The organism is Streptomyces sp. NPDC020379, from assembly GCF_044387105.1.
In the GTDB taxonomy this organism is placed as follows: Bacteria; Actinomycetota; Actinomycetes; order Streptomycetales; family Streptomycetaceae; genus Streptomyces.
The window spans coordinates 1-55920 of sequence record NZ_JBIRVR010000029.1 but is presented as its reverse complement, the minus strand read 5'-3'; the positions used below and the strand labels follow the sequence as shown (position 1 = coordinate 55920).

Below are 55920 nucleotides of genomic sequence, written 5' to 3'. Positions count from 1 at the left end.
CGGACGCGTTCTTCGCGCTCGACGGCCTGCTGGAGACCTTCCTGACGGTCCTCGACGAGTTCGGCGCCTTCCCCGCCGTCGTCGCCCGCGAGCTGGACCGCTACCTCCCCTTCCTCGCCACCACCAAGGTCCTGATGGCCGCGGTGCGGGCCGGGGTCGGCCGCGAGGTCGCGCACGAGGCGATCAAGGAGCACGCCGTGGCCTCCGCGCTGGCCATGCGCGAGCAGGGCGCCGAGCGCAACGAGCTGCTCGACAAGCTCGCCGCCGACGACCGCATCCCGCTGGACCGGGCGGGCCTGGACGCCCTGATGGCCGACAAGCTGTCCTTCAGCGGTGCCGCCGCCGACCAGGTCGCCCTGGTCGTCGCCCGCGTCGAGGAGATCGCCAAGCAGCACCCGGAGGCCGCCGCGTACGCGCCGGGGTCGATCCTCTAGCGGCCGCGCTTCCCTCCCCTCGCCGCCCGTGGCGGCGTCCCCCTCATGGGGACGCCGCCACGGGCGGTCGGCGTTTTGGGGCCGGCCGCGCCGTACCACCGGTGGCGGGAGTCCGGAATGTACCGTTCTGCGTGGTCTCATCGGATGCCCGACGCGAGGAGAGACGGCCGTGCTCAAGGGATTCAAGAACTTCGTCATGCGCGGTGACATCGTCACCGTCGCCGTGGGACTGATCATCGCCCTCGCGATGAGCACGCTCATCAAGGCGTTCACCGACTTCGTGATCAACCCGGTCATCACGCGTGCCCAGGGCGGCCACTCCATGGGCCTGGGCTGGCAGCTCGGCCGGACCGGCAACCGCGCCACCTATCTCGACCTCGGCTCCTTCCTCTCCGCCCTCGTGTACTTCCTGATCTTCATGGCCGTCGTCTACTTCCTCATCGTCGTCCCCTACAAGCACGTCCAGGCCCGGCGCGGGCTCGTCGTCTTCGCCGCGCCCGGACCGCTCAAGACCTGCCCGGCCTGCCTCTCGGAGGACCTTCCCGAGCGGGCCCGCAAGTGCCTGCACTGCGGGACGGACCAGCCCCCGGTATAGGGTTGTCCCGAAAAGGGAGGGGACGCCTGGTGGTACCCGATGTCGTCGCGGAGGATCTCCGCGTCCTGTTCTGCGGCATAAATCCCGGCCTGATGTCCGAGGCCACCGGCCATCACTTCGCCCGCCCCGGCAACCGGTTCTGGCCCGTCCTCCACCTCTCCGGCTTCACCCCCCGCCTCCTCGCCCCCGCCGAGCAGGAGGAACTCCTGACGTACGGCCTTGGCATCACCAATGTGGTGGCGCGCCCCTCCGCGCGGGCCGACGAGATCGGCGACGAGGAGTTCCGCGAGGGCGGGCGCCTCCTCCTCGACAAGGTCACCCGGCTGCGGCCGCGCTGGCTGGCCGTCGTCGGCATCACCGCGTACCGCGTCGCCTTCGACGACAAGCACGCCCGCATCGGCCCGCAGGACCGGACGATCGGCGCCACCCGCATCTGGGCCCTCCCCAACCCCAGTGGCCTCAACGCTCATTGGCCGCTGCCGAAAATGGCCGAGGAATTCGAGCGGCTGCGCGCGGCGACGGAGCTCCCCGTCTGACGCGACGGGATCCGGGCGCCGCACCGCCCGCCGCCCGCGCTGCCGCGGAACAGCCGCCACCGGATGCCGGCCCCGGGTGAGGTCCCGAGGCTCGCCGGTCTCCTCCGCACCGGATACCATCCGACCCGACAGCAAAGGACACGCAAAGCGAGGAGGCGGCACGTTGGGGCGGCTCACCGGCGGGGATCCGTCTCTGTTGCGGCGGATCAATTCGGCCGTCGTGCTGCACGCGCTGCGCGCGGCGGTGCCTCCCGGCTCCCCCACGCTCACCGACCTGACCAAGGTGACGGGCCTGTCCCGGCCGACCGTCGAGGGCGTGGTCGAGGGACTGATGGAATCCGGCCTGGTGGTGGAGGTGCCCGCCGAGGAGGGCGAGGCCCGGCGCCAGGGCCGCCCCGCGCGCCGCTTCCGCTTCCGCGTGGAGGCCGGCCACCTGATGGGCATCGAGATCGGCCCGCACCGGATCGCCGCCCTGATGGCCGATCTCGGCGGGCGGGTCATGGGCTCGGCGTCCCTCGACGTCGCGGAGACCGCCTCGGCGGACGAGCGCCTGGGGTGCGTGCGGGTCGCGGTCGCCGACCTGCTGGAGCGCTCGGGCGTGCCCCGCAGCAGGCTCCGGGCGGTCGGCGTGGCCAGCCCCGGCATCGTGGAGGCCGACGGGACCGTACGGCTGGGGACCGCCCTGCCGGGGTGGACCGGACTGCCCCTCGGGGAGCGGCTGCGGCGCTCGTTCCGGTGCCCGGTGCTGGTCGAGAACGATGCCAACGCCGCCGCCGTGGCCGAGCACTGGAAGGGCGCGGCCACCGGCTCGGACGATGTGGTGTTCGTGCTCGCCGGATTGAGCCCGGGCGCCGGGTCGCTGATCGGCGGCCGGCTCCACCGGGGCTACGGCGGCGCGGCCGGGGAGATCGGGGCGCTGCACCTGCTGGGCCGGGAGGCCACCCCCGAGGTCGTGCTGTCCACGACGGGCGAACCCCTGCACCCGCTGGACGAGGCGCAGGTGGCACGCGTCTTCACGCTGGCACGGGAGGGTGACGAGCGGGCCGGGGCCGCTGTCGACCGGTTCATGCGGAGGCTCGTGCACGACGTGGCCGCCCTGGTGCTCGCCCTCGATCCGGAGCTCGTCGTGGTGGGCGGGTGGGCCGCCGGGCTGAACGGCGTCCTGGAACCCCTGCGCGCGGAGCTCGCCCGCTACTGCCTGCGCCCGCCGCGGGTCGTGCAGTCGCTGCTGGGCGAGGCCGCGGTGGCGACGGGCGCGCTGCGGCTGGCTCTCGACCATGTGGAGGAGCAACTGTTCGCGGTCGAGAGCACGGTGACGGCGCGGCGCTGAGGCGGGCCGCGGCCGGCGTCAGCCGGCCAGCAGCTGCATCCCCGAGTCGCCGAAGGTGAGCCGGCAGGTGTCCGCGCGGTAGGTGGCCACCGCCACCGCACCTGTGCGGCCCGCCGTGAAATAGCGGGTGGTGACGACGAGGACGGGCGCGCCCGGCAGCCGGTCGAGCTGCTTGGCGTCGTCGGCGCGGGCGGAGCCGAGCTCCACGGCCTGGTCCTGGCCGTCGAGCTCCAGGCGCTGCAACTCCCGGAGCACCGCGCGGGCCCGGGCCGCGCCCGCCGGCGCGTCGATGCCGGTGAGCCCCGGCACGCTGCTCAGCGGGACGTACAGCAACTCGGCCGCCACGGGCTGGCCATGGGTGCGGCGGGTGCGGCGGACGGTGTGCACCGGCTCCCCGCCGCGGGTGTCCAGGAGGCGGGCGACGGCCGCGGGCGGGACCGCCTCCGCGCAGTCGACGGCGAGCCAGGCGTCCGGTCCCGCGCCCGGCCAGGAGTGGTCGGCGTCGCCGACGGAGACGCCCATGCGGGGCGGGGCGACGGTGGTGCCGACGCCCCGGCGGCGCTGGAGGCGCCCTTCCAGCTCGAGCTGTTCGAGGGCCTGGCGCAGCGTGGCCCGCGCGACGCCGAAGCGGGCCGCGAGCTCGCGCTCGTTCGGCAGGATCTCGCCCACCGCGAACTCGGAGTCGAGTGCGTCGGTGAGCACGGTCTTCAGGTGCCAGTACTTCGGCTCCGGCACCGTGTCCAGCTGCGTGGTCCCCACCCTGATCCTCCGCAAAGGCTTTTCGCGCGCTTCTTTATTAAAGGTTGTTGCAGTATGCCTGCGACCATAAGGCGGCGTGCGGACTTGGTCAAGACCAATGGCGTGATTGTCCGACCGGGCCGGAAGGCCCCGGTCCCGGCCGCTGTCCGCGCGGGACCGCCGTCTAGGGTGCGGGCATGATCCCGCAGACGTATCTCTCCGAACTCTTCTCGCTGGACGGCCGGGTCGCGGTGGTGACCGGCGGCAGTTCCGGCATCGGCCGGGCCGTCACCGGGGCGCTCGCGCGCGCCGGGGCGAGCGTCGTGGTCGTGGCCCGCCGGGAGGCCGAGCTGGCCGCCACCGTCGACGAGTTGGCGGCCGACGGCTGCCGGGCGGCCTGGGTGAGCGCCGACCTCGGCACCCGCGACGGCGTGCGCCGGGCGGCGGAGGAGGCGGCCGCCGTGTTCGGCGAACCCGACATCCTCGTCAACAGCGCCGGGGTCAACCTGCGCCCGCCGATGGGCGAGCTGGGCGAGGACGTGTGGGACACCACGATGGCGGTGAACCTGGAGGCGCCGTATCTGCTGGGGGAGCGGTTCGGGCCCGGCATGGCCGAGCGGGGCTTCGGCCGGATCATCCACATCACCTCCCAGCAGGCGCACCGGGCGTTCGTGCAGAGCGGTGCCTATGGGGTGTCCAAGGGCGCGCTGGAATCGCTGGCCCGTTCACAGGCCGAGGCGTGGTCCCCGTACGGCGTCACCTGCAACACCCTCGTGCCGGGCTTCGTGATGACCCCGCTCAACGAACGGCTGTCCGCCGACCCCGAGAAGGTGGCGGCGCTCGCGGCGCGCACGATGACCGGACGCAACGGCCTGGCCGAGGACTTCGCGGGCGCGGCGGTCTTCCTGGCGAGCCGCTCCTCCGCCTATGTCACCGGCCAGTCCCTCTTCGTCGACGGCGGCTTCTCCGTGCACTGAGCCGCACGCCGCGGTGCGAGACCCGCGAGCTTGTCGGGGTTCCGCTGGATATAGACGGCCGAGATCCGGCCGTCGCCGGAGAGCTCGACGCTGAGGGCGGTGTCCGGCCGGCCCGCGGAGAGGACGAGCAGCGCCGGCCCGCCGTTGAGCTCCAGGAAGCGGACCTCCGGCTCGGGCACGTCCTTGTGGGCCACCGCGAAGAGGAAGCGGCCCACCTTGGCGGCGCTCTCCAGCACGCGCCGCGGGGCCTTGGTCTTCCCGCCGCTGTCGCCGACCAGCCGCACGCCGGGGGCGAGCAGGGCCAGCAGGTCCTCGATGCTCCCGCCGGTGGCGGCCGCGAGGAACTTCTCGGTGAGGTCGCGCTGTTGGACGGGGTCCACCGGGAACCGCGGTCTGCCCTCGTCGACATGGCGGCGCGCCCGCCCGGCGAGCTGCCGCACGGCCGCCTCCGAACGGTCGAGCACGGCGGCGATCTCCTGATAGGGGAAGGCGAACGCCTCGCGGAGCACGAAGACCGCGCGCTCCAGCGGCGAGAGGGACTCCAGGACGACCAGCATGCCCAGCGAGACGGAATCGGCGAGCACGGCCCGCTCGGCGGTGTCCGGGACGGTCGTCCCGAAGTCCGTCACGACCGGCTCCGGCAGCCACGGGCCCACATAGCTCTCGCGGCGGGAGTGCGCCTGGCGCAGCCGGTCGACTGCCAGCCGCGTGGTGACGCGGACCAGGAAGCCGCGGGCGTCGCGCACCTCCTCGCGGCCGGCGCGGGACCAGCGCAGCCACGCCTCCTGCACGACGTCCTCGGCGTCCGCGACGCGGCCCAGCATGCGGTAGGCCACACCGGTCAGGACACCGCGGTGTTCCTCGAAGGCGTCGAGCGCGGGGTCGGGTGCGGTCACGGCGTCCATCCCACCGTGATGTGGGCGGGGTTGTCCAGATGAGCCCCACGCGCGCCGCGGCCCGGTGCCCGCCGGGGTCTACCCATCGGTAATCCTTGCTGACATCCTGTCTCAATACCCCTGCACCGCCCCGTGGATGACGAGGAGTCGCACCATGGCCGACACGGTCGCCTTCCCCATCGACACCCCCGCCGGAGAGCGGACCGTCGAGGTGTCCTACGAACGGCTCGGCGGCGGGGAACCCCTCGTCCTGCTGCACGGCATCGGCCACCACCTCCAGGTGTGGGACCCGGTCGCGGGCATCCTCGCCGCCGAGCGCGACGTCATCGCCGTCGACCTGCCGGGCTTCGGCCGCTCGCCCGGCCTGCCCGAGGGAATCCGCTACGACCTCCAGGGCGTGACCCCCGTCCTGGCCGCGCTCTTCGAGGCGCTCGGCCTGGACCGGCCGCACGTCGTGGGCAACTCCCTCGGCGGGCTGCTCGCCCTCCAGCTCGGCCACGAGAAGCTCGTGCGCTCCGTCACGGCGATCTCTCCCGCCGGGTTCTGGAACGAGACCGAGCGGCGGTACGCCTTCGGGGTGCTGCGCCAGCTGCGCCGCGGCGCCGTCACCATGCCCCCGCCGCTGGTGGCCCGGCTGGCCCGTACGGCCGTCGGCAGGGCGGCGATGGTCGGCGCCATCTACGCCCGGCCCCTGCGCCGTTCACCCGACGCGGTGATCGCCGAGACGCGCGCCCTGCGCGAGGCCACCGGCTTCGCCGCGACCCTGGCGGCGGGCCGCACGGGGCGGTTCGACCACGACGTGCCCGACATCCCGGTCACCATCGCCTGGGGCAGCAAGGACCGGCTGCTGGTGCCCCGGCAGGGCATCCGCGCCAAGAAGGTCATACCGGGCGCCCGACTGCTGCGGCTGTCCGGCTGCGGCCATGTGCCCATGAACGACGACCCGGCACTGGTCGCCCGCGTCATCCTCGACGCGTCCCGCTGAGCGGGGGGCGTTCGCGTCAGGAGTTGGACCGGTCCCGGGCGCACAGAACGAGCCGGTAGCCGTCGGGATCCTCCACGGAGACGCCCCAACCTCTCCCAGTGGGGGGTGCGGGGCTGTCAGCCCTGTGCGGACGGGGAGTTGACGACGACCGGCCGGGCCCGCCCCGTGGCGGCGTCGAAGTGTGCTCCCACCCGTCCGTCGCCCGAGGAACGGCCCGTCAGGCGGCGGCCGATCCAGGGGAGCAGGTGCTCGCGGGCGAAGCGTGCGTCGGAGGTGCGGCGGGCGGTCCAGGGCGGCCGGACGAACGGCGGGAGCGGGGCGCGCCAGTCGAGCTCCGGTTCGTGGCCGAGCGCCTGCCAGACGGCCTCGGCCACCCGGCGGTGCCCCTCGGCGTTGAGGTGCAGCCGGTCCTCCGCCCACATCCGCGGATCGCCCAGCACCTCGGCCCCGAAGAGGTCGACCACCAGCGCGCCGTGCTTCTCCGCGAGCTCGTCGACGAAGCCGAAGAGGTGCTCCATGCGCGGCCGGAACCGCTCCAGCACCGGACCGTGCCGCCCGGGGCTGCGCATCAGGACCAGCTGCCCGCAGCTCGGCGCGATCCGCTCCACGGCCTCGGCCAGCCGGGCACACACGAGATCGACATCGCACTTCGGGCGCAGCACGTCGTTGAGCCCGCCGACCAGGGTCGCCAGATCGGCACCCATGGCCGCGGCGGCGGGCGCCTGCTCGTCGGCTATCTGGCCGATGAGCTTCCCGCGCACGGCCAGATTGGCGTAGCGCAGGCCGCCGGGCGTACGGGCGGCCAGCCGTGCCGCGAGGAGATCGGCCCAGCCGCGGTACGAGCCGTCGGGGAGCCGGTCGGACATCCCCTCGGTGAAGGAGTCGCCGACCGCGACAAAGCTGGTGTACGTGGCATTCATCTGCATGGCGCGGTGATCCTACTCCTGCCGGCCGGGCGGCCCCGGGGCGGTGTCCCGCCGCCCCGGGGCGCGAGCGCTACGGGCGCTGCCCGACCAGCTCGCGCAGCACGTCCTCCAGGGTCACCAGCCCCACCGGCCGGCCGTCGTCGCCGGTGACCGCGGCGAGGTGGGTGCCGGTGCCGCTCATCGTCGTGATCACGTCGTCGAGCGGGGTCGCCGCCCGGACCGTCGCGATCCGGCGCATCCGCCGCACGGGGAACGGCTGGTCGCGCGGGGTGACGTCCAGCGCGTCCTTCACATGCAGATAGCCGATGAGCCGGCCGGAGTCGTCGAGCACCGGGAAGCGGGAGAAGCCGGACTCGGCGGAGAGCCGCTCCAGCTCCTCGGGTGTGACCCCCAGCGGGGCGGAGACCACCTGCTCGACGGGGGTCACCACATCCTTGACCGGGCGCTTGCCCAGCTCCAGGGCGTCCCGCAGGCGTTCGGTCGCCCGCTCGTCGAGCAGCCCCGCCGCGCTGGAGTCGGCGACGATCCGGGCCAGCTGGTCGTCGGAGTAGGTCGCCGCGACCTCGTCCTTCGGCTCGACCCGCATCAGCTTGAGCAGCGTGTTCGCGAGCGAGTTGATGGTGAAGACCACCGGGCGCAGCGCCCGCGCCAGGGTCACCAGCGGCGGGCCGAGGAGCAGGGCGGTGCGCACCGGCTCGGCGAGCGCGACGTTCTTCGGGACCATCTCGCCGAAGAGCATGTGGAGATAGGTCGCCACGGCCAGCGCGATGACGAACGACACCACGTGGATCAGCCCGCCGGGCAGGCCGACGGCGTGGAAGACCGGCTCCATCAGGTGGGCGATGGCCGGTTCGGCGACCACACCGAGCACCAGGGTGCACAGCGTGATCCCGAGCTGGGCGGCGGCCATCAGGGCCGAGATGTGCCGCAGCCCCCACAGCACGCTGCGGGCCCGCCGGTCGCCCTGGTCGGCGTACGGCTCGATCTGGCTGCGGCGCACGGAGATGAGCGCGAACTCCGCGCCCACGAAGAAGGCGTTGACGACGAGGGTCGCCAGGCCGATGAGCAGCTGGACGACGGTCATCGGCCCGCCTCCTCACCGGTGGGGCGGCCGTGACCGGCGGCGGGGGCCGTCAGCCTGACCCGGGCCGCGCGGCGGCCCGCGGCGTCCGCCACGTCGATCCGCCAGCCCGCGATCTCGACGGTGTCGCCCACGGCCGGGATCCGGCCGAGCTCGGTGGCGACGAGTCCGGCGAGCGTCTCGTACGGGCCGTCCGGCGTCCGCAGCCCGATGATCTCCAGCTGGTCGGTGCGCACGGCGCCGTCCGCGTCGTACAGCCGCCGTCCCTCGCCGTCCGTGCCGGCCGGGGCCAGGTCGGGCAGCTCGTCGGGGTCGTGCTCGTCACGGACCTCGCCGACGACCTCCTCCACGATGTCCTCCAGGGTGACCACGCCGGCCGTGCCGCCGTACTCGTCGATGACGACGGCCATGGTGCGCCGGCCCGACAGCCGGTCCAGCAGCCGGTCCACGGTCAGCGACGTGGGGACGAGCAGCGGCTCGCGCAGCGTCGCGGTGACGGGGTGGTGGCGGCGCTGCTCCGCCGGTATCGCCAGGACGTCCTTGACGTGGGCGGTGCCGATGACGGCGTCGAGGCTGCCGCGGTAGACGGGGAAGCGCGAGAGGCCGGTGGTGCGGGTGGCGTTCACGACGTCCTCGACGGTGGCGTGCGAGTCCAGCGCGGTGACCTGCACGCGGGGCGTCATCACGTTCTCCGCGGTCAGCTCGGCGAGGTTCAGCGTGCGGATGAACAGCTCGGCGGTGTCGGCCTCCAGGGCGCCCTCCTTGGCGGAGTGGCGGGCGAGCGCGGCGAGCTCCTGCGGGCCGCGCGCGGAGGCCAGCTCCTCGGCGGGCTCCAGGCCCATCCGGTGCAGGGTGCGGTTCGCGGTGTTGTTGAGGTGCCGGATCAGCGGGCGGAAGGCGGAGCTGAACGCGCGCTGCGGCCCGGCGACCCTCCTGGCCATCGGGAGCGGGCGCGAGATCGCCCAGTTCTTGGGGACCAGTTCGCCGATCACCATGAGCACGACCGTGGAGAGCACGGTGCCGAGCACCAGCGCGGTCGAGGAGGCCGCGGCCCGGGACAGGCCGAGCGCCTCGACGGGGCCGGTGAGCAGCGCCGCGATCGAGGGCTTGGAGATCATGCCGATGATCAGCCCGGTGACGGTGATCCCGAGCTGGGCGCCGGAGAGCTGGAAGGTCAGGGTGCGCACGGCCTTGAGCGCGCTCTGCGCGCCGCGGTCACCCTGCTCGGCTGCCCGCTCCAGCTCCCCGCGCTCGACGGTGGTGAGCGAGAACTCCGCCGCGACGAAGACGGCGCACGCCAGCGTCAGCAGCAGGGCCACTGCCAGGAGCAGCACTTCCATCATCGGTTCCACACCTCCGTCCCATGATCGGGCAGGGCAGGGAGGATCGCGCGATGTCGGCTACTGGGAGGCTCGCCCATGGGCGGACGCTCACACCTTTCGGGAAGTGAAGGTACGGGTGACCATCCATGGTAAAGGACGAGCAAAGCGGCTCGGGCCCGTGCCCCCACCCGGTGCGGCCGTCAGGTGCGCAGTTCCTCCATGACGGCGGCGAACGCCTCCATGACCGGCTCCAGGACGGTGAAGTAGGTGAAGCCGAACCGCTCGCGGTGGCCGCGCACCTGGTCCGCGATGTCCTTGACCGAGCCCGCCAGCAGCGTCGGGTGCTCGAGCAGTTCGCCCTCGGTGAGCTCCGGGGCGTTCTCGCCCACCTTGCGTGCCATGGCCCGGCGGTCCGCGCCGACGGCCACGATGGGCGACAGGTAGTTCAGCTCGGCCGGCGTCTCACGGCCGGCGGCGAACTCGTGGTAGACGCCCATCCGCTCCTCGATGACGGCCGGGCTCAGCAGCCGCGACTCCCCGGCGGCGGTCGTGGCCACCCCGGTGAACGCCGCGATCTCGGCGTGCCGCGCGGCCAGCCGCAGCATGCGCTTGCCGTTGCCGCCGAGCAGCAGCGGCGGGCGCGGTGCCTGCGCGGGCTGCGGCAGGTGCTCCGGGTCGCCCAGCAGCCGGGCCACCTCGGTGACCGTGTGCTCAAGGTGGTCCACGCGCTCGCCCGGCGAGCCGAACGGCAGCCCCGCTCTGTCGTGCTCCTCCTTCACATAGCCCGCGCCCAGCCCCAGCTCCAGGCGCCCGCCCGTGAGCTGGTCGGTGGTCGCCACCTCGCGCGCGAGCAGGGCGGGGTTCCACAGCCCGGCGTTGAGGACAAAGGTGCCCAGGCGCGGCCGCTCGGTCGCCTCCGCGGCCGCGACCAGCGAGGGGAAGGGCGCGGGCATGCCGAGGTGGTCGGGTACGAGGATGACGTCGTAGCCCAGGGACTCGGCCCGGCGGCACTTCTCGCGCCACTCGGCGGCGGAGCCGGGCGAGAGCATGTTGACGGCGAAACGGAACGGACGTGTCATGAGGGCCCCCTTGATCGTTCTCTGCGCAGACCTTACCGGAGGATCTCTCCGTTTAGCGTTCCGGCCGACCGGTGAGCGGGTTCAAGAAGCGCCGTCGGCCCCGTCCGGCTCGGCCGGGCGCCGGGCCACTCCCAGCACACAGGGCGCGACCGGATTCGGCATCCGGCCCGCGGGGATGCGCAGCCGCCGGTACGCCCCGAGCTCGAAGCCCGCCGCCCCGATCGCCGCCAGCGGATCCCGGGCCGTGTGACAGCCGCCGAAGAGCACCGGCCAGAGCGTGGCGTCCAGCACCCGCTGCACTGTCGCCGGTACCGGCCCCTCCGCCCGGACGTGCTCGAAGAACCGCAGCTCACCGCCCGGCCGCAGGACCCGCCGCAACTCCGTGAGCGCCCGCCGCACATCCCGTACCGAACACAGCACCAGCGACGCCACCGCCGCGTCGAACGCCTCACTCTTGACCGGCAGCGCCTCCGCGGCCCCCGGCACGACGTCGACCGGAACACCCGCGCGGACCGCGGCGTCCACCGCGCGTCTGCGCAGCAGCCGCTCCGGCTCGATCGCCACCACCTCGGACACCGTGTCCGGGTAGTACGCGAAGTTCAGGCCGTTGCCCGCGCCGATCTCGATCACCCGGCCCGACAGCCCGGCCAGCAACTCCCGCCGGTGCGCGGCCATGCCGGCGCGTTCGTCGAGGAGCGGGCTCAGCTTCGCGTAGTACCGGGCGAACACCGGATGGTGCACGGAGTCGTGCGGCGTCGTGGTGGACCGGAGCGACATGGCACACCCCTTCCCGGGGATATGGCGGTTATCGCGATTCTTCCCCCGCCAGGCGCACCCGCACCACATCCGGTGTGTCCAGCGCCGGTGATCTCCCGGGCGCGCCCTTTTCGGGCCTCCTTTTCGTGAGCCTCCCGACGGCCGCTGAGTGACCTGGGTGAAGTCCACCGTGGTCCGGCAGCGCCTTGACGGGGTGCGGGGAGGTGCCGATGTCCGGCTCCGCCGCGTGGGCGCGACCGGCCGCGACGACGACGCGACGACCGGACAGCGGAGAGCGGAGCGCTCAGCCGCGCTGTGCTGCCGCGAAGCGGGCCGCGTCCCACGTGCCGTTCAGCTCCGGCGCCAGCCAGCCGGGCGCCGCGGCGCGGAACTCCGCGGGCGGCAGCGCGCCCGCGCCCTCCGGCACCGCGCCCAGCAGCGGCGCGCCCGCCGCCTCGGGGAGGTCCGCGAGGTTGCAGCGCTCCGCGAGGCCGGGGTCCGCGGGCCAGCTGCCGATCACGACGCCCTGACAGCGCAGACCGCGGGCGCGCAGCGCCTCCGCGGTGAGCGCGGTGACGTTGAGTGTGCCCAGGCCGGCCTGCGCCACGAGCAGCACGGGGGCGGCCAGCAGGCCCGCCACGTCCGCCAGTGTCGAGCCGGCCTCGTCGAACCGGACGAGCAACCCGCCCGCGCCCTCGACCAGGACCAGGTCGTGCTCGGCCGCCAGCCCGGTCGCGGCCCGCTCGGCCTCGCGCGGCCGCACGGGCGCGCGGCCCGCGCGGCGGGCGGCGGTCGCGGGGGCCAACGGGTCGGGGAACCGGGCGAGTTCGCGGCCCGTCACCGGACCGGCGAGCCGCCGCACCTCCGCGATGTCACCGGGCTCTTCCGGGGTGACACCGGTCTGGGCGGGCTTGAGCACGGCGACGGTCCGGCGCGCGGCCGTCGCCGCGGCGGCGACGGCCGCGGTGACGACGGTCTTGCCGACCTCGGTGTTGGTGCCTGTGACGACGAGAACGCTCATGTCTTCCACTTCTTCTCGGGGTGCTCGCGGGTGTCTGCGCGGACCGGCTACGCGACCCGCGCCGCCGCGCGCACCGCCGCGCAGATCCGGGCCACGTCCTCGTCACCCGTCACATACGGCGGCATCGTGTAGATGAGGTTCCGGAACGGGCGGAGCCAGACGCCCTCGCGGACCGCCGCGCGGGTCGCCGCCGCCAGGTCGACCTCGTGGTCCAGCTCGACCACGCCGATCGCGCCGAGCACCCGGACGTCCCGTACCGAGGGCAGCTCGGCCGCGCCGGCGAGGCCGTCGCGCAGGGCGGACTCGATGCGCTTGACCTCCGTCTGCCAGTCCTGGGACAGCAGCAGGTCGACGGACGCGCACGCGACGGCCGCCGCCAGCGGATTGCCCATGAATGTCGGGCCGTGGGCCAGCACCGGGACCTCGCCGCCGGAGATGCCCTCCGCGACCCGCGTCGTGCACAACGTCGCGGCCATCGTGAGATAGCCGCCGGTCAGCGCCTTGCCCAGGCACATCACATCCGGGGTGATCCCCGCGTGCTCCGCCGCGAAGAGCCTGCCCGTACGGCCGAAGCCGGTGGCGATCTCGTCCAGCACCAGCAGCACGCCGTGCGCGTCGCACGCCTCGCGCAGCACGCGCAGATACACCGGGTCGTGGAAGCGCATCCCGCCCGCGCCCTGCATCACCGGCTCCACGATCACGGCGGCCAGCTCGTGCGCGTGGCGCGCGAGGACCTCCCGCAGGTGCGCCGAGTAGGCGTCCACCGCGTCCGTGTCGTAGTCGTGCGGCGGCGCGTCCGCGAACACCTGCCGGGGGAGCGCCCCCGACCACAGCTCGTGCATCCCGCCGTCCGGGTCGCACACGGCCATCGGCTGCCAGGTGTCCCCGTGGTAGCCGCCGCGCCAGGTCATCAGCCGGTGCTTCTCCGGCCGTCCCACCGAGCGCCAGTACTGGAGGCACATCTTCACGGCCACCTCGACCGACACCGAACCGGAGTCGGCGAGGAAGACGTGTTCCAGGCCCTCGGGGGTGATCTCCACCAGGCGGGCCGCGAGCCGCACGGCGGGCTCATGGGTGAGCCCGCCGAACATCACATGGCTCATCCGGCCCAGCTGTTCCCGCGCGGCCGCGTTGAGAACGGGGTGGTTGTAGCCGTGGACGGCGGACCACCACGACGACATCCCGTCGATCAACTCGTCCCTGCCGTGGGCAGGTTCGGCGAGCCGCAGCCGCACCCCCGACGCGGAAGCGACGATCAGCGGCTCCTGACGGCCCGGCATCGGGCCGTACGGGTGCCAGACGTGCTGCCGGTCGAGGGCGAGCAGCTCCCCGGGGGCGAGGGGCTCAGGCATTGGGCGGCAGATCCGTCCCCGCGCCCCGGCGGCGTACGGCGACCAGCTCCGGGCGCACCTCGCCCGGGGCGCCGACCGGAACTGCCGATTCCGCCTCGGGGGTTGCGGTCTCGGGAGCCTTGGCGGCCTCGGCGCCGCCGTCCCCGCACGGCCCGCAGCCGCCACCGCCGTGCCCGCCGCAGTCGCCGGCCGGGGCGCCGGCCAGGGCGTCGGCACGGTGCTCGGGCAGGGTCGTGGTGTCCGCGCCCTCCACCTCGAAGCCCGCGTCCTCGATCATCGCCAGGTCGGCCTTGCCCTCCTGGCCCTCACTGGTCAGATAGTCGCCGAGGAAGATCGAGTTGGCCAGGTGCAGCGCGAGCGGCTGCATCGAGCGCAGGTGCACCTCGCGGCCGCCCGCCAGCCGGACCTCCACATCCGGGCAGACGAACCGCACCATCGCCAGGATCCGCAGCGCGCGCTGCGGGGTGAGGTTCCACTCCTTCGCCAGCGGCGTCCCCTCGAAGGGGATGAGGAAGTTGACCGGCACCGAGTCCGGGTCCAGCTCCCGCAGCGAGAACACCACGTCGACGAGGTCGGCGTCGGTCTCGCCCATGCCCGCGATCAGCCCGGAGCACGCGGACAGGCCGGCCGCCTGCGCCTGCTGCACGGTCTCCACGCGGTCGGCGTAGGTGTGCGTCGTGGTGATGTCGCCGTACGTGGCCTCGGAGGTGTTGAGGTTGTGGTTGTAGGCATCGGCACCCGCGGCGCGCAGCCGCTCCGCCTGCCCGGCGGAGAGCAGCCCGAGGCAGGCGCACACCTCGACGTCCTCGTTCTGCTCCTTGATCGCCTCGATGGTCCGGGTGACCCGCTCCACGTCCCGGTCCGTCGGCCCGCGCCCGCTGGCCACCAGGCAGACGCGCTTCGCGCCGCCCGCGACACCGGCGGCCGCCGCCTGCGACGCCTCCTCCGGCTTCAGCCAGGTGTACTTCAGGATCCCGGCCGTGGAACCGAGCCGTTGCGAGCAGTAGGAGCAGTCCTCGGGGCAGAGCCCGGACTTGAGGTTGACCAGATAGTTGAGCTTCACCCGGCGCCCGAACCACTTGCGGCGCACCTTGCCCGCCGCGGCCACCACATCGAGCAGTTCGTCGTCGGAGGTCGCCAGTACGGCGAGCGCCTCTTCACGGGTCGGCAGCTCCCGCCGCAGCCCCTTGTCCACCAGCGTGTTCAGCAGGTCCATGGCCGAGATCCTTACGCACCGCACCGCCTCGGGCCAATGGAGAGATCGCACAACAGCCCCCTTTTGAGGTGTGTGTATTGCCACACCCTGACCAGGCGCGACGAGGACTACGTTCTATGCACTGCATACAAAGCGGGGCCCGGGGTCCCGCCGTGCTCCCACCCACCGTCGCCCCGCCACGGAAACGACAAGGACGGCCGATGCCCCAGGACCCCTTCGACTGGATCGACCGGCACCACGAACGCCGCCTCGCCGCCGGTCTGGTGCGGGACCTGCGTCCGCGCCCCGCCGATTCGCCGCTGGCCGACCTGGCGGGCAACGACTATCTGGGGCTCACCCGGCACCCGGAGGTCACCGCGGCGGCGGCCGAGGCCGCGCTCCGGTGGGGCGCGGGAGCGACCGGTTCGCGACTGGTCACCGGCAGCACCGCGCTGCACGCCCGGCTGGAGGAGGAACTGGCCGCCTTCTGCGGCTTCGAGGCGGCCCTGGTGTTCTCCTCGGGCTACGCGGCCAACCTCGCCGCCGTCACCGCCCTCACCGGGCCCGCCGAGCACGCGGCCCTCGTGGTCTCCGACGCGGGCAACCACGCCTCGCTCATCGACGGCTGCCGGCTCGCCCGGGCGGAGACCGCGGTGGTCCCGCACGCCGATCCCGACGTGGTCCGCAAGACGCTCGACGCCCACGGCGGCCGCGCGCTGGCCGTCACCGACTCCGTCTTCTCCGTCGACGGCGACGCCGCCCCGCTGGCCGCGCTCGCCGACGCCTGCCGGGCGTACGGCGCGGCCCTGCTCGTGGACGACGCGCACGGCCTGGGAGTCCTCGGCGAGGGCGGCCGCGGGGCCGTGCACGCGGCGGGCCTCGCGGGCGCGGCGGACGTCGTCGCCACCATCACCCTGTCCAAGTCGCTGGGCAGCCAGGGCGGTGCGGTCCTCGGCCCGGCCCGGGTGATCAGGCACCTCGTCAGCAACGCCCGGACCTTCATCTTCGACACCGGCCTCGCCCCGGCGGCCGTGGGCGCGGCCCTGGCGAGCCTCGGGGTGCTGCGCCGCGAGCCGCAGCGCGCGGCGCGCGCCCGGCACGTCGCCCGCGAGCTGTACCGCGGGGTGACGGCCGCGGGCCTCGCAGCCGTACGGCCCGACGCGGCGGTGGTGTCCGTACGGGCGCCGTCCCCCGAGGCGGCGGTGCGCTGGGCGGCCGACTGCCGGGCCGCGGGGCTCGCGGTCGGCTGCTTCCGGCCGCCGTCCGTGCCCGACGGCATCTCGCGGCTGAGGCTGACCGCCCGGGCGGACCTGTCGGACCGGCAGGTCGAGGAGGCGGCCGGCACGGTCGTGAGGACCGCACCGGCCGCCTGAGGGCTCAGGTCGTGCGGTCGGGGGGACGGAGGGAGTCGTCGCGCAGCCCTGCGAGGAAGGAGGACCAGGCGACGGGGGAGAGCAACAGGGCGGACAGGGCGGTGTTCTTCGAGTCGCGCACGGCCAGGAGCCCGGGGGCCAGACCGGCCGTCTCCACGCAGTTGTTCATTCCGGTGCTGTAGCTGCTGCGTCGCCACACTGCGCCGCACAGGGCCGAAGGGGAAGGTACGTACCGAGGCATTGCGGACATGGTGCCTCCTTACGCGCCGTCGTTGATCCCGGCGATGAAATCCAGCGAGTTCTCGTGCGAGAGGGCGTGCGCCCGCAGCGTGGTGAATGCCTCGGCGTACGCCCGGAGGTCTTCTTTCCGCTCGAGGTAGAGGCTACTCGTCAAATGGTCGAGAACAACCACGTCCAGATCAGCAATGCGCGGAAATGAGAAAATAACAAAAGGTCCGGTGATGCCAATATGGCAGCTCCTGGAGAACGGCAGTACATGCAGCCGCACATGACGCTGTGCACCCGTTTCCACCAGGTGTCGCAGTTGCCCGGCCATGACCTCCCGCCCGCCCACCTCGTGGCGGAGCACCGCCTCGTCCAGCACGGCGCACAGCTCCAGCGGGCTGTCGCCGCCCAGCACCGACTGCCGTGCCATGCGCACCCGCACCAGCTTCTCCACCTGCTCCGGCGGCGGGTCGTTGAGCGCCGCACGGGTCACCGCGCGGGCATAGGCGGGAGTCTGGAGGAGGCCCGGCACGACCGTCGTCTCCAGGGTGCGTAACCGCGACGCCTCCGATTCCAGGCTGATGAAGTCGAGATACGCCGGGGGCAGCAGATTGCGGTAGGCGTACCACCAGCCCCGGCGGGCACCCTCCGCATCGGCGGTGCCAGCGCCGCACAGCGCTCCCAGCAGCGCGCGCAGTTCGGGGTCCGACACCCCGTACGCGTCCAGCAGCAGCGCGACGTCCGAGGACTTCACGCCACTGCTGCCGGTCTCGATGCGGCTGACCTTCGACTGGTGCCAGCCCACCGCGTGTGCGGCCTCCAGGCTGGTCAGTCCGGCGAGTTCGCGCTGGCGGCGCAGCTCGCCGCCGAGTTTGCGGCGGCGCACCGCGGGTCCGTTTCGCATAGCCCTGCCTCCGCCTGTGATGAACCCCGTGATGAACGTGGTGTTTCTCGTCAATAGACCAGTGTGCCGTCGGAATCCGGTCTCTCGTCGTAGAGTTCACCGCTTCGAGCGACAGATATATGCAGATGCTGGAGGATCGCCCGCATCACCCCCATTTCCGGTGGCAGGCTGTCGCGCAGAGCCGTCCGGAAGTGCTCTCGACTTCACGACGCATTGCGTCGGAGTCCGCTCCCGGCGGGAAAGGGACAGCGCCATGGCAGATCACCAAGAAGCCACCGTCACCCTGCCGAGCGCCCCCGCCTCGGTCTCCACCGCGCGCCGCTATGTGGCCGGCGTGCTCGCGGACTGGGGGCTGCCGGGTGGCACGGACGCCGCCGAGACCGTGCGGCTGATCGTCTCCGAGCTCGCCACCAACGCCGTGCAGCACACCCGCGGCCAGTCGCCCACCTTCACCGTCGAGGTCCGGCTCGACCTCGACCGGCAGTTGCGGATCGGGGTCACCGACAGCCACCCGTGCCTCCCCCGCAGACTGCCCGCCGCCGTACAGCAGGACAACGGGCGGGGCCTGGTCATCATCCGCTGCCTCACCGCGGAGCGCGGGGGAAGGGTCTTCTTCACCCCGAACCCGGACGGCGGCAAGACCGTATGGATCTCGCTGCCCTGGACCGTGCCCGCCCTCAGCGCCGAACGGTGAGGGCGGGACCGGGGCCCCGCACGGCGTGCGGGGCCCCGGTGCGGCATCGCGGCCGCCTCCTGCCGCTGTGTGTGCCGACGGGTCAGTTCACCCGGCCGTAGCGGACGTTGTTCGTCCAGATCCGCTCCAGGCGGACCACCGCTCCGGTCTTGGGCGCGTGCCAGATCCTGCCGCCGCCCGCGTATATCCCCACGTGGTAGATGCCCTGGCCGGAGACGAAGAACACCAGGTCACCGGCTTCGCGGGCGGAGCGGGAGATATGGGTGGTCCGGTTGTACTGCTCGGCGGCGGTGCGGGGCAGGGTCTTCCCGGCCCGCTTGAAGGAGTAGAGGGTCAGGCCCGAGCAGTCGAAGCGGTAAGGGCCGGTCGCGCCCCACTGATAGGGGGAACCCTGTTTCGAGGCCGCGATGTGCAGTGCGTCGGTGGCGACGGTCGATGCCTCGGCTCCCGTCGCGCCGCCCGGCACCAGCACCGTGGCGCCGACGGCGGCGAGCGTGAGCGCGGAGGCCGCGCCGGCCCTGGACATCATTGACGGACGTTTGTGCGCGCCCATGTGCCAACCCTTCGTCAGCCGCCTGTGAAGGATGACCTGTCGGGTTCGGGCAGGCGAAGATGCCCGGCCGTGTCAACGGCTTCACCCCAAGGGCCGACCGCACTACTCTTGGTCGTCCCACCGTGCTCGGGTCCTCCATCCCCACCGGTGCGTTCGTTCGACCCGGCATCCAGGCAGCGGCGGGGTTCGGCGTCCGCCTGGACCGCCCCGCCGGGATGGCGGGGTCTTGTCGTCGACCGGATCTTGGCGCAGCCCAGGTACGGATTCCGAGTGGAACCAGAGGTATGTGAGGCTGCTCACTCCCGGGCAATTCCGCTGGACACGGCGGGGATTGTCCGTTTCGGCGAAGCCCTGTTGAGCCCCTGGCCTGGGGGCCCGCGGCACCGCTCCGGCGCGGCGTGCGTGCCCGGTTGACATCGATCACCGCGCGTCGTCTACGACGCCGTCCGGCGTCTGGGGGAGCAGTGTTTATTCACCCGCCGACCCGTGATGCACGGGCGCGGGCGGGAGCGTGAGCGGGACCGCGCCCCGGACGCGCCGACGCGCCCCGGGCCGGACCGGCAACGGGCGTGCCAGGCGGCTCCCGGGCAACTCCCGCCCACCGCCCTCGAACGCGGCTGCGAGGGCTTCGCCGGGCCCGGCGCGGGCGACGCGCGCGGTCTGCGGCGCCCGTAGCCCGTCGTACGTGTCATGCGGGTGGAGCGGAGTGATCCGGCCCAGAAGATCCAGTAGTTGCAGACGGCAGCGGCATGAAGGCCCCGCCCGGATCACCGGTTTCGTCCCCCTGGCCCCTCCGGCCTCCTGTGACACCTCTGGCCATGGATGCGCAAAGAGTCAGTTAACACGTGGGAAAAGCTTCCGCTCTAATCTGCAATCCCTGGTCGTCCGATGAAGAACCCCAGGTCAAAGGTGTGTAGAACTCTTGTGTGCCCCCGTTGGGTTCGCTGGGGGTACCGGTTCGTCAGTGAGGTGGACGCATGCAACTCTCCCCGCATGAGCAGGAACGCCTGCTTCTCCATGTGGCCGCCGACGTAGCCGAGAAGCGCCGGGCCCGTGGGGTGCTCCTCAACCACCCCGAGGCGGTGGCCCTGATCACCGTGCACGTCCTCGAAGGCGCCCGCGACGGCCGGACCGTCGCCGAGCTCATGTCCTCCGGGCGCAAGGTGCTCAGCCGCGCCGAGGTGATGAGCGGCATACCCGAGATGATCCACGAGGTCCAGGTGGAGGCCACCTTCCCGGACGGCACCAAGCTCGTCACCGTGCACGAGCCCATCGGCTGAAGGGAAGACCGCCATGATTCCCGGAGAGATCCTGCTCGCCGCCGACCCCGTACCCCTCAACCAGGGGCTCCACCGCACCCGGCTCACCGTGCTCAACGCCGCCGACCGGCCCGTGCAGGTCGGCTCGCACTACCACTTCGCCGAGGCCAACCCGGGCCTCGACTTCGACCGCGCCGCCGCCCGCGGCAAGCGGCTCGACATCGCCGCGGGCACCGCCGTGCGCTTCGAGCCCGGCATCCCCGTCGAGGTCGGCCTGGTGCCGATCGCCGGCAAGCGCATCGTCGAGGGACTGCGCGGCGAGTGCGGAGGACCGCTCGATGACTGAGCTCAGCCGGGCCGCGTACGCCGATCTGTTCGGCCCGACGGCGGGGGACCGCATCCGCCTCGCCGACACCGACCTCCTGATCGAGATCGAGGAGGACCGCAGCGGAGGCCCCGGCCACGCCGGTGACGAAGCGGTCTTCGGCGGCGGCAAGGTCATCCGGGAGTCCATGGGACAGTCCCGTGCGACCCGCGCCGACGGCGCCCCCGACACCGTCGTCACCGGCGCCGTCGTCCTCGACCACTGGGGCGTCGTCAAGGCCGACATCGGCATCCGTGACGGCCGCATCACCGGCATCGGCAAGGCCGGCAACCCCGACACCATGGACGGCGTCCACCCCGACCTCGTCATCGGCCCCGAGACCGAGATCATCGCGGGCAACGGCAAGATCCTCACCGCCGGGGCCGTCGACGCCCACGTCCACTTCATCTGCCCGCAGATCGCGGACGAGGCCCTCGCCTCCGGCGTCACCACGCTCGTCGGCGGCGGCACCGGCCCGGCGGAGGGCAGCAAGGCCACCACCATCACCCCCGGCTCCTGGCACCTTGCCCGGATGTTCGAGGCGATGGAGGGCTACCCGCTGAACGTCGGCTTCCTCGGCAAGGGCAACACCGTCTCCTACGACTCCATGCGCGCCCAGCTGCGCGCCGGAGCCGTCGGTTTCAAGATCCACGAGGACTGGGGCGCGACCCCCGCCGTCATCGACGCCTGCCTGGCCGTCTGTGAGGAGAGCGGCGCCCAGCTCGCCATCCACACCGACACGCTCAACGAGGCGGGCTTCGTCGGCGACACCCTCGCCGCGATCGCCGGACGCACCCTGCACGCCTATCACACCGAGGGCGCGGGCGGCGGGCACGCGCCCGACATCATCACCGTCGTCTCCGAGGCCAACGTTCTCCCCAGCTCCACCAACCCGACCCGCCCGCACACCGTCAACACCGTCGACGAACACCTCGACATGCTGATGGTCTGTCACCACCTCAACCCCGCCGTGCCGGAGGACCTCGCCTTCGCCGAGTCCCGCATCAGGCCCGGCACCATCGCCGCCGAGGACGTCCTGCACGACCTCGGCGCCATCTCGATCATCTCCTCCGACTCCCAGGCGATGGGCCGCGTCGGCGAGATCGTGCTGCGCACCTGGCAGACGGCGCACGTGATGAAGCGGCGGCGCGGCGCCCTGCCGGGGGACGGCGCCGCCGACAACCGGCGGGCCCGGCGCTATGTCGCCAAATACACCATCAACCCGGCCGTCGCGCAGGGCCTCGACCACGAGATCGGCTCCGTCGAGACCGGCAAGCTCGCCGACCTCGTGCTGTGGGAACCGGCGTTCTTCGGCGTCAAGCCGCTGCTCGTCATCAAGGGCGGCCAGATCGCGTACGCGCAGATGGGCGACGCGAACGCGTCCATCCCCACCCCGCAGCCGATCCTGCCGCGGCCCATGTACGGTGCCGTGGGGCGCGCCCCCGCCGCCAACTCCCTGAACTTCGTCACCCAGTGGGCCCTCGACGACGGCCTCCCCGAGCGGCTCGGCCTCGGCAAGCGCTTCACCCCGATCCGCGGCACGCGCGGCGTCACCAAGGCGGACATGCGCAACAACGACGCCCGCCCCCGGGTGGAGGTCGACCCCGACACCTTCACGGTCACGGTCGACGGCGACGTGATCGAACCACAGCCGGTGGCGGAACTGCCCATGGCACAGCGCTACTTCCTCTTCTGATGGCGGCGGGGGAGACCGGGGCGCCGGCGGGCTCGCGGGCCGCGCTGCTCGTCCTCGCCGACGGGCGCTTCCCCGCCGGAGGCCACGCGCACTCCGGCGGCGCCGAGGCAGCCGTCAAGGCGGGCCGCGTCCGGGACGCGGCCACCCTGGAGACGTTCTGCCGGGGGCGGCTGCACACCGCGGGGCTCACCGCGGCCGGGCTCGCCGCCGCGGCCGCCGCGGGCCTCGACCCGCTCACGCTCGACGAGGCCGCCGACGCCCGCACCCCCTCACCGGCCCTGCGTGCCGCCGCGCGCCGGCTGGGGCGGCAGCTGACCCGCGCCGTACGGGCCACGTGGCCCTCGCCCGAACTGGAAGCGCTGGTGGCGGCCCGGCCGCGCGGCGCCCACCAGCCGATCGTGCTCGGGCTGGCCGCCCGCGCCGCCGGGCTGACTGCGCTGGACGCCGCGTACGCCGCCGTCTACGAGTCGGTCAGCGGACCGGCCACGGCGGTCGTACGGCTGCTCGGCCTCGATCCCTTCGACGCGACAGGCGTGCTGGCCCGGCTGGCGCCGGAGCTGGACGCCGTCGCGGCGCGGGCGGCCGCCGCGGCGAGTGAGGGGCTGGACGCGCTTCCGGCGGGCGGGGCGCCCTTGCTCGACATCATGGCGGAGCACCACGCGGCGTGGCCGGTCCGCTTGTTCGCGACGTAGGAGGGGGACAGTCCTGTCTTCCCTGCCCCGCCCCTCCCCGGCGTATCCCATACGCGACCGCGCCGCGTTGGGGGGCAAGCCCCGGCCCTCGGGGTACGCACTCAGCCTGTCCGGCGTTCGAGGACGTGCCCGCGGGGCGCGTCCGCCGCGGGCGGCGACACCACAGACACCCATCACCGAACCCCCGGAGGGACCATGCATCTCGACCACCCCGACGCCTTCCCCCACCGCCACACCTACAGCGCCGCCGACCCGCTGCGCGGTGACGGGTCGCGGCGGGCGCTGCGGATCGGGCTCGGCGGGCCCGTGGGGTCCGGGAAGACCGCCACCGTCGCCGCGCTCTGCCGCGAGCTGCGCGACCGGCTGTCCATCGCCGTCGTGACCAACGACATCTACACCCGCGAGGACGCCGAATTCCTGCTCCGCAACGCCGTGCTGCCGCCCGAGCGCATCACGGCCGTCGAGACCGGCGCCTGCCCGCACACCGCGATCCGTGACGACATCTCGGCCAACCTCGAAGCCGTCGAGGACCTGGAGGACGCGGTCGGGCCGCTGGACCTGATCCTCGTCGAGTCCGGCGGCGACAACCTCACCGCCATCTTCTCCAAGGGGCTCGTCGACGCGCAGATCTTCGTCATCGATGTCGCGGGCGGCGACGACATCCCCCGCAAGGGCGGCCCCGGCGTCACCACCGCCGACCTGCTCGTCGTCAACAAGACCGACCTCGCACCCTACGTCGGCGCCGACCTGGAGGGCATGGCCCGCGACGCCAAGGCCCAGCGCGGGGAACTCCCCGTCGCCTTCACCTCGCTGGCCACCGAGGGCGGCGTCGGACCCGTCGCCGACTGGGTACGCGCGCAGCTCACCGCCTGGACCGCCGGAACCCGATGACCCTCGCACCCGTACGGCCCGAGCCCGCCGCGGGGATCCGGGCCGCCGCCCGGATCGTCGCCACCCCCGACGGCAGGGGCGGCACCGCCCTGCCCGTCCTCGACGGCGCGGGCCCCTTCGCGCTGCGCAGGCTGCGGGCGTTCGGGCCCGGGGCGCGGGTGGCCCTCGTGGGCGCGATGAGCGCGCCCCTCGGCGGCGACCGGCTCACCCTCACCGCCGAGGTCGAGGACGGCGCCACCCTGCGCTTCTCCACCACGGCGGCGACCATCGCCCTGCCCGGCCGTACGGGCGAGCCGGCCACGTACGACACCCGGATCCGCGTCGGCGACGGGGCCACGCTGCACTGGCTGCCCGAGCCGCTGATCTCCGCCCGGGGCAGCGACCTGCGCAGCACCACCCGGGTCGAACTCGCGCCGACCGCGCGGCTGGTGCTCCGCGAGGAGCAGATCCTCGGCCGCGCGGGCGAGGAGCCGGGCCGGCTGACCGCACGGCTGACGGTCCACCGCGCCGGCCGCCCGCTCTTCGACCAGGAGCTGTCGTACGGGCCCGGGGCGCCCGGCTGGGACGGCGGCGCGGTGCTCGGCGGCCACCGGGCCGTGGGCCAACTCCTCGTCGTCGACCCGGCCTTCGAGGGCGCCCCGGTGGCGGCGCGCCCGCTCGGCGCGACGGCCGCCGTCGCCCCGCTGGCCGGGCCCGCCGCCGTGGTGTGCGCGGTCGCCCCGGACGGCCTCCAGCTCCGAAAAGCACTGGAAGCGGGCGACATGCCAGCAGATCGCATCATGCGGGCGATTTGATGCGCCAGGGATGAACGACGGCACATGTGGCGCCTTTTGTGTCTTCATTCTTACGGATTAGTAAAGAAACCCCTGTGGAACCTGTCCTTTATGGCAAGGGAGACGGAAGGATCCGAGCAGCAGTATTGCGATCATCGCCGCAGCAGGCGGCGCATCAGCAGGGGGATTCCTACGTGAGACCTACATCAATACTCGGCGCGGCCGGCACTGCGGTGACCGGCGCGCTGGTGGCCGGGTTCCTGACCGCCCCGGCAGCCGGCGCGGTCGACCGCGTGCCGGGCGGCGCCGCCGAGGCGCACGGTGTGCAGGTCGCCGCCGCGAAGGCGGCGAAGTCGGGCATCAAGTGGCAGGACTGCCCTGCCGACTGGGCCCTGGAGAAGCCGATCGAGTGCGGTTTCGTCACGGTGCCCGTGGACTACCGCAAGCCGAACGGCCGCACCATCAAGATCGCCGTGGACCGGGCCCGGTCCACCGGCACCGCGGCGGAGCGCCAGGGTTCGCTGATCTACAACCCCGGCGGCCCCGGCGGCTCCGGCCTGAGGTTCCCCAAGCGGATCACGACCAAGAGCCCGCTGTGGACCAAGACCGCCAAGGCATACGACTTCGTCGGCTTCGACCCGCGCGGCGTGGGCCACTCCGCCCCGATCTCCTGCATCGACCCGCAGAAGTTCGTGGCGGCGCCCAAGGCCGACCCGGTGCCCTCCAACGAGGCCGACAAGCTCGCCCAGCGCAAGCTGGCCCGGCAGTACGCCGACGGCTGCGCCGCGCGCAGCGGCGACCTCCTGCCGTACCTCACGACGGCCAACACCGCCCGTGACGTCGACGTCGTGCGCGCCGCCCTCGGCGAGAAGAAGCTCAACTACCTGGGCGTCTCCTACGGCACCTACCTCGGCGCCGTCTACGGCACGCTCTTCCCCGACCACGTCCGCCGCCTGATCGTCGACAGCGTCGTCAACCCGGCGCAGGAGAACATCTGGTACCAGGCCAACCTGGAGCAGGACGTCGCCTTCGAGGGCCGCTTCAAGGACTGGGAGAAGTGGGTCGCCCAGCACGACGCCGTCTTCCACCTCGGCAGCACCCAGGCCAAGGTCCAGCAGGGCTGGGAGAAGATCCGGGCCACCGCCAAGAAGGACCCCATCGGCGGGGTCGTCGGCCCGGCCGAGCTCATCAACTTCTTCCAGAGCGCCGCGTACTACGACTCCTCGTGGGTCCCGGTCGCGGACGCCTGGAGCAAGTACGTCGCCGGTGACAGCAAGCCGCTGGTCGCCGCGGCCGGCCCGAACCTGGCCGACAAGGCGGCCAACATCACCGCGGAGAACGGCAACGCCGTCTACACCGCGGTCGAGTGCGCCGACGCCAAGTGGCCCCCCAGCTGGCAGAAGTGGGACCGGGACAACACCCGTGTCAACCGCCAGGCCCCCTTCATGACCTGGGCCAACGCCTGGATGAACCTCCCCTGCGCCACCTGGAGGGCCCCCCAGGGCACGCCGGTCGAGGTCACCACGCACAAGGGCCTGCCGAAGACGCTCATCGTCCAGAGCACGCGTGACGCCGCCACCCCGTACGCGGGCGCGGTCGAGCTCCACAAGCGCTTCCAGGGCTCGCGCCTGATCACGGAGCAGGGCGCCGGTTCGCACGGCGTCACGGGCCTCGTGAACCCCTGCATCAACTCCCGTGTCGACGCCTACCTCCTTGAGGGCAAGGTCGACAGCAAGGACGTCACGTGCGCCCCGCACGCCGTCCCGGAGCCCCCGAAGGCTTCCGCGGCCAAGTAAGGCTCAGAGGTCAAGGCGGAAGTCGCGCCCCGGTCCCCGAGGGACCGGGGCGCGATCGTCGGTCCATGCCCGTCCGGAGTCGCATCCGAAGGGAACCGTCCCATGCTCCGTAAGCCGCACGCCCTGCTCACCGCCGCCGCGCTGCTCGCTCTGTCCGCCGCGACGCCCGCCGCGGCGGACACCCCGCCCCCACCCGCGCGGACGGCCGCCTGCGCCTATACGCCTGCCGTCCCCGCCGACAGATTCAAGGGGATACCCGTCTTCGACCCGGTCAAGGCCGCCCGGCCCTACAGCGCCACGCTGCGCACCAGCCAGGGCGCCATCACCTTCCGGGCGCAGACCGACAAGGCGCCGTGCACCACCTACTCCTTCAAGTTCCTCGCGCAGCGCGCGTACTTCGACAGGACGCACTGCCACCGGCTCACCACGGCGCGCATCTACGTACTGCAATGCGGCGACCCGACCGGCACCGGGAGCGGCGGCCCGGGCTACTCCTTCCCCGACGAGAACCTGACCGGGGCCGCCTACCCGGCCGGCACGGTGGCGATGGCAAATGCCGGCCCCGACACCAATGGCAGCCAGTTCTTCTTCGTCTGGCAGGACACCAAGCTCCCACCCGCCTACACACCGTTCGGAAAGGTCACCGCCGGCCTCGACGTGCTGCGGAAGATCGCGGCAGGCGGCGAGGACGACCAGAACGGCCCCGGCGACGGCTTCCCGGCGTTGCCTGTCGACATCAAACGCGTCCACATCAGGGTCGGATAGCGTTACGCCGGCGGAAGGCGGGGCGCGGGGAGAGGGCCCGCCGGGCGGGTGACGGTGTGCGGCCGGTCGGGGGACCGGCCGGTGCGGGGGCTTGCGGCGCGCCTCGCGCGCGCGATGAGCTTGCTCCGGGCACCCCCGCGCCCCAGGAGGAACCGATGTCCGTACGTACCGCCGCCGTGGCCACCGCGGCGAGCGCCACCGCTCTGCTCGCCCTGGCCGCGCCCCCAGCGGCCGGCGAGTCCGACCACGGGCGGCTCTTCCTGACCGTTTCCGGCGCCCAGAACACCTGGACCCGCGGGCTCCAGCTCACCTGCCCGGACGGGGACGGACACCACCCGCACGGGGCGGCGGCCTGCGCCGCCCTGCACCGGGCGCAGGGGGAGCCGGGGGACGTGATCGTCGAGAGCCACCTCTGCACGCGGGAGTACGACCCGGTCACCGCGACCGCCGAAGGCGACTGGAACGGGCGGCCGATCGTCTGGCACAAGACCTACCCCAACGCATGCGCGCTCGACGCGGCGACGGGCCCCGTCTTCCGTTTCTGACCGGCCCCCGCGGGCCCTTACGTTCTCCTGGTCGCCGACGCCCCTATCGTCAGCAGCCCCAGCATCACCCACGTGAACCACAGCCAGCCGTCGCTGCCGATCGTCACCGAATACGCGGTCACGACGACGAGCGAGCCCACCGTCAGCACCGCCATCGCCTTCGTCGATCCGGGCATGCCCGTACCTCCTCACGGCGGCCCGGATGCGTGGCAAGCGAAAGGGCCGCGGCCAGGAGACCATCGTCTCCCGGCCGCGGCCCTGGCCGCTACGGCATCCGCCTACTGCCCCCGGCCCTGGAGCGACGCGAGGTAGGCGTTGTAGGCGGCGAGTTCCTTGTCGCCGTCGCGGTCCGCGGCGCGGTCGAAGCGGCGGGCCTGCCGCTGCTCCGAGCGGTACCACTGGAGCACGAGGGCCAGCAGCACCACGACCGACGGGATCTCGCTGAACGCCCAGGCGATACCGCCACCGGCCTGCTGGTCCTCCAGCGCGTCGATGCCCAGGGAGGCCGGCGGGTGCATATACGTGCCGATCATCGGCTCCGAGGCCATCATCAGCGCGATGCCGAAGAAGGCGTGGAAGGGCATGCCCGCGAAGAGCTCCAGCATCCGCATCACATAGCCGGGCCGGTGCGGACCCGGGTCCACGCCCATGATCGGCCAGAAGAACACCAGGCCCACGGCCAGGAAGTGCACCATCATCGCGATGTGCCCGGTCTTCGTCTCCATGAGGAAGTCGAAGAGCGGGGTGAAGTACAGCGCGTACAGGCTCGCGATGAACAGCGGGATCGTGAACGCCGGGTGCGTGATGATCCGCATGTAGCGGCTGTGCAGCAGCGACACCAGCCATTCGCGCGGGCCCCTGCGGCCCCGCCCGGCCGCGGGCAGCGACCGCAGCGTCAGCGTCACCGGCGCGCCGAGCAGCAGCAGGATCGGTGAGAGCATGCTGATCACCATGTGCTGCACCATGTGCACGCTGAACATGACCATGCCGTAGTCGTTCAGCTTGGTGCACATCACCAGCGCCACGGTCAGCACACCGGTCACGAACGCGACGATGCGGCCCACGGGCCAGGCGTCACCCCGCCGCCGCAGCCGGACCACGCCCCAGCCGTACAGCCCCAGCGCCAGCAGGCAGCCGATCAAGAAGAAGGGTTCGCTGCTGTACTGCAACCCCCGTCCCAGCGTGAACGGCGGCATGTCCATCATCATGCCGTGCCCGCTGTGATCCATCCGCTCTCTCCCATTTCGCACCAATGCGCCTCGTCAAGACTAGAGGCGCCCTTGGCCGGAGCGGTGGCCGGGGGCCGCTCCCGGTGCGAGTCCGTTGCCGCCTGCGGCGGGGGCGGCCTGCGGCCGCGTCCTCAATCGCCGGACGGGCTGGATTGCGCGGACCGTGATCTGTTGCCTGCGACCTGCGGGCTAATCTCAGCCCGTCCGGCGTTTGAGGACAACGCGGCGAAGCCGCGATGCGGGGGCTGGGGCGGCAGCCCCGGTCTCGGGGAAGGGGCGGGGCAGGGGAACAAAGCCCGCCGCAGGCGTGAACGGGGCCGGGGCGGAGCTGAGAGCTCAGCCACCGCCCGGTCTCACAGGACGCACTCCACCTCCGCGTAACGCTCGTGCGGCACCGTCTTGAGGCTTTCGACCGCCTCCGCCAGCGGCACCAGCGTGATGTCCGTCCCGCGCAGCGCCGTCATCATCCCGAACGCCCCCTGGTGCGCGGCCTCCACCGCGTGCCAGCCGAAGCGCGTCGCCAGCACCCGGTCGTACGCCGTGGGCGTACCGCCGCGCTGCACGTGGCCGAGTATCACCGGGCGCGCCTCCTTGCCCAGGCGCCGCTCCAGCTCGCCGGCGAGCTGCCGGGCGACGCCCGCGAAGCGCTCGTGGCCGTAGACGTCCGTGGCGCCGATCTCGAAGGCCATCGAGCCCTCGCGCGGCTTGGCGCCCTCGGCGACCACCACGATCGCGAAGCGCTTGCCGTCCTCGAAGCGGCGGCCGACGACCTCGGTCAGCTCGTCGATGTCGAAGGGGCGCTCCGGCACGACGATGGCGTGCGCGCCCGCGGCCATGCCCGAGTGCAGGGCGATCCAGCCGGTGTGGCGGCCCATGACCTCGACGATCAGCACGCGCTGGTGCGACTCGGCGGTCGTCTTCAGCCGGTCCAGGGCCTCCGTGGCGACCCCTACGGCGGTGTCGAAGCCGAAGGTCACATCGGTGGACGCGATGTCGTTGTCGATGGTCTTCGGGACGCCCACGATGGGCAGGCCCGCGTCGGATAGCAGCCGGGCCGCCTTGAGCGTGCCCTCGCCGCCGATCGGGATGACCGCGTCGAGGCCGAGGTCGGCGACATGGCCCTTGGCCCGCTCGACGCCGTCCCGCAGCTGCGCGGGCTGCACCCGCGACGAACCGAGGAGCGTGCCGCCGGTGGCGAGGATGCCCGCCACCGCGTCCAGGTCGAGCTTGCGGTAGTCGGCCTCCAGCAGGCCCCGCCAGCCGTCGTGGAAACCGATGACCTCGTCGCCGTGGTCGGCCACGGCGCGGTGCACGACGGACCTGATGACGGCGTTCAGACCGGGGCAGTCGCCGCCGGAGGTGAGTACACCAATGCGCATGACAGGGAACCTTCACAACAGGGCCGGAGACCGGACCCCGTCGTCCGGCTGGATCCCCGCCACCCTACAAGCGGTGGGTGGCGGGGGATACAACCGTCCGTCATCCGGGCCGACCGGCCCGTTCCGCGGCTCAGGCGGGCTGGGTCGCCGCCGCGATGCGCTCCTCGCGCAGCGCGTCGTACCAGCGGTCGTCGACCGGCGGCAGGGCGTTGACGTCCAGCGCCAGCTTGATCAGCATGTCCGCGATGTGCGGGTTGCGGGCCATGACCGGGCCGTGCATGTACGTACCGAAGACGGTGTCGTTGTACGCGCCCTCGGTGCCGTCGCCGGTGCCGTTGCCCTTGCCGACCCGCACCCGCGCGAACGGGCGCGCGTTGCGGCCGACATGGGTGACGCCCTGGTGGTTCTCGAAGCCGGTCAGCGGGGGCAGGCCCAGCCGCTCGTCGACGTCGGCCAGCACGTCGCCGACGCAGCGCTCGTCCTCACCGCGGGTGCTCACGACGTCCAGCAGCCCGAGGCCCTGCTCGCGCTGGCCCAGGTCGTTGATGAACTCGTGGCCCAGGATCTGGTAGCCGGCGCAGACCGAGAAGACGATCGCGCCGTTGGCGACGGCCCGGTTCAGACCGCCGTCACGGCGCAGCCGCTCGGCCGCCAGCCGCTGCGGACGGTCCTCACCGCCACCGATCAGGTAGATGTCACCGGAGGTCGGGATGGGCTGGTCGGAGCGGATGTCCACGCGCTGGACATCGAGGCGGCGCTGGCGCGCGCGGCGCTCCAGGACCAGGGCGTTGCCCTGGTCGCCGTAGGTGCTGAGCAGGTCGGGGTAGACCCACACGACACGCAGACTGTTCTGGCTCATGCTCACAATCCTGTCAAGTGCTCGCGGGGTCAGTTGCCGACGCGGCGGCGCACGTCCTGGAACGCCGTGTAGTTCGCGATCAGCTCGATCCTGCCGGGCGGTGCGGACTGCACCGCCTCGTCGACGGTCTCGCAGACCCGGAAGTCCAGGCCCGCGACCTCCAGCCGCACCGCGAGGTCGAGCTTGCGGTCGCCGATCACGAAGATCGGGTGCCCGGCGAGGCGGGTGTAGTCGACGTCCCACAGCCACGAGGTGTCCGTGCCGTCCGCGCCGCGCGCGTTCACGCCCAGGATCACCGGGGCGGGCGGGCCGTCGATGAGGGAGAAGGTCTCCAGCCAGCCGGCCGGGTTCTTCGCCAGCAGCAGCCGGACGTCACGGCCCAGGAACGACACCACGTCGAACCGGCCCGCGACGGCCTGCACCTGGTACATCCGCTCCAGCGCGACCTGCGGCGGCACCCCGAAGGTGGCCGCGACGGCCGCCGACGTGGTGGCGTTCGCCTTGTTGGCCCGGCCGGGCAGCTGGAGGTGGATCGGCCACGCGCTGCCGTGCGGGTCGAGGACGTAGTCGCCCGACAGCGCCCAGCTCGGGGTCGGCCGGCGGAAGCCGCACTCGCCGCAGAACCAGTCGTCGCCGGGGCGCTGCATCACGCCACCGCACGACGGGCACGACCAGGCGTCGTCCTTCCACTCCTGGCCCGCCGCCACCCACACCACGTTCGGCGAGGAGGAGGCGGCCCATACGATCAGCGGGTCGTCGGCGTTGGCGATCACCACGGCCTTGGTGCCCGCCAGCCCCTCGCGCCACTTCTCGGCGAGCATGCGCGTCTCCGCGGCCCGGTCGAGCTGGTCGCGCGAGAGGTTCAGCAGCGCTATGGCCTTGGGCGAGACGTCCCGGGCGACACCCGCCAGATACTTCTCGTCCACCTCGATCACGCCGTAGCGCGCGTCCGAGCCGCCCGCGAGGGCGGAGGTGATGCCGGCCGGCATGTTCGCGCCCAGCGCGTTGGAGACGACCGGGCCGCTGGCCCGCAGCGCCTCGGCGATCAGCCGGGTCGTGGTCGTCTTGCCGTTGGTCGCGGACACCAGGACCACGTCCAGGTGGGTCGCCAGCCGGGCCAGCAGATCGGGGTCGAGCTTGAGCGCGACCTTGCCGCCGATCACCGATCCGCTGCCGCGGCCCGCGGCTCGCGACACCGCCGCAGCTGCCTTGCCCGCCGTCACGGCCAGCTTGGCCCGCGGCGACAGCGGCCCCGTGTTGCCTGCCATCGTCCTAGATCCTCCTTGCATCCGGCGCCGCCGCCTGTTTCCTGGTCCGCCGGTGGAACGCCCCCTCCGTGCCGAACGCCGGCCAGGAGGCTTCGGTCGGGGCTCAGCCTATCGAGATCCGGCCGGGGGCCCGAACCCAGAGCCCCTGGAACGTACGCTTGACCCCATGCGAACAAGCTCGATTCCCGGCAGCGCGGGACAGGTGCGGCCCATGCGGCTGCTCGGCGACCGGGGTCTTCGCACACCGTGCGAAGAGGTCACGGACTTCGGTCCTGACCTGGCGAAACTCGTCGAGGACATGTTCGCCACGATGTACGCGGCGCAGGGCGTGGGCCTGGCCGCCAACCAGATCGACGTTCCGCTGCGGGTCTTCGTCTACGACTGCCCCGACGACGAGGACCTCCGTCATCTCGGACACCTCGTCAACCCCCGCCTGGTGGAGGCCGACGGCGTCGTCGTCCGCGGGCCCGAGGGCTGTCTGTCCGTGCCGGGCATCGAGGCGGGCACCCCGCGCTTCGACCACGCCGTGGTGGAGGGCCGCACCGTGGACGGCGCCCCGGTGCGCGTGAGCGGCACCGGCTTCTTCGCGCGGTGCCTTCAGCACGAGTGCGACCACCTCGACGGCGGCCTGTACCTCGACCGTCTGACGGGCCTGCGGCGGCGCCGCGCGCTGCGGGCCGTCCGCAAGGCGCCCTGGGCGGCCTGACCCGTGCCGCGGGCCCGGCCCGCCCGGCGCCTGAGCCGCGGTCAGAAGGCCGGACCGCCCTCCAGGTCGCCCGCGGCCGCGAGCCGGCCCCACAGCAGATCCGCGAGGTGCCGCACGAGGTTCTCCCGCGGGAACGGCCGCTCGCGCAGCCACCAGTCGCCCGCCGCGTGCATCATGCCGACGATGCCGTGCCCCCACGCGCGGGCCAGCTCGTCGCTGCCCGGCCCGAGGTCGACGCGCTCGGCTATCACCTGGGCCAGCTCCTCGCCGAGCCGGCGCAGCAGCGGCGCGGAGTGCCGGCCGACGTCGAAGCCCTGCTCGCCCTGGTCCGAGGGGGAATGGCCCTCGTCGGCGGGGTGCATCAGGAAGCGGTAGACCTGCGGCCGGGTCTCTATGGCCACCAGATAGGTGTCCAGCGTCGCCTCGACGCGGTCGCGCCGGGTGGCCGCCGGGGCGTCGAGCGCGGCGCGCAGCCCCGCGAGCAGTGCCTCCGTGTGGCGCGTGGCCAGGGCGCGGTAGAGCCCGCCCTTGTCGCCGAAGTGCCGGTAGAGGATGGGCTTGGTGATGCCCGCCTCCGCCGCGATGGCGTTCATGGACGCCCCCGGCCCGTCCCGCAGCACCACCCGGTCCGCGGCCTCCAGCAGCTCCTTGCGCCGCCGCTCCGCGGCCCGTTGCTGATCGTCCCGCTGACTGGTTTCCATAAGGACCCGCCTCCCCGCCCCTGTGTATCCGGTAACGCCTGCGCAACGTAACACCAAGCCCACTCAGCGAATCCGGGAGGCCGGGCTGTTGACACCTCTACTGACGGGTAACATACTCATGTTACCGCGAGTAATGACGAGTTGGAGGGGTCGTGACGCAGTTCATGATGGAGCTCGACGAGGATCAGCGGGGCATTCGCGACTGGATCCACGGCTTCGCGGTCGACGTGATGCGCCCGGCCGCCGCGGAGTGGGACGAGCGCGAGGAGTTCCCCTGGCCGGTCGTGCAGGAGGCCGCCAAGATCGGCCTCTACTCCCTCGACTTCTACGCGCAGCAGTTCTTCGACCCCACCGGTCTCGGCGTCCCGCTCACCCTGGAGGAGCTCTTCTGGGGCGACGCGGGCCTCGGGCTCGCCATCGCGGGCACGGGCCTCGCCGCGATCGGCGTGCTCACCAACGGCACCGAGGAGCAGATCGGCACCTGGGTGCCGCAGATGTACGGCGACGCGGCCGATGTGAAGGTGGCCGCCTTCTGCTCCTCCGAGCCCGACGCCGGTTCGGACGTCTCCGCCATGCGCACCCGCGCCGTCTACGACCAGGCCAAGGACGAGTGGGTGATCAACGGCACCAAGACCTGGGCGACCAACGGCGGCATCGCCAACGTCCATGTCGTCGTCGCCGTGGTCGACCCGGAGCTGGGCTCGCGCGGCCACGCCTCTTTCATCATCCCGCCGGGCACCCCGGGGCTCTCCCAGGGGCAGAAGTTCAAGAAGCACGGCATCCGCGCCTCGCACACCGCCGAGGTCGTCCTCGACGGCGTCCGCGTCCCCGGGCACTGCCTGCTCGGCGGCAAGGAGAAGCTGGACGAGCGGCTGGCCAGGGCGCGGGAGCGGGCGGCGGGGCAGCGCGGGGCGGGGTCGCCGAACGCCGCGATGGCCACCTTCGAGGCATCCCGCCCCGCGGTCGGCGCCCAGGCGGTCGGCATCGCCCGCGCGGCCTACGAGGTCGCCCTCGACTACGCCAAGACCCGGGTCCAGTTCGGCCGCCCCATCATCGACAACCAGGGCATCGCCTTCCAGCTCGCCGACATGCGCACCCGCGTGGACGCCGCCCGCCTCCTGGTCTGGCGCGCCTCCTGGATGGCCACCGCGGGCAAGCCCTTCACCGCGGCGGAGGGTTCGATGTCGAAGCTCTTCGCGGGGGAGACGGCGAAGGCCGTGACGGCCCAGGCGATGCAGATCCTCGGCGGCAACGGCTACACCCGTGAGTATCCCGTGGAGCGCATGCACCGCGACGCCGCCATCTACACGATCTTCGAGGGCACGAGCGAGATCCAGCGCCTCGTCATCGCGCGCACGCTGTCGGGGATGCCGATCCGATAGGCCCGGGAGCGGGCTCCGCGGCCTCGGCCGGCACCCGCGGGGCCCGCGGCGAAGTCGCGGGAGGCTACAACAGGCGTATGACGCGGAGATGTCGGATTGTCCCCGGTGGATTGTTTTCGGCTCAATCGCCGAAGGGCCCGCTGACGGGCGGACCCTGTGGGCATCCAGGAATCGAACGCCTGTTTTTGGCCGTGTCTGGGATGTCGTTTTGGCTCAAACGCCATAGGTGTTCATCAGGCGTTCTGTTACCGTCGTTTCCGATCTTGTTCGTGCAAGTCCGGTCTTGGCGGTCGCTCTTGGGAAACCGCCCTCCGGTGCGCACGTCGATCACCGGAGCTCAAGTGTGGCTTCATGGAAGAAGGAAGCGCCGTGGCGGTCAGTAGCGATCGGGATCGGGACACCTCCTCCCGGCGGCACCTGTCCGGCCGCTCCCACGCGCTGGACGGCCTCCTGCGGACAGCGGCGGCCGTGCGCGCCGGATCCGCGCGGGCCGTCGTCGTCCGCGGCCCGGCCGGGATCGGCAGGACCGCGCTCCTCGCCGCCCTCGCCGAGCGGCTGACCTCCACCGGCATGACCGTACGACACCGTACGGCACGGTCCGGTGCGCGCGAACACCAGGTCTTACGCGACCTCTTCGCACCCTTCGACCCCTTCGACGCCGGCCTCCCGGATGCCACCGCCGCGTACGCCGTCCACCGCGCGCTCCACCGCCGCGCCACGGGCCTCCTGGCGAACGGGCCGCTCGCCCTCCTCCTCGACGACGCCCAGGCGTGCGACGAAACCTCCCTGAACGGCCTGGGCTTCGTGCTCCGCCGCGCCACCTCCTTACCCCTCCTGGTGGTTCTCGCCCAGCGCACCGACCATCCCGGGCCCGGCGCGGACGCGCTCTCCGCGCTCCTCGCCCACAACGGCTGCACGGCCCTGGACCTCGGCCCGCTCGACCCCGCGGCCATCGCCACCGTCGTGACCCGCGCCCTGGGCCGTCCCCCGTCGGAACCCTTCCTCCAGCACTGCGCGGAGCTCTCCGGCGGCAACCCCGGACTGCTGACCCGGCTGCTCACCGACGTGCGCGCGGCGGACATCCGCCCCGACGCGGACGGTCTCCACCGGCTGCGCGCCATCGGCGAGGAGCTCCTCACCCGCTCGGCGACGGCGAGGCTGTCCGGACAGGCCGGTCACATCCGCGCCGTCGCCCGCGCCGTCGCCGTCCTCGGCCATACCGACCCCGAACCGCTCGGCGCGCTCTCGGCGGTGACCGGCAGACGCCTGACGGCCGCGCTGGAGACCCTGCGCCGCGACGGGATCGTCGCACCGGCCGATGGGTCCGCCGCCATGCGGGAAGCCGTCCGCCGCGCCGTCCTCGCCGAACTGCCCGCCCCCGAGCGGGAGACACTGCGCGCCCGCGCCGCCCGGCTGCTCAACGACGCGGGCCGCCCCGCCGGCGAGGTCGCCGCCCAGCTCGTCCACCTCAAGGAGCCCGCCGAGCCGTGGATGCCCGGCGTGCTCCGCGAGGCCGCCGCCCAGGCACCGGACCGCGCCACCGCCCGGGCCGCCATGCGCAGCCTGCGCCGTGCCCTCGCCGCCGGACCCACCGGCGGCCTCCGCCAGGAGATACGCGTCGAACTGGCCCGTACCTCAGCGCACTTGGCCCCCGCGACCACCCTCGCGCAGCTGCGGCAGGCCCTCGCCGAGGCCACCCGTCCGCACGACCGGGCCCGCATCGTCGTGCAGTACGGGCTGATCGCCGCGGGCACCCGCCGCGCCCCCCAGGCCGTACGGGAACTGGGCGCCGTGCTCGACACCCTGCCGACGGAGCCCGGCGTCCCGGGCCAAGCGCTCCGCGCCCCCGTCGCGGCCGCCCTCCTCGTCACCGCCGTCAACGACCGCACCGCCCTGCCCGCCGCCCGCGAACGGGCTCGCGACTGGCCCGTACCCCCCGGTGAGAGCCGGGCCGAACGCCACCTGCTGGCCGGCCTGAGCGTCCTCGCCGCCCTCGACGGCGGGCCCGCGGGCCCGGCCGTCGACCTGGCCCGCCGCGCCCTGTGGATCAAGGAGCCCGCACCCGTCGGCCCCTGCGTGCTCGGCGCCTCCCTCGTCCTCTCGCTCGCCGACGAGGTGGACGAGGCCATGGACGCGCTGGGCCGGTGTGTGTCCGACAGCCGGGCGCGCCGCGAGACATGGACCCACATCGCCGCGCTCTGCGGGCAGTCCCTCACCCTGCACGGCACCGGCGACGTCACCGCGGCCGTCTCGACCGCCCGCACCGCCGTCGAACACGCCACGCGGGCGGGCTGCCCCGACGCCACCATGCCGGCCCTCGCCCTCGCCACCGCCCTGCTCTCCTGGGGCGAGGCCGAGGAGGCCGACGCCCTGCTCGACGGAGTCGCCGGCCCGGACGTGGCCCAAGGCGTCTGGGAATGGCACCACTTCCTCTACACCAAGGGCAGAGCCCGGCGGGAGCGGGGCGACCTCGACGGCGCGCTGGAGCTGTGGCTGCACTGCGGGCGCAGCATGGAGGCGGCGGGCATCGGCAACCCGGTCCTCGCCCCGTGGTGGCTGCCCGCCGTCACCACCCTCGTGCGCCAGGGCCGGACCAGGGCCGCCGCGGACCTCGCCGAACGCTCGCAGGAGGCGGCACGCCGCTGGGGAACCCCGCGCGCCGTCGGCCTCGGGCTGATCGCCGCCGGTGTCGTCGCCGACGGCCGCGCCCGGCTGGACCTGCTCGTCGAGGCCGTGGACGCCCTGGCCGCCTCCCCGGCCCGCCTCGACCGCGCCAAGGCCGAATACCAGCTCGGCTGCGAGCTCCTGCGGCACGACGCGACCCCCGACGCGCGCCGCCACCTGCGCCGCACCGTCGAACTCGCCACCGGCTGCGGCTATCACATGCTCGCCGCCCGCGCCCGGGACCTGCTCGTCGCCGCGGGCGGCCGGATGTCCCGGCTCGCCGCCAGCCCGGTCGACTCCCTGACCGAGAGCGAGCGCCGCGTCGCCGAGCTCGCCCGGCGCGGTGTCACCAACAAGGAGATCGCCGCCACCCTCTTCATCAGCCTCCGCACCGTCGAGGCCCATCTGACGAACGTCTACCGCAAGCTCGACGTCCGCGGCCGCGCCGACCTGCCCTCCTCCCTCGGCACCCCGTACCGCCCGGGCCGCCACGCACCCGACGGACCGCGCCACTCACCGGCCGGCACCCGCGTCGCGAGCAACTAGGAGAGCCGCGGGTGACACAAGGGAACACCGGTCACTGGGACGGGCACGGGGGGACGGAGCTCGTCGAGCGGGACCGCGAACAGGAGCTGCTGCGCGACCTGCTGAGCGGACTGCGCGACGGCCCGTCCGCCCTCGTCGAGATCGAGGGGGGACCCGGCAGCGGCCGCAGCGCCCTGCTGAACCAGGCGGTCACGCTCGCCGGCCGGGCGGGGGTCCGGGCCGTCACCGCTCACGCGTCGTGGGAGGAATCCGCACTGCGCTACGGCGTCGCCGACCAGCTCCTCGCCGCCCTCGGGCGGCCCGGCGCCGCACCGCCGTCCGGCGCGGACGAGACCGCCCTCGTACCGGCGCTGTGCCGCGCCTTCCTCGCCGCGGCCCGCGAACGGCCCCTGCTCGTCGCCGTGGACGACGCCCAGTGGGCCGATCCGCACTCGTGGCGCTGGCTGCGGGCCCTGGCCCGCCGGCTCTCGGGCGCCCCGATGCTGCTGCTGACCACCCGCGGCGGCGTCCCCGCCGACGGCACCCTCGACCCGCTGGAGCCCGGCTCGCTCGCCACCGGGCGCACCGTCACCCGCCACACCCTCATCCCGGCCCCGCTGTCCCCCGCCGGGGTGACCGAACTCCTCACCCGGGCCTACGGATCCCCGGTCGACCCGGTCTTCGGCACGGCCGCCGCCCATGCCGTCGACGGCAACCCCGCCCTGCTGCGCACGGTGGCCGGCCGATTCGCCCGGCACGGCTGGCGGCCCGCGGCCGATCACCTGCCGCACCTCGCCGACAGCGTCGCCGAAGCGTTCCGGGAACGCGCGGCCAGGACGGCGGCCGCCCTCCCCGCCGAACTCCTCGACGTCCTGCGGGCCATCGCCGTCTGCGGACGGGACGGCACCCCCGACATGATCGCCGCGCTGACGGACCCCGGCGGCACCGACACCGCCCGTGCCGTGGCCCGGCTGGCCGGGACCGGCCTGCTCACCGACGGCGACCGGCCCGCCTTCCGCGAACCGAGGGCCGCCGAGGCGGTGCTCGCCGGGCTCGGCGCGGAGCGGCGCGAGTCGCTCTACGCCCGTGCCGCCCGGCACGCCCACCGGGCCGCGCTCCCCGACGGCGTGCTGACCAGGATGCTGCTCGCCGCCCACGTCATCGGCGCCCCCTGGGCCGTGGACGCCCTGCGCCGGGAGGCCGCCCGCTGCCACGCCGCCGGAGACCTGCGCGCGGCGGGCCGGCTGCTGCACCGCGCGCTGCGCGAGCCCATGGCACCGGCCGCGCGGGCGAAGCTCTTCGTCGAGCTGAGCGCCGTCGTGCTCCCCAGCTCGCCCGCCGTCTCGGATCGGCACCTGCGCAGCGCCCTGCTCACCCGGGCCGACGCCACCGCGGGCCCCTCGTGGGTCGAGGCCGCCGGCCTCCTCGTGGCCCGCGGCGACGTGGTGTCCGCCCAGCCGCTGATCGCCCGCATCCTCGACGGTACGGAGGTGAGGGCACAGGACCGGGCCGCGCTGCGGGCGCTGTACTGGCTCGCCGAACACAGCCAGCAGGGCGCCGAACCCGAGCTGGACCGGCCCGCCATGGCGGCCCTCCCCGACCTGCCCGCAGAACCGGCCGAAGCCGGTGTCGCGGCCTGGCACTGCGCCCTGCGCGGCCAGGACATCGCCCGCACCCGCTCCCTGGCCCGTACCGCCCTCGCCCCCGACGCCAGGGACACCACCCCGCCGGCCGCCCAACTGGCCGCCTGCCACGCCCTGCTCCTCACCGGCGACTTCGCCGAGGCGCAGGCCGCGCTGGACGCCGTCCTGGTGCGCGCGCAGCGCTCCGGTGCCCGCCCGACCGTCGGGCTCGCCCTGATCGTCGAGACGCAGGCCGCACTCCACCAGGGCAGACCCGAGGAGGCCGTCGTCTTCCTCGACCGCCTCCAGCACGTCATGCCGCCCCGCTGCTGGCACCCCTTGATGGCACCCGCCCCCGCCGGACTCCGGGCACTCGCTCACCTGGCGCTGGGCGATGTCGCGACCGCCGAGCGCGCCGTCGAAGGGGTCCGCCCGGCCGGTGCCGAGGGCGGCCTGGCCTGGGCCTATCTGCTCTACGCGCGCGGCCGGGTGCGGCTCGCGGGCGGCGGGGGCGGCCCGGCGCTGGCGGACCTGCTGGAGTGCGGCCGCCTGCTGCTCGCCCGGCAGGTCGCCAACCCCGTCCTGCTGCCCTGGCGTTCGGCTGCCGCCGCGGCCCACGGCCCCGCCGCGCGCGGCGGGCCGGCCGCCGACCTGCTGGCCGAGGAGCGCCGCCTCACCCGTGCCTGGGGCGCGCCCGACGACGTCGACCGGGCGATGCGCTACGTCGCGGAAGTGGCCTTCCGGACCGCTCAGGCCCCCGCCGTCCCCCCGGCCGCCCCCCAGGAGGAGATCCCCTCCGGCCGCGGACTGACCGCCGCCGAGCTGCGCGTGGCGGTCCTCGCCGCGCGCGGCATGACCAACCGCGCCATCGCCGCCGAGCTCTCGGTGACCCCGCGCGCCGTGGAACTGCACCTGACCAAGGCGTACCGCAAGCTGGGCATCACCCGCCGGACCGAACTGGCCGGCGTCCTGGGGCCCTTAGGGAGGAAGACCCGATGACGCCCGTGCCCGACCGGCGGCTGCTCGACCGGCAGCGAGAGCTGGACCTCATCATCGGGGCGATGCGGGACGCCGCCCGGGGCAGCGGCTCACTGATCGTCGTCACCGGTGGCATCGGCATCGGCAGGACCGCTCTGCTGCGCGCCCTGCCACCCCTCGCCGAACAGTCCGGGACGCGCGTACTGACCGCCAGCGCGGCCCCCATGGAGACGGACTTCCCCTTCGGCGTGACCGGCCAGCTCCTCGACCCCTTCCAGCCGGAACCGCCCCAGGGCGAGCACTACGGCGAACTCCTCGCCCTCACCGCCCAGCACAGCGAACGGCAGCCCCTGCTGCTGCTCGTCGACGACCTCCAGTGGGCCGACCCGCAGTCCCTGCGCTGGCTCGGCCGGCTCGCCCGCCGGATCAACCACCTCCGGATCACTGCCGTCGTCACCCTGCGCGAGGGCGAGCCCCGTGCCGAGGAGCCGCGGGTCCACGAGATCGTCGACAGCGCCGCCCACGTCCTGCGCCCGGCGCCGCTCGGCCGGGAGAGCACCGCCGAGCTCGTGGCCGCCCGCCACGGCCGGGCGGGCGCACCCGCCTATGTGACGGCTTGTCGGGAGATCAGCGGCGGCAACCCGATGTTCCTCACCGCCCTGATCGACGCCACCGCCGGGGAGGGTGAGCCGGACGCCGCCTCGGCCACGGCCCTGGCCGAGGCGGCGCTGCCGTCGCTGCGCGAGCGCCTCGCCGTCGCGCTGCGCGCCCAGCCCCGGCCCGTACGCGCCCTGGCCGAGGTGCTGGCCGTCCTCGGCACCCGCACCGCCCCGGAACTCACCGGCCGGCTCGCCGGCCTCGACCCGACCGGCCTCGACACCGCCCTGCGGGCCCTGTGCAGGCTCGGGCTGCTGACGGCCGGGCCCGAACCCCGCTTCGTGCACCGGGCCGTACGCGACGCCGCCGAGGACCTGCTGAGCCCGGCGGAGCAGGAGGAGCACCACGTCCGCGCCGCGCTCCTCCTGCACTGCGCCGGGTACCCCGCCGAGGAGGCCGCTGCCCACCTCCTGGCCGCGCCCTCGTGCCAGGAGGACTGGGCCCTGGAGGTGCTGCGCGCCGCCGCCACGGCCGCCCTGCGCCGCGGGGCCCACGAGGACGCCGCCCGGTGCCTGCGCCGGGCCCTGCTGGGCAGCGCGCCGGACGAGCCGCAGCGGGCCGCGCTCCTCGTCGACCTCGCCGCCGCCGAGCGCGCCTTCGACCCGGCCGCCGCGATCCGGCACGTCTTCCAGGCGCTGGACCTCATCCCCGCGCCCGGGCAGCGCGCCCTGGCCGCCGCGCGCATCCCGCCGTCCCTGCTCGGCGGCGTCCCGCTGCCCTCCGTCGAGGCGGTCCGCGAACTCGCCGACGAACTAGGCACGTCCGGGCGGCCCGCCGGCGAGGACCGCGAGGCCGCGCTACGGCTGGAGGCCCGGCTGCGCCACGTCGAGGTGGTGACGCCGGGGCAGCTGCGCGCCAGTGCCGAACGGCTGCGCTCCCTGGGACCGGACCCCTCCCTGCACACCGCCGCCGAGCGCGAACTGGTCACCGTACTGCTGCACGGCGCGACCATGGCCCAGGGCATGCCCGCGGCCGAGGCCGCCCGGCTCGCCCACCGCCTCTTGCAGTACGAGCCCGCCGCACCCGACCACGCCTACACCGCCCTGCCGTTGCTCACGCACGTCCTGATCGCCACCGATTCCGTCGGCACCATCGGGCCCTGGCTGCACACCGCCCAGGAACGGGCCCGCAGGGAGAGCACCACCGTGCCCCGCGCGGTGATCAGCGTCGAACTCGCCCATGTGCTGCTCGCACAGGGCCGCCTGGCGGAGGCGCGGGCCCAGGCCGACGAGGCGCTCGCCCTCGGCGTGACCGAATGGGCGACGCTCCAGTCGCTCGTCGGCATCGTCATGGTCGCCATCGAGAGCCGGGACACGGGCCTGGCCCGGAGGCTGCTGGCCTACCGCCGTGATGGCGTACGGCAGGGGAACCAGCCGTCCTCCCTGCACCTCGTCCGCGGCTCGATGGCGGTCGTGTCCGGCGATCTGCCCACGGCGCTCGAGCACATCCTCGAGTGGGGCCGGTCCGCCGAACGCGCCGACTGGCGCAACCCCGCCGTCTTCCCCTGGCGTTCCTGGGCCGCCGGGCTGCACTACCGGATGGGACACCCCGCCCTGGCCAAGGATCTGCTGGAGGAGGAGCGCGCGCGGGCGGCCGCCTGGGGGAGCCCCGTGGCCATCGGCCGCGTCCAGCGGATGCGCGGGGCGGTCACCCAAGGGGAGCGGGGCATCGCCCTGCTCCGCGAGTCCCTCGCCATCCTGGAGGGGTCCGTCAACGGCCTGGAGCGCGCCCGCACGGCCGTCCTGCTCGGCCGCCGGCTGCGGGCCGGCGGCCGGCCGGAGGCCGAGACCCACCTGCGCAGCGGCCGCGAGCAGGCCCTCGCCGGCGGGATGCCCTGGCTCGCGGACCTGGCGGCCCGCGAACTGCGCGCCATGGCCAGCCCGGTGGCCCCCGTCGCGATCGAGTCCCTCACCCGGAGCGAACGCAAGGTGGCCGGGCTCGCCGCGCACGGGGTGTCGAACCGGGACATCGCCGAGCTCCTGGAGGTGAGCTCCCGGGCGGTGGAGAAACACCTGACCCACGCCTACCGGAAGCTCGACGTGGCGGGCAGGGGCGAACTCGCCGCCCTGGCCCACCTCTTGCCGGACGTCTCGGCCGCACCTTCAGACGGTGCCCCGACGGCCCCCACCACTGTCACCCGTACGAAAGGTCACTCATGAACAGCGCATTGAACCAGCCCCTCTCGCGGCGCCGCCTGCTCGGCATGGCCGCCCTCGGCGCCGCCGCCATGGCCGGAGCGACCACCATCACCACCGCGACGCGCGCCTCCGCGGCCACGGCCACCGACGGCGCGTACGTACCGGCCGTGGTGATCGGCACCGGCTACGGCGCCGCCGTCTCCGCCCTGCGCCTCGGCGAGGCCGGAGTGCCCACGCTGATGCTGGAGATGGGCCAGCTGTGGAACCAGCCGGGCCCCGACGGCAAGATCTTCAACACCATGCTCGCGCCCGACAAGCGCTCCAGCTGGTTCCGCAACCGCACCAAGGCCCCGCTGGGCTCCTTCCTCTGGCTGGACGTCATCAACCGCGACATCGAGCCCTACGCTGGCGTCCTGGACCGGGTCGAGTACAGCGACATGTCCGTCTACGTCGGGCGCGGCGTGGGAGGCGGCTCGCTGGTCAACGGCGGCATGGCCGTACGGCCGTCCCGCGCCTACTTCGAAGAGGTGCTGCCGCAGGTCGACTCGGGCGAGATGTACGACCGCTACTTCCCGCGCGCCGACAGCGCGCTCGGGGTCAACCACATCGACCCGGACTGGTTTGAGAAGTCCGAGTATTACAAGTTCGCCCGGGTCTCGCGCGAGCACGCGCGCCGGGCGGGCCTGGGCACCACCTTCGTGCCCAATGTCTACGACTTCCCCTACATGCAGCGCGAGGCGGCCGGGGAGGTGCCGAAGTCGGCGCTCGCCACCGAGGTCATCTACGGCAACAACCACGGCAAGCGGAGCCTGGACAAGAGCTATCTGGCGGCCGCCCTCGGCACCGGCAAGGTCACCATCGAGGCCCTGCACACCGTCCGGGCGATCGGCCGGCAGTCCGACGGCAAGTACGTCCTGACGGTCGAACAGGCCGACGCCTACGGCAAGGTGCTCGCCCGCAAGCAGATCACCTGTCGTCATCTCTTCCTCGGCGCGGGCAGCCTGGGCTCCACCGAACTGCTCGTACGGGCCCGGGACACCGGCGCCCTGCCCGACCTCAGCGCCGAGGTCGGCGCCGGGTGGGGCCCCAACGGCAACATCATGACCGCCCGCGCCAACCACATCTGGGACACCACCGGCGCCCACCAGTCCTCGATCCCCGCGCTCGGCATCAACGACTGGGACAACCCGGCCGCCCCGGTCTTCGCGGAGATAGCGCCCATGCCGGCGGGCCTCGAGACCTGGGTCAGCCTCTACCTCGCCATCACCAAGAACCCCGAGCGCGGCACCTTCGTCTACGACAAGGCCACCGACCGGGCCCTCCTGCGCTGGACGCGGGACCAGAACGCGCCCGCCGTCAATGCCGCGAAGTCCCTCTTCGACCGGATCAACAAGGCCAACGGCACCGTCTACCGCTACGACCTCTTCGGCTCCCAGCTCAAGGCGTTCGCCGACGACTTCTGCTACCACCCGCTCGGCGGCTGCGTCCTCGGCAAGGCCACCGACCTCTACGGCCGCGTCGCCGGCTACCCCAATCTCTATGTCAACGACGGGGCGCTCATCCCCGGTTCCATCGGTGTCAACCCCTTTGTGACCATTACCGCACTTGCCGAACGGAACATCGAACGCATCATCAAGCAGGACGTCCTCGCGTCATAAAGTGACCGGGTGACCGTGGGCGGCGGGGGCCGCAAGGGCCCTGCCGCCCACGGCTGTTCGTCACCTTGCTCACGCTTGCTCCGTATGTCGAATTTCCGTTGGAAGGAACGACCGACCGTGATCGACAACCCCGAGGACAACGGCCTGTGGGTCCGTAGATTCCACCCGCGCCCGGACGCCGCCACCCGGCTGGTCTGCCTGCCCCACGCCGGTGGTTCGGCGAGCTTCTACTTCCCGGTGTCGCAGGCCATGCCGGCCGACGTCGACGTCATCTGCCTCCAGTACCCGGGCCGCCAGGACCGCCGTACGGAGCCGCTCATCGACAACATCCCCGAGCTCGCCGACCGGGTCTTCGCCGCGCTGCTCCCGTGGGCCGACCGGCCGTTGGCGTTCTTCGGGCACAGCATGGGCGCCACGCTGGGCTTCGAGGTCGCCCGGCGCTTCGAGCGGGAGAAGGGCATCGTCCTCGCCGGACTCTTCGCCTCCGCCCGCCGCGCGCCGTCCAGGCCCCGGCACGAGACCGTGCACCAGCGTGACGACGACGGCCTGATCGCCGAGCTGAAGGGGCTGAGCGGCACCGACACCCAGCTCCTCGGCGACGAGGAGATCCTGCGCATGGTCCTCCCGGCGATCCGCGCCGACTACCACGCCGCGGAGACCTACACCTATGAGCCGGGGGAGCCGCTGCACTGCCCGGTGACCGCGCTGACCGGTGACGACGACCCCAAGGTGACCCTGGAGGAGGCCCGGGCGTGGGCCGAGCACACCGAGGGCCCCTTCGACTTCCATGTCTACCCGGGCGGCCACTTCTACCTGGCCGCGCACCAGAAGGCACTCAACACGCTGATGGCGGACCACCTGCGGGCTCGCCAGGGGGCGTAGGGCGCCTGGTCATGAACGCGGGACGGGCTTGCCGCGGCATCCGCGACAAGCCCGTCCCGGGCACCGGGGTCACGACTCCAGGTCGGCCTGGGTCGTGCCGTCGTGCGAGAGCCAGTCCGTGAACGGGGACTTGCCCGAGCCCGTGTGCCGGGCGCTGCTGAGCCTGCCGTCCATGCCGAGGACGACGGCGACCGTACGGCCCTTGGCGTCCTGGGTCATGCCGGTCATGCCACGGTGCGGTATGCCTTCGTCCGCCCAGGGGCCGGGGCGGCCCGAACCGGCCGACAGCCGGACGAGGCCCTTGCCGTCCCTCGCGGCGAGCACCGTCGCGGTGCCCGCCTGGGCGAGCGCGACGCGGCCGTAGCCGCTGATCGAGGCGCACTCCGCGGAGACCTTCCAGCTGTCCGTCAGCCGGTCGGCGACGACTATGCGGGAGGTGTCCGGCTGGCGCATGGCCACGCGGATGCCGCCGCCGGTCAGGGGGGCCAGGGTCAGCGGGCCGGTCGTGGCGGGCAGCCGTGTCGGGGCGGCCGGCCGCGGCGGCCCGTCGGAGCCCTGGGACATCCAGTGGTGGACGGTCCTGGTGTCGGCGGCGACGACGTGGATCCGCCCGTCGCCGTCGAGGACGGCGTCCAGGCCGTCCTCCAGCCTCGTCCGTGGCCCGGCCGCCGGCAGTGCGGTCCAGCCCGTCCAGCCGTTGCCGCCGGTGCCGCTGCGGAAGCTGATGCCGCCGTCGTAGTCGCGTACGAAGACGAAGACCGTGCCGTCCTTGCCCACGACCGCGACCGGGTAGCCCATCTCCATCGAGCGACGGGGGTCGTCCTCGGGGGAGTCGAGCGACTGCCAGGGGCCGAACGCCGGGGCGCCGCCCGGGCCCTTGCCGGTCTGGAGGGCGGTGACGACCTCGCGGCGGTGGGGCTTGTCGTTCACGGGGAGCACGGTGCGTACGGAGAACAGCTGGAGCGAGCCGTCCTGGTGCCGCACGACCTCTATCTGGCCCTCCAGCATGCTGCCGCCGACCGCGACGGGCGCGGACCAGATGCCGCTGCCCGCCTTGCGCTCGGTCCAGCACTGCGCGGCGCCGTCGAGGATCCCGAAGGCGGCGAGCCGGCCGTCGGGCAGCGGCTGCACCCAGCGCATGGTGCCGGGGGCGCGGTGGCGGCAATTGCTCGACCAGCCGTGGTACTTGGTGGCGGACAGATTGCCGACCTTGCGGTCGCCGCAGCCCGCGGGATCCCCGCAGTTCTTGCCGTGGTCGGCCCAGCCGTAGATGTCGAGGAAGGTGATCTTGCGGTCGGTGGTGGCCTTGTCGAGGTTGCTGCGGAGCACGTCGACCTCGTAGCCGACGTAGCTCTCGACGGCGGTGGGCCGGGAGTGCTTGCGGCCCCAGTACTCCGCGAGGGCGGCCTGGGCGAAGAAGGCGGAGGTGGTGTGGTCCTGGTGGTCGTGGCTGTAGATGCCCTCCAGCACCGGCGGGGTGTTGCGGTAATCCGGCTGCTTCGCCAGGTGCGCGGGGTTCGGGTCGAGGGTGCGGACCACGGTCGGCTGATAGCGCTCGAAGACGGCGGCGAGCGTGTCGATCAGCTGCCGGCGCCCGTACTGGTAGGTGCGGGTGACCGGGCTGGCCGTCGGCGTGAGCGTGGTCAGCTTGGGCGTCGCCCCGAGCCACAGACCGCGCAGGCTGTCCTTGTGCGGGTAGCGCAGCGACCGCGCCTCGATCAGCTCGACAAAGATCATCTGGACATGGGGGGCCGCGCGCAGCGTCTGCAGCTCGACTTCGAAGCCGGGCAGGAGACGCAGGGTCTCCACATCCCAGGGGCTGAGGGAGTTGCCGGTGGCCATCTGGGCCGTGGCCTCACGGAAGCCGTTGATCCGGGCGCGGACGAACTCCGGCCGCTTCATCGGCATGTGCTCGTAGCCACGGCTCTTGGAGAGCGCGTTGCGGCCGTCGGACTCACCGCCGGTCAGGCACACGGTCACGGCGGGCGCGCCGCTGAGTATGGACTGCTCCAGCTCCGGGTTCATGAAGTAGAGCGAGTCGTCGGGGTGGGCGATCACATGGACGAACGACGCGGACGTCGACGTCTTCGCGGCACGCACCGGGGCGCCGCCGTCCATGCCGGTCTTCTTGACCTCGGGAGCCAGCCACTGCCAGGCGCCCACGGCACCCGCTCCGACGACAAGGCCCCCGCCGGCGACCTGAAGCACTCGGCGACGCGGTATGTGCCCTGGCACAGGTATCCCCCTACTCTCCTGCGCCAAGAGCGCGTGGTGATCAAACAGTCGAACGCGATGGGGAGGGGAACTGGCCACCCCCTGATCGAGAGTTCGATCCTATGACCCGCCACCTGCCGTTTCCCTGCTGTTTTGTAACAGCCGCCGCACGGCCCGATGTAGGTTCCCAGGCGGTTGGGCAACACGGCCCCCTGGATGCAAGGGCCCGGAGCCCCGGCCCGGGGCGGGCCCTGATGGCCTCAGACCGTGCCGGACCGGTCGGCGTCGTGGGCGAGCAGGGCGATCTGGACCCGGTTGTTGAGACCGAGCTTCGTCAGGATGCGGGAGACATGCGTCTTGACCGTGGCCACGCTCATATACAGCGCGCCCGCGATCTCCGCGTTGGACTGCCCGCGCCCCACGGCGGCCGCGACCTCCCGCTCCCGCTCGTTCAGCAAGGCCAACTTGCCCCGCGCCTCGCTGCCGTGAGTGTCCACCTGCTCACCATCCGTGACTTTGGTGATCAGTTGGCGGGTCACGGCGGGGGAGAGCACCGGCGCCCCCGACGCGACCCGGCGCACCGCGTCGACGATCTCCGCGGGCGGGGTGTCCTTGAGGACGAACCCGGCGGCGCCCGCCCGCAGGGCGCGCAACACCTGCTCGTCCGCGTTGAACGTGGTCAGCACGATGACCTCCGGCGCGTGCTCCCGGCCGCGCAGCAGCTCGGTGGCGGCCAGGCCGTCCATCGACGGCATGCGGATGTCCATCAGCACCACATCGGGCGAGAGCCGGTCGACGAGGCCGGCCACCTCGGTGCCGTCGGCGGCCTCGCCGACGATCTCTATGTCCGCCGCGCCGCCCAGCATGAACGACAGCCCGGCCCGGACGAGCGGGTCGTCGTCGACGAGCAGGACACGGATCGGCCGGGGCGGCGGTGCGGTGGTCATACCGGCCACGGTAGCCAGCCGTGGACCCGGAAGCCGCCGTCGGGTGCGGGTCCGTGCTCGAGCCGGCCGCCGGTCAGGGTGGCGCGCTCGGTGAGACCTATGAGCCCCTGCCCGGATCCGGGCACCGCCGCTCCCTCGGCCGACCCGGGCGGATTGGTGACCACCACGGTGAGCCCCTCGCCCGGCGAGCCTCCGACGGCCACGCCCACCTCCGCGCCCGGGGCGTGCTTCCGGGCGTTGGTCAGGGCCTCCTGGACTATCCGGTAGACCGTACGGCCCGTGGCCGCGGGGACCCGCTGCGGATCGGCCACCTGCTGGTCGAGACGGACGGCCATGCCCGCCTGCCGGGACTCCTCCAGCAACTCCTCCAGCGCCGCGAGGGTCGGCTGCGGCCGGTCGGCCTCCGGCCCGGACCCAGTGCCGGGCGCGCCCTCGGCGGCGGCGGCGCCCTCGGGAGCCCGCAGCACACCGATCACCTCCCGCAGATCCTGCAACGCCTGGTGCGCGCTGCTGCGGATCACCCCGGTGGCGCGCGCCAGCTCGGCGGGGGGCGCGTCCGGCCGGTATTCCAGGGCGCCCGCGTGCACGCACAGCAGGGACAGCCGGTGCGCGAGCACATCGTGCATCTCCCGCGCGATGCTCTCCCGCGCGAGGCGCTGGGCCCGCTCGGCCCTCAGCTCGGCCTCGGCCTCCGCGCGCACGGCGCGCTCGCGCAGCGACAGCACCAGCTGCCGGCGGGACCGCACGAACATGCCCCAGCCGATCATGGTGAGGACCAGCAGCCCCCCGATCGCGGACGCCCCCATGAACCCCAGCCCGGGATCCGGGCGGACGACGGCCTGGACCGGCTGGCTGATCAGCGCCAGCCCGCCCGCCACCGCCACCGCGCGGAACGGCCGGTGCACCGCCACGCTGAACACGGCCACCAGCAATGCCCCCGCCGCGCACGGCGTCATGGCGCTCACCACCGACAGCGCCACGGCCAGCTCGGTGGGCCACCGCCGCCGCAGCCACAGCGCCGTGCAGGCCGCGGCCCCCACTATCTGATCGGCGAGGAGTGTCCCGTCCGACACCTGGGCGGCCGCCCGCGCGTCGTCCGCCGCCAGCAGCCCGAAGAGAGCGGCGAAGGCGAGGCACACGATGTCGACGGCCCAGTCGCGCGCGGTCCGCCGCGCCCGCCCGCCGCCCGCCCGCGGCTCCATGACCGCGGACGGCAGCAGCCACGGATAGGCCGCGTCCGGCTGGATCATGTCTTGTGCTCGCTCGCCGTTCATGCGCACAAATCTACTGAGCGGCAGGCCCTCGCGGGGGCGCCGGACAGCGGCCGGCGACCAAAGTCGAACGACCGCAGACTTTGGTCGGAACGGCCCCGGCGAACCCGCTACCTCCGGTCCTGAGCCGCCGACCTCCGGGCGATGTCCGGGCCGTGGGACGGCGGGAGGATCGTGGTCATGAAGAAATTGCTGGAGGGCGTCGGAGCCACTCTCCTCATCGCGGGCATCAGCACCATCGTCCATGAATGCACCGGCTGGCTCCGCCTCTGGGGCATCGTGCGCTACATCGGATTCCTCAAGGGGTACGAGATATACGCGGGCATCGTGCTCGCTGTTATGGGCGTGGCCGTGCTGATCGCCTCGGACTCGGTGAAGGGCGAATCCGAGAAGTGAGGCCGGGCGGGGTGTGGGGCAGGAAGCCCCCGGGCGGGGCGTGACAGTGACGTGACAGAGAAAGGATGACGATGGCGGACATCTCGGGGCTGGTCGCGGCCCTCGGCCTCCGGGCGCATGTCGAGGGCGGCTGGTATCGCGAGACGTGGCGGACCACGGCCGAAGCCCTCCCCGACGGATACGGCGGCCCGAGGGCGTACGCGACGGGCATCTACTACCTGCTGCACCCCGGCGAGACATCGCGCTGGCACCGGGTGCGGTCGGACGAGCTCTGGCTGTGGCACACGGGCGGCCCGCTGCGGATCAGGCTGGGAGGCGAGGGGAAGACCCCGGGCGAGGGCGGGACCGTCGAGGCCGTGCTGGGAGTCGCGGTCGACCGGGGCGAACGGCCGCAGTTCCTGGTCCCCGGAGGCCACTGGCAGTCCGCGGAACCAGCAGGAGACGAACCGGTGCTGGTCTCGTGCGTGGTGGCCCCGGGCTTCGACTTCCAGGATTTCGAGGACTCCGTGAAGAGATAGACAGTCCGAGGAGAGATGAGAGATAGAGGAGAGGCAGGTGGTGGTGTGCGGAGTTCTGGCCGGCTGATGCAACCGATACGACGCGGCTGATGTGACTGATGCGACCGGTGAATCGCGCGCAGGTGATCGCATCGTACGTCTGCGCGACTCCGTCAAATCCCTTGCCACACCAGTCAGATGGCCGTCAGGGCTGGTCGGCGGCGCGCGCCTCCTACGGTCTATGGTGGGCGACATGTCCGCCCCTGAACTGATCCGTATCGTCTCCCGCGACTCGCCCATGGCCCTGGCACAGGTGGAGCGCGTGCGGGCCGAGCTGGCCGCGCTCCATCCCGGCATCCGTACCGACGTCGTCCCCGTCAGAACGACCGGCGACAAATGGATGGGCGACCTTTCCCAGGTGGAGGGGAAGGGGGCGTTCACCAAGGAGGTCGACGCCGCCCTCCTCGCCGGTGAGGCCGACCTCGCGGTGCACTGCGTCAAGGACATCCCCGCCGACCGGCCGCTCCCCGCGGGCACGGTCTTCGCGGCCTTCCTCAAGCGCGACGACATCCGCGACGCGCTCGTCCACCCCGGCGGCCTCACCCTGGACGAGCTGCCCGCGGGCACCCGCGTCGGCACCTCCTCCGTGCGCCGTACCGCCCAACTCGCCGCCTCCCACCCCCACCTCGAATGCGTGCCGATGCGCGGCAACGCCAACCGGCGCCTGGAGAAGCTCGCCGCGGGCGACGCCGACGCCCTGCTGCTCGCCGTCTCCGGTCTGGAGCGCATCGGCCGCGCCGATGTGATCAGCGAGACCCTGTCGGTCGACACCATGTGTCCGCCGATCGGCGCGGGCGTCCTGGCGCTCCAGTGCCGCGAGGGTGACACCTCGGTCATCGACACCGTCAGCGGTCTCGGTGACCCCGCCACCTACCGCGAGGCGACCGCGGAGCGGATGTTCCTCCACGTCCTCCAGGGCCACTGCAACAGCCCCATCGCCGGATACGCGCGGGCCGAACGCAGCGGTGACCTGTCGCTGCGGGCAAGGGTGTTCACCCCCGACGGCAAGACGGTCCTCAACGCCCACGAATGGGCCGGGCCCCTCGACCCCGCCACACTCGGCACCTCGGTGGCGGTCGCCCTGCTGCGCCAGGGCGCGCGTGAGCTGATCGACAACATCGCGCACTGAACCACCGTTCGCCGTTCGCCGCACGCCCCGGAGCCCGGTCCGCTCCGGACAGCGGGACCCGGTCCGGCCGGGGCGCTCCGGGGTCCGTACGGTTTTGATCATGTTGAGAAGAGCCTCTCTTCCGAACCGGAAGACATCGCGGCGGTCCTTCGTGGCGGCCGCCCTCCTGCTGGCCTTCGCCGCGCCCTCCGTGCCGGCCGCCGCGGCGGACGCGCCGGGCGGGTCCGCCGTCGAGACGCCCGCGCCGACGACGCGGCAGCCGCTGGGCACGAAGACCCTGCACCTGGTCGACACCTCGCGTACCGACCCCTGGAAGCCCGCCGCGGGCCACCGTGAACTCATGGTCTCGCTCTGGTATCCGGCCCTGCCGTCCCGGGAGACCCCGGCTCCGTATATGTCGCCCGCCCTGTCGAAGGCGATGCTGGGCAGTGACGCGCTGGCCGGTGTCCGGACCCACGCGGTCGCCGGTGCGCGCCCCGCGCCGGTGGCCCGGCCGCTGGTCGTCCTCTCGCCCGGCTTCGGGATGAGCCGCCTGACCCTCACCGGGCTCGGCGAGGATCTCGCCTCCCGCGGTTACGCGGTCGCCGCGCTCGACCACACCTACGAGGCGCCGGTCGAGTTCCCCGGCGGCCGCGTCGAACCCTGCCTGATCTGCCAGAAGATGGACCCGGCCGCCGTCGTCCGCAACCGCGCCCAGGACATCCGGTTCCTGCTCGACCAGCTCACCGGCCCCCGCGGCGAGCCGCGCGTCGACCGGCACCGGATCGCCGTCGCGGGGCACTCCATCGGCGGCGCGAGCGCGGTCCAGGTCATGCGCGACGACCCGCGCGTGGACGCCGCGGTCAACCTCGACGGTGACTTCTTCACCGAACCGCCCGCCAAGGGCCTGAACCGGCCCGTCCTCCTCATGGGCGCGCGCCGGGCCCAGGCCACCAGGGGGGACTGGGAGCGCAACTGGAGCCACCTGACGGGCTGGAAGCGCTGGCTCGACGTGCCCGACGGCGGCCACATGACCTTCACCGACGTCCCCTGGGTCGTGGAGCGCTTCGGCATGCCCGCACAGATCCCGCCGAAGGACGTACCCGGCTCGTTCGGTACCCTCCACGCCGCCCGCGCGACCGCGCTCACCAGGGCCTATGTGGCCGCCTTCCTCGACCGCCGGCTGCGCGGCAGGCCGAGCCCGCTGCTCGACCGGCCGTCGGCGGCGTATCCGGAGGTCCACGTTCTCAAGTAGCACCCCCGCCCTGACCGCCAAGGGGTATAGCTGGTGCCACCCCCACAACGGATACCAGTGGGATCGATCGCGGCCCTCCCGCACGCGAGCATTCGAGGCGTAGGAAAAACGCCTCAGGAGGATCGATGTTCGAGTTCAGGAAGTCGCGGTTGACCCGTTCCGTCGTGACGGGTGCGATGGCGACGGCGATAGCCGCCGCAGTGCTTCCGGCGGCCACCGCGGCAGCGAGGACCCCGGGGCCGCCGCCCGTACCGGAGCGCTACACCGCGCAGAAGCTCGCGTGGCAGCCCTGCGGTCCGGGCGGCTCGCTGGAGTGCGCGCAGATGAAGGTGCCCCGCGACTGGTACCACCCCGGCACGGGTGAGGACCTCACCATCGCGGTGTCACGGCAGCGGGCGAGCGACCCGGCGAAGCGCCGCGGCGTGCTGATGATGGCCGCGGGCGGCCCGGGCGGGCAGGGGCTGCTGCGCCCGGCGAGCCTGGTGAAGAACTCGCCCTCCCTCGGCGCGGCCTACGACGTGGTGAGCTTCGACCAGCGCGGTGTCGGGCAGAGCTCACGGGTGCGGTGCGAGACCGACGCCGAGTTCCAGAGCTACTTCGACGGCGACTCCCGGGACCGCTCGCCCGCCGCCGTGCGGCGCGAACTGGACAACGCCCGCGAGTTCGTGGACAGCTGCCGCGCACGCAGCGGCGACCTGATGAACTACATCACCACCGACCAGACCGTCCACGACATGGACCTCTACCGCACGCTGCTCGGCGAGAAGAAGGTCTCCTACTACGGACCGTCCTACGCCACGGTGATCGGCGCCTCCTACGCGACCGCGTTCCCGCAGCGCCTCGACCGCGTCGTGCTGGACAGCAACATCGACGCCGCCGGCACCTGGGCCGAGCACGAGGAGGGGCAGCCGCTGAGCTTCCAGCGCCGCTTCGAGCAGGACTTCCTGCCGTGGCTCGCGAAGTACGACGACACCTATCACTTCGGGCGCACCGCCGCCGAGGCCAGGGCGAAGTACGAGAAGCTGCGCGGCGCGCTGCGCGACCGCCCGCTGCCGATCGCCGGGGGGAAGGCCGTCATCGACCCGAACCGGCTCGACAGCGTCGTCATCTCGGCGATCTATCAGGGGAGCAACTTCCCCGCCCTGGCGCGGTCGCTCGCCGTCCTCGACCACTGGGACCAGGCGACCGCCGACGAGCGGGCGATGATCGACAAGGGGTTCGGACAGTCCGCGAGCGCGGACTTCTTCGCCGAGTTCTTCTCGGTGACGTGCAGCGACACGCCCTGGAACCGCGACACCGGCCACTGGGTGAAGAGCGCGGCCAAGGACGCCGCGAAGTACCCGCTCGCCGGGGCCCGGGAACTCACCTACACCGCCGTCTGTGCGAACTGGCCCGAGTCCAAGGCGCCGCAGACCAAGATCACTGGCAAGGGCCTGCCGCCCATCCTGATGCTCAACGGCCGCCACGACCCGGCGACCCACTACGAGGGCGCGCAGCGAGCGCACCGCGCGTACCGGGGTTCACACCTGGTCACGGTCGACGGCGGTGACCATGGGCAGTACCAGGACGGGAGCGCGTGCGTCGACTCCGTCGTGAACGACTACCTCCTCAAGGGGAACCTCCCGGCACGCGACATCACGTGCGAGGGCGCGCCGTTGCCGGTGCCGACGGGGCGGGGCTAGGTAGTGTCTGATGGCTCTTTGACGAGGTCGCGGAGCCAGATGACGATGGCGGCGGTGGCCAGGGTGCCGTGGAAGATGTAGTCACGCTT

At 73.1% G+C, this 55920-nt stretch carries 51 protein-coding genes, 1 pseudogene and 1 riboswitch (1 of these 53 only partly in view); of the genes and pseudogenes, 29 read left to right on the top strand and 23 right to left on the bottom strand.

Going from position 1 to position 55920, the window contains the following annotated elements:
- The 4 genes from purB to ACH427_RS28830 all read left to right on the top strand — a co-directional run.
- On the top strand, positions 1–434 hold the end of the coding sequence (gene purB / locus ACH427_RS28845; RefSeq protein ID WP_398874110.1) for an adenylosuccinate lyase. 1009 nt of this gene lie to the left of the window's left edge; only the last 434 of its 1443 coding nucleotides appear in the window; its start codon lies off the left edge, out of view; its stop codon occupies positions 432–434.
- Between the two features lie 169 nt (positions 435–603).
- A complete protein-coding gene (locus ACH427_RS28840; protein ID WP_398874108.1) occupies positions 604–1029 on the top strand; it encodes an MscL family protein in 426 nt (141 codons plus the stop codon).
- 29 nt (positions 1030–1058) lie between these two features.
- Positions 1059–1565, top strand: coding sequence for a G/U mismatch-specific DNA glycosylase (gene mug, locus ACH427_RS28835; RefSeq protein ID WP_398874106.1), 507 nt, complete (start codon positions 1059–1061; stop codon positions 1563–1565).
- 163 nt (positions 1566–1728) lie between these two features.
- Entirely contained in the window at positions 1729–2895 is a 1167-nt protein-coding gene (locus ACH427_RS28830) for an ROK family protein (protein WP_398874104.1), read from the top strand.
- A gap of 18 nt (positions 2896–2913) precedes the next feature.
- On the opposite strand, the gene ACH427_RS28825 is transcribed toward ACH427_RS28830, so the two are convergent.
- Positions 2914–3654 carry a GntR family transcriptional regulator gene (locus ACH427_RS28825; protein WP_398874101.1) on the bottom strand — a complete coding sequence of 247 codons (741 nt, stop codon included), beginning with the start codon at positions 3652–3654 and terminating at the stop codon, positions 2914–2916.
- 176 nt (positions 3655–3830) lie between these two features.
- Here ACH427_RS28825 and ACH427_RS28820 point away from each other — a divergent pair, with 176 nt between their 5' ends.
- Complete coding sequence (locus ACH427_RS28820) at positions 3831–4610, top strand: SDR family NAD(P)-dependent oxidoreductase (RefSeq protein WP_398874099.1); 780 nt, start codon at positions 3831–3833, stop codon at positions 4608–4610.
- Here the strand turns inward: ACH427_RS28820 and sigJ are convergent.
- Positions 4559–5434, bottom strand: a complete 876-nt coding sequence (sigJ, locus tag ACH427_RS28815; RefSeq protein WP_398874175.1) for an RNA polymerase sigma factor SigJ — start codon at positions 5432–5434, stop codon at positions 4559–4561. The two genes, ACH427_RS28820 and sigJ, sit on opposite strands and share 52 nt — an antisense overlap.
- Positions 5435–5660: 226 nt before the next feature.
- Here sigJ and ACH427_RS28810 point away from each other — a divergent pair, with 226 nt between their 5' ends.
- Entirely contained in the window at positions 5661–6491 is an 831-nt protein-coding gene (locus ACH427_RS28810) for an alpha/beta fold hydrolase (protein ID WP_398874097.1), read from the top strand.
- Between the two features lie 16 nt (positions 6492–6507).
- Here ACH427_RS28810 and ACH427_RS28805 read toward each other — a convergent pair.
- From ACH427_RS28805 to bioB, 9 genes and pseudogenes are all read right to left on the bottom strand, one after another.
- Positions 6508–6615, bottom strand: a pseudogene (locus ACH427_RS28805) (VOC family protein); the annotation flags it as partial.
- The gene (locus ACH427_RS28800; protein WP_398874095.1) at positions 6608–7417 is read right to left on the bottom strand and encodes an SGNH/GDSL hydrolase family protein; all 810 of its coding nucleotides are present in this window, start codon (positions 7415–7417) and stop codon (positions 6608–6610) included. The gene ACH427_RS28800 and the pseudogene ACH427_RS28805, both read right to left, overlap by 8 nt.
- Positions 7418–7487: 70 nt before the next feature.
- The gene (locus tag ACH427_RS28795) at positions 7488–8501 is read right to left on the bottom strand and encodes a hemolysin family protein (RefSeq protein WP_398874093.1); all 1014 of its coding nucleotides are present in this window, start codon (positions 8499–8501) and stop codon (positions 7488–7490) included.
- Positions 8498–9841, bottom strand: coding sequence for a hemolysin family protein (locus ACH427_RS28790; RefSeq protein WP_398874091.1), 1344 nt, complete (start codon positions 9839–9841; stop codon positions 8498–8500). The genes ACH427_RS28795 and ACH427_RS28790 overlap by 4 nt, the downstream gene beginning before the upstream one ends.
- Before the next feature lie 179 nt (positions 9842–10020).
- On the bottom strand, positions 10021–10899 hold the full coding sequence (locus tag ACH427_RS28785; RefSeq protein WP_398874089.1) for a TIGR03621 family F420-dependent LLM class oxidoreductase: 879 nt from the start codon (positions 10897–10899) through the stop codon (positions 10021–10023).
- Positions 10900–10980: 81 nt separating this feature from the next.
- Complete coding sequence (locus tag ACH427_RS28780; protein WP_398874087.1) at positions 10981–11676, bottom strand: class I SAM-dependent methyltransferase; 696 nt, start codon at positions 11674–11676, stop codon at positions 10981–10983.
- A 283-nt stretch (positions 11677–11959) separates the two neighbouring features.
- The gene (bioD, locus tag ACH427_RS28775) at positions 11960–12676 is read right to left on the bottom strand and encodes a dethiobiotin synthase (RefSeq protein ID WP_398874085.1); all 717 of its coding nucleotides are present in this window, start codon (positions 12674–12676) and stop codon (positions 11960–11962) included.
- A 47-nt stretch (positions 12677–12723) separates the two neighbouring features.
- Entirely contained in the window at positions 12724–14028 is a 1305-nt protein-coding gene (locus tag ACH427_RS28770; RefSeq protein WP_398874083.1) for an adenosylmethionine--8-amino-7-oxononanoate transaminase, read from the bottom strand.
- Complete coding sequence (bioB, locus tag ACH427_RS28765; RefSeq protein WP_398874081.1) at positions 14021–15244, bottom strand: biotin synthase BioB; 1224 nt, start codon at positions 15242–15244, stop codon at positions 14021–14023. The genes ACH427_RS28770 and bioB overlap by 8 nt, the downstream gene beginning before the upstream one ends.
- Positions 15245–15444: 200 nt before the next feature.
- Here bioB and ACH427_RS28760 point away from each other — a divergent pair, with 200 nt between their 5' ends.
- On the top strand, positions 15445–16596 hold the full coding sequence (locus tag ACH427_RS28760; protein ID WP_398874079.1) for an 8-amino-7-oxononanoate synthase: 1152 nt from the start codon (positions 15445–15447) through the stop codon (positions 16594–16596).
- Positions 16597–16600: 4 nt separating this feature from the next.
- On the opposite strand, the gene ACH427_RS28755 is transcribed toward ACH427_RS28760, so the two are convergent.
- On the bottom strand, positions 16601–16846 hold the full coding sequence (locus tag ACH427_RS28755; protein WP_398874077.1) for a DUF397 domain-containing protein: 246 nt from the start codon (positions 16844–16846) through the stop codon (positions 16601–16603).
- 9 nt (positions 16847–16855) lie between these two features.
- Positions 16856–17725 carry a helix-turn-helix domain-containing protein gene (locus ACH427_RS28750; protein ID WP_398874075.1) on the bottom strand — a complete coding sequence of 290 codons (870 nt, stop codon included), beginning with the start codon at positions 17723–17725 and terminating at the stop codon, positions 16856–16858.
- Between the two features lie 253 nt (positions 17726–17978).
- Here ACH427_RS28750 and ACH427_RS28745 point away from each other — a divergent pair, with 253 nt between their 5' ends.
- Positions 17979–18419, top strand: a complete 441-nt coding sequence (locus ACH427_RS28745; RefSeq protein WP_398874073.1) for an ATP-binding protein — start codon at positions 17979–17981, stop codon at positions 18417–18419.
- An 82-nt stretch (positions 18420–18501) separates the two neighbouring features.
- Here ACH427_RS28745 and ACH427_RS28740 read toward each other — a convergent pair whose 3' ends face one another.
- Positions 18502–18972 carry a C40 family peptidase gene (locus ACH427_RS28740; RefSeq protein WP_398874070.1) on the bottom strand — a complete coding sequence of 157 codons (471 nt, stop codon included), beginning with the start codon at positions 18970–18972 and terminating at the stop codon, positions 18502–18504.
- Positions 18973–18976: 4 nt separating this feature from the next.
- A riboswitch (cyclic di-AMP (ydaO/yuaA leader) is annotated at positions 18977–19174 on the bottom strand.
- A 775-nt stretch (positions 19175–19949) separates the two neighbouring features.
- On the opposite strand from ACH427_RS28740, the gene ACH427_RS28735 reads away from it, so the two are divergent.
- The 9 genes from ACH427_RS28735 (at position 19950) to ACH427_RS28695 (ending at position 27753) form a co-directional block, all read left to right on the top strand.
- A complete protein-coding gene (locus tag ACH427_RS28735; RefSeq protein ID WP_398874068.1) occupies positions 19950–20252 on the top strand; it encodes an urease subunit gamma in 303 nt (100 codons plus the stop codon).
- A gap of 13 nt (positions 20253–20265) precedes the next feature.
- The gene (locus ACH427_RS28730; RefSeq protein WP_398874066.1) at positions 20266–20577 is read left to right on the top strand and encodes an urease subunit beta; all 312 of its coding nucleotides are present in this window, start codon (positions 20266–20268) and stop codon (positions 20575–20577) included.
- Positions 20570–22291 (top strand): urease subunit alpha, encoded by a 1722-nt coding sequence (locus tag ACH427_RS28725; protein ID WP_398874064.1) that lies wholly within the window; start codon positions 20570–20572, stop codon positions 22289–22291. The genes ACH427_RS28730 and ACH427_RS28725 overlap by 8 nt, the downstream gene beginning before the upstream one ends.
- Complete coding sequence (locus tag ACH427_RS28720) at positions 22291–22983, top strand: urease accessory protein UreF (protein ID WP_398874062.1); 693 nt, start codon at positions 22291–22293, stop codon at positions 22981–22983. Before ACH427_RS28725 ends, ACH427_RS28720 begins: the two co-directional genes overlap by 1 nt.
- Before the next feature lie 195 nt (positions 22984–23178).
- Positions 23179–23874, top strand: a complete 696-nt coding sequence (gene ureG, locus ACH427_RS28715; RefSeq protein ID WP_398874060.1) for an urease accessory protein UreG — start codon at positions 23179–23181, stop codon at positions 23872–23874.
- Positions 23871–24668, top strand: a complete 798-nt coding sequence (locus tag ACH427_RS28710) for an urease accessory protein UreD (RefSeq protein WP_398874058.1) — start codon at positions 23871–23873, stop codon at positions 24666–24668. The genes ureG and ACH427_RS28710 overlap by 4 nt, the downstream gene beginning before the upstream one ends.
- A gap of 173 nt (positions 24669–24841) precedes the next feature.
- Entirely contained in the window at positions 24842–26443 is a 1602-nt protein-coding gene (locus ACH427_RS28705; protein ID WP_398874055.1) for an alpha/beta hydrolase, read from the top strand.
- A 102-nt stretch (positions 26444–26545) separates the two neighbouring features.
- Positions 26546–27208: a peptidylprolyl isomerase gene (locus ACH427_RS28700; protein WP_398874053.1), complete on the top strand. Its 663-nt coding sequence runs from the start codon at positions 26546–26548 to the stop codon at positions 27206–27208.
- Between the two features lie 155 nt (positions 27209–27363).
- Positions 27364–27753 (top strand): SSI family serine proteinase inhibitor, encoded by a 390-nt coding sequence (locus ACH427_RS28695; protein WP_398874051.1) that lies wholly within the window; start codon positions 27364–27366, stop codon positions 27751–27753.
- A 17-nt stretch (positions 27754–27770) separates the two neighbouring features.
- Here the strand turns inward: ACH427_RS28695 and ACH427_RS28690 are convergent, their stop codons facing one another.
- From ACH427_RS28690 to ACH427_RS28670, 5 genes are all read right to left on the bottom strand, one after another.
- The gene (locus ACH427_RS28690) at positions 27771–27929 is read right to left on the bottom strand and encodes a hypothetical protein (RefSeq protein WP_398874049.1); all 159 of its coding nucleotides are present in this window, start codon (positions 27927–27929) and stop codon (positions 27771–27773) included.
- Between the two features lie 102 nt (positions 27930–28031).
- Positions 28032–28982 (bottom strand): cytochrome c oxidase assembly protein, encoded by a 951-nt coding sequence (locus ACH427_RS28685; RefSeq protein WP_398874047.1) that lies wholly within the window; start codon positions 28980–28982, stop codon positions 28032–28034.
- Positions 28983–29335: 353 nt separating this feature from the next.
- A complete protein-coding gene (locus tag ACH427_RS28680; protein WP_398874045.1) occupies positions 29336–30361 on the bottom strand; it encodes a 6-phosphofructokinase in 1026 nt (341 codons plus the stop codon).
- A 130-nt stretch (positions 30362–30491) separates the two neighbouring features.
- A complete protein-coding gene (locus ACH427_RS28675) occupies positions 30492–31220 on the bottom strand; it encodes a type 1 glutamine amidotransferase (RefSeq protein ID WP_398874043.1) in 729 nt (242 codons plus the stop codon).
- Between the two features lie 29 nt (positions 31221–31249).
- On the bottom strand, positions 31250–32488 hold the full coding sequence (locus tag ACH427_RS28670) for a MurT ligase domain-containing protein (protein WP_301889506.1): 1239 nt from the start codon (positions 32486–32488) through the stop codon (positions 31250–31252).
- Positions 32489–32654: 166 nt separating this feature from the next.
- On the opposite strand from ACH427_RS28670, the gene def reads away from it, so the two are divergent.
- Positions 32655–33194: a peptide deformylase gene (gene def / locus ACH427_RS28665; RefSeq protein WP_398874041.1), complete on the top strand. Its 540-nt coding sequence runs from the start codon at positions 32655–32657 to the stop codon at positions 33192–33194.
- Between the two features lie 41 nt (positions 33195–33235).
- On the opposite strand, the gene ACH427_RS28660 is transcribed toward def, so the two are convergent.
- Positions 33236–33895, bottom strand: coding sequence for a TetR family transcriptional regulator (locus tag ACH427_RS28660; protein ID WP_398874039.1), 660 nt, complete (start codon positions 33893–33895; stop codon positions 33236–33238).
- A 164-nt stretch (positions 33896–34059) separates the two neighbouring features.
- Between ACH427_RS28660 and ACH427_RS28655 the strand changes: the two genes are divergently transcribed.
- The 6 genes from ACH427_RS28655 (at position 34060) to ACH427_RS28630 (ending at position 46401) form a co-directional block, all read left to right on the top strand.
- On the top strand, positions 34060–35277 hold the full coding sequence (locus ACH427_RS28655; protein ID WP_398874173.1) for an acyl-CoA dehydrogenase family protein: 1218 nt from the start codon (positions 34060–34062) through the stop codon (positions 35275–35277).
- Between the two features lie 369 nt (positions 35278–35646).
- Positions 35647–38487, top strand: coding sequence for an AAA family ATPase (locus ACH427_RS28650; protein WP_398874037.1), 2841 nt, complete (start codon positions 35647–35649; stop codon positions 38485–38487).
- Between the two features lie 11 nt (positions 38488–38498).
- On the top strand, positions 38499–41087 hold the full coding sequence (locus ACH427_RS28645; protein ID WP_398874035.1) for an AAA family ATPase: 2589 nt from the start codon (positions 38499–38501) through the stop codon (positions 41085–41087).
- A complete protein-coding gene (locus ACH427_RS28640; protein ID WP_398874033.1) occupies positions 41084–43882 on the top strand; it encodes an AAA family ATPase in 2799 nt (932 codons plus the stop codon). The genes ACH427_RS28645 and ACH427_RS28640 overlap by 4 nt, the downstream gene beginning before the upstream one ends.
- Positions 43879–45519 carry a GMC oxidoreductase gene (locus ACH427_RS28635; RefSeq protein ID WP_398874031.1) on the top strand — a complete coding sequence of 547 codons (1641 nt, stop codon included), beginning with the start codon at positions 43879–43881 and terminating at the stop codon, positions 45517–45519. The genes ACH427_RS28640 and ACH427_RS28635 overlap by 4 nt, the downstream gene beginning before the upstream one ends.
- 84 nt (positions 45520–45603) lie before the next feature.
- Positions 45604–46401, top strand: a complete 798-nt coding sequence (locus tag ACH427_RS28630) for a thioesterase II family protein (protein ID WP_398874029.1) — start codon at positions 45604–45606, stop codon at positions 46399–46401.
- Between the two features lie 69 nt (positions 46402–46470).
- Here ACH427_RS28630 and ACH427_RS28625 read toward each other — a convergent pair whose 3' ends face one another.
- The 3 genes from ACH427_RS28625 to ACH427_RS28615 form a co-directional block, all read right to left on the bottom strand.
- Positions 46471–48609, bottom strand: coding sequence for a PIG-L family deacetylase (locus tag ACH427_RS28625; RefSeq protein ID WP_398874027.1), 2139 nt, complete (start codon positions 48607–48609; stop codon positions 46471–46473).
- Positions 48610–48875: 266 nt separating this feature from the next.
- Complete coding sequence (locus ACH427_RS28620) at positions 48876–49562, bottom strand: response regulator (RefSeq protein ID WP_398874025.1); 687 nt, start codon at positions 49560–49562, stop codon at positions 48876–48878.
- Positions 49559–50836: a sensor histidine kinase gene (locus tag ACH427_RS28615; protein ID WP_398874023.1), complete on the bottom strand. Its 1278-nt coding sequence runs from the start codon at positions 50834–50836 to the stop codon at positions 49559–49561. Before ACH427_RS28615 ends, ACH427_RS28620 begins: the two co-directional genes overlap by 4 nt.
- 177 nt (positions 50837–51013) lie before the next feature.
- On the opposite strand from ACH427_RS28615, the gene ACH427_RS28610 reads away from it, so the two are divergent.
- The 5 genes from ACH427_RS28610 to ACH427_RS28590 all read left to right on the top strand — a co-directional run bounded on the left by ACH427_RS28610 (position 51014) and on the right by ACH427_RS28590 (position 55831).
- The gene (locus tag ACH427_RS28610; RefSeq protein WP_398874021.1) at positions 51014–51229 is read left to right on the top strand and encodes a hypothetical protein; all 216 of its coding nucleotides are present in this window, start codon (positions 51014–51016) and stop codon (positions 51227–51229) included.
- A gap of 71 nt (positions 51230–51300) precedes the next feature.
- Positions 51301–51747 carry a cupin domain-containing protein gene (locus ACH427_RS28605; protein WP_398874019.1) on the top strand — a complete coding sequence of 149 codons (447 nt, stop codon included), beginning with the start codon at positions 51301–51303 and terminating at the stop codon, positions 51745–51747.
- Between the two features lie 232 nt (positions 51748–51979).
- Positions 51980–52915: a hydroxymethylbilane synthase gene (hemC, locus tag ACH427_RS28600; protein ID WP_398874017.1), complete on the top strand. Its 936-nt coding sequence runs from the start codon at positions 51980–51982 to the stop codon at positions 52913–52915.
- A gap of 100 nt (positions 52916–53015) precedes the next feature.
- The gene (locus tag ACH427_RS28595) at positions 53016–54149 is read left to right on the top strand and encodes an alpha/beta hydrolase family protein (protein ID WP_398874015.1); all 1134 of its coding nucleotides are present in this window, start codon (positions 53016–53018) and stop codon (positions 54147–54149) included.
- Positions 54150–54274: 125 nt separating this feature from the next.
- Positions 54275–55831, top strand: a complete 1557-nt coding sequence (locus ACH427_RS28590; protein WP_398874013.1) for an alpha/beta hydrolase — start codon at positions 54275–54277, stop codon at positions 55829–55831.
- Positions 55832–55920 lie beyond the last annotated feature (89 nt).

What these genes read in the sequence shown, in the direction of transcription:
- ACH427_RS28755 (WP_398874077.1), bottom strand. Translation starts at nt 16,846, where the DNA reads ATGTCCGCAATGCCTCGGTACGTACCTTCCCCTTCGGCCCTGTGCGGC.
- ACH427_RS28785 (WP_398874089.1), bottom strand. Translation starts at nt 10,899, where the DNA reads ATGACACGTCCGTTCCGTTTCGCCGTCAACATGCTCTCGCCCGGCTCC.
- ACH427_RS28680 (WP_398874045.1), bottom strand. Translation starts at nt 30,361, where the DNA reads ATGCGCATTGGTGTACTCACCTCCGGCGGCGACTGCCCCGGTCTGAAC.
- hemC (WP_398874017.1), top strand. Translation starts at nt 51,980, where the DNA reads ATGTCCGCCCCTGAACTGATCCGTATCGTCTCCCGCGACTCGCCCATG.
- ACH427_RS28720 (WP_398874062.1), top strand. Translation starts at nt 22,291, where the DNA reads ATGGCGGCGGGGGAGACCGGGGCGCCGGCGGGCTCGCGGGCCGCGCTG.
- def (WP_398874041.1), top strand. Translation starts at nt 32,655, where the DNA reads ATGCGAACAAGCTCGATTCCCGGCAGCGCGGGACAGGTGCGGCCCATG.
- ACH427_RS28735 (WP_398874068.1), top strand. Translation starts at nt 19,950, where the DNA reads ATGCAACTCTCCCCGCATGAGCAGGAACGCCTGCTTCTCCATGTGGCC.
- sigJ (WP_398874175.1), bottom strand. Translation starts at nt 5,434, where the DNA reads ATGCTGGGCCGCGTCGCGGACGCCGAGGACGTCGTGCAGGAGGCGTGG.
- ACH427_RS28630 (WP_398874029.1), top strand. Translation starts at nt 45,604, where the DNA reads ATGTCGAATTTCCGTTGGAAGGAACGACCGACCGTGATCGACAACCCC.
- ACH427_RS28800 (WP_398874095.1), bottom strand. Translation starts at nt 7,417, where the DNA reads ATGCAGATGAATGCCACGTACACCAGCTTTGTCGCGGTCGGCGACTCC.
- ACH427_RS28795 (WP_398874093.1), bottom strand. Translation starts at nt 8,501, where the DNA reads ATGACCGTCGTCCAGCTGCTCATCGGCCTGGCGACCCTCGTCGTCAAC.
- ACH427_RS28595 (WP_398874015.1), top strand. Translation starts at nt 53,016, where the DNA reads ATGTTGAGAAGAGCCTCTCTTCCGAACCGGAAGACATCGCGGCGGTCC.
- ACH427_RS28780 (WP_398874087.1), bottom strand. Translation starts at nt 11,676, where the DNA reads ATGTCGCTCCGGTCCACCACGACGCCGCACGACTCCGTGCACCATCCG.
- ACH427_RS28740 (WP_398874070.1), bottom strand. Translation starts at nt 18,972, where the DNA reads ATGGGCGCGCACAAACGTCCGTCAATGATGTCCAGGGCCGGCGCGGCC.
- ACH427_RS28660 (WP_398874039.1), bottom strand. Translation starts at nt 33,895, where the DNA reads ATGGAAACCAGTCAGCGGGACGATCAGCAACGGGCCGCGGAGCGGCGG.
- ACH427_RS28760 (WP_398874079.1), top strand. Translation starts at nt 15,445, where the DNA reads ATGCCCCAGGACCCCTTCGACTGGATCGACCGGCACCACGAACGCCGC.
- bioD (WP_398874085.1), bottom strand. Translation starts at nt 12,676, where the DNA reads ATGAGCGTTCTCGTCGTCACAGGCACCAACACCGAGGTCGGCAAGACC.
- ACH427_RS28750 (WP_398874075.1), bottom strand. Translation starts at nt 17,725, where the DNA reads ATGCGAAACGGACCCGCGGTGCGCCGCCGCAAACTCGGCGGCGAGCTG.
- ACH427_RS28810 (WP_398874097.1), top strand. Translation starts at nt 5,661, where the DNA reads ATGGCCGACACGGTCGCCTTCCCCATCGACACCCCCGCCGGAGAGCGG.
- ACH427_RS28605 (WP_398874019.1), top strand. Translation starts at nt 51,301, where the DNA reads ATGGCGGACATCTCGGGGCTGGTCGCGGCCCTCGGCCTCCGGGCGCAT.
- ACH427_RS28820 (WP_398874099.1), top strand. Translation starts at nt 3,831, where the DNA reads ATGATCCCGCAGACGTATCTCTCCGAACTCTTCTCGCTGGACGGCCGG.
- ACH427_RS28655 (WP_398874173.1), top strand. Translation starts at nt 34,060, where the DNA reads ATGATGGAGCTCGACGAGGATCAGCGGGGCATTCGCGACTGGATCCAC.
- ACH427_RS28590 (WP_398874013.1), top strand. Translation starts at nt 54,275, where the DNA reads ATGTTCGAGTTCAGGAAGTCGCGGTTGACCCGTTCCGTCGTGACGGGT.
- ACH427_RS28690 (WP_398874049.1), bottom strand. Translation starts at nt 27,929, where the DNA reads ATGCCCGGATCGACGAAGGCGATGGCGGTGCTGACGGTGGGCTCGCTC.
- ACH427_RS28640 (WP_398874033.1), top strand. Translation starts at nt 41,084, where the DNA reads ATGACGCCCGTGCCCGACCGGCGGCTGCTCGACCGGCAGCGAGAGCTG.
- ACH427_RS28770 (WP_398874083.1), bottom strand. Translation starts at nt 14,028, where the DNA reads ATGCCTGAGCCCCTCGCCCCCGGGGAGCTGCTCGCCCTCGACCGGCAG.
- ACH427_RS28635 (WP_398874031.1), top strand. Translation starts at nt 43,879, where the DNA reads ATGAACAGCGCATTGAACCAGCCCCTCTCGCGGCGCCGCCTGCTCGGC.
- ACH427_RS28620 (WP_398874025.1), bottom strand. Translation starts at nt 49,562, where the DNA reads ATGACCACCGCACCGCCGCCCCGGCCGATCCGTGTCCTGCTCGTCGAC.
- ACH427_RS28725 (WP_398874064.1), top strand. Translation starts at nt 20,570, where the DNA reads ATGACTGAGCTCAGCCGGGCCGCGTACGCCGATCTGTTCGGCCCGACG.
- ACH427_RS28745 (WP_398874073.1), top strand. Translation starts at nt 17,979, where the DNA reads ATGGCAGATCACCAAGAAGCCACCGTCACCCTGCCGAGCGCCCCCGCC.
- bioB (WP_398874081.1), bottom strand. Translation starts at nt 15,244, where the DNA reads ATGGACCTGCTGAACACGCTGGTGGACAAGGGGCTGCGGCGGGAGCTG.
- ACH427_RS28685 (WP_398874047.1), bottom strand. Translation starts at nt 28,982, where the DNA reads ATGGATCACAGCGGGCACGGCATGATGATGGACATGCCGCCGTTCACG.
- ACH427_RS28695 (WP_398874051.1), top strand. Translation starts at nt 27,364, where the DNA reads ATGTCCGTACGTACCGCCGCCGTGGCCACCGCGGCGAGCGCCACCGCT.
- ACH427_RS28670 (WP_301889506.1), bottom strand. Translation starts at nt 32,488, where the DNA reads ATGGCAGGCAACACGGGGCCGCTGTCGCCGCGGGCCAAGCTGGCCGTG.
- ACH427_RS28675 (WP_398874043.1), bottom strand. Translation starts at nt 31,220, where the DNA reads ATGAGCCAGAACAGTCTGCGTGTCGTGTGGGTCTACCCCGACCTGCTC.
- ACH427_RS28610 (WP_398874021.1), top strand. Translation starts at nt 51,014, where the DNA reads ATGAAGAAATTGCTGGAGGGCGTCGGAGCCACTCTCCTCATCGCGGGC.
- ACH427_RS28615 (WP_398874023.1), bottom strand. Translation starts at nt 50,836, where the DNA reads ATGAACGGCGAGCGAGCACAAGACATGATCCAGCCGGACGCGGCCTAT.
- ACH427_RS28700 (WP_398874053.1), top strand. Translation starts at nt 26,546, where the DNA reads ATGCTCCGTAAGCCGCACGCCCTGCTCACCGCCGCCGCGCTGCTCGCT.
- ACH427_RS28710 (WP_398874058.1), top strand. Translation starts at nt 23,871, where the DNA reads ATGACCCTCGCACCCGTACGGCCCGAGCCCGCCGCGGGGATCCGGGCC.
- ureG (WP_398874060.1), top strand. Translation starts at nt 23,179, where the DNA reads ATGCATCTCGACCACCCCGACGCCTTCCCCCACCGCCACACCTACAGC.
- ACH427_RS28730 (WP_398874066.1), top strand. Translation starts at nt 20,266, where the DNA reads ATGATTCCCGGAGAGATCCTGCTCGCCGCCGACCCCGTACCCCTCAAC.
- ACH427_RS28790 (WP_398874091.1), bottom strand. Translation starts at nt 9,841, where the DNA reads ATGATGGAAGTGCTGCTCCTGGCAGTGGCCCTGCTGCTGACGCTGGCG.